The following is a 56,192-nucleotide window of genomic DNA, read 5'->3' as shown; positions in this document are numbered from 1 at the left end:
CGGCCACGATGGCGAACACCATGACGAATGCTCGCAGGGACCGACGGACTGGTGACCGGGATCGTCCGCCGGATCGATCGGACTTGAGTGAACGCACTGTTCATCCTCCGCTCTTCGGGACTGCAACTCTGTATGGGAACGCTCCCAAACCAACTGTTGCATCTATCGACTTAGATATCAATGCTTATCTATCTATGGTCGGATGTGGATCGAGCTGACCGGGGTGTCCGCAGCCGCCCGGTTCGGATCCGGGTGCGGGATACGTCCACGCCACCGGCCGCCTAGCGTGGTCAGAGGCCGGCTGCGGCGTCGTACCGACGCCGAAGGTCGGCCATCTCCGACTCGGTCAGCGCTTCCCTGGTCGCCGGTTCGGCGTACTTGGGCGGGAACATCTGCCGCAGTCGGTCGATGAACATGACGTCGGCGGTCGCCTCGACCACCTGGATGCCCGGAGGCGTGGTGGACACGTCCATGATCACCGGGCCGGCCAGTTTGACCGCCACGTCCCAGGGGCGCTGCTTCTCGGCGACCCCGCAGAGGTGGAAGCCGTAGACGGTCTGCACGTCGGCGAGCGCGGTGGCCCCGGTCGGCTCGTAACCGTAGACGCGGACCCCGCAGATCACTGCCGCCTTCTCCGCGGTGGCCGCCTGCTGGGCCCCGTGGCCGGCGTGGTTGTGCTGCCCCGGGTCCGCCTTCTCAAGCGTGGTGCGCATCCGGGCGATGATCTGCGACTGCAGATCCGCCGGCTTCGCCTCCGGGTCGGCCCGGTTGACCAGTACGACAGCGCCGGCCGACACCACCAGCAGGATCACCGCTACCCACACGAAGCGGTTTCGGTACCAACCCGCGAAGTTCTCTCGGGAAATCATTGTTGCTTCTCACCTCGTCGCCGGTTCTGGTGCTGGCAGGCCGAATCGGACGCCCCCGGCGGGTCAGGCGTCGAGCGCGTCAGCCGTGGGGACACGTGCCAGGGGTTACCTACGGCGGGCGAGAATGGTTGCCCGGCAAAGCGCCCGTCGTCGTAGAGGTGGCCCGGCGATTCGCCAGGCAAGCGTCCGCCGAGGCGGCGCGCTGCCGGCGCTGCGATGCTCCCGTGCTGGCCGTTCCCAGCGCGGTTGCCCCCGCGCTGCGGCGATATGAGCCATTCCAACACGTCTGGATCGGCTTCGCAACATCGACGAGCGTCAGCGGGGGTTCGGCCGGCCACCCGCACCCCTCCTCGCGCGGGTGCTCATCGCCGCACCGCCGCCGGGTTCCCGGAACGGAACCGCAGCGGGCGCAATCGGGGTTAGATATGGTCGGTTTGACCCGATTCGCTACTTACAAGGGGAAACATGAGCCGCTTGCCGTACGTGAACCCCGCCGACGCCCCGGCGCCGGTCCGCGAGACGCTGCAGGCCGCGCTTCCTCTGGGCTTCTTCCGCGTCATGGCCCACGCCGAGACGGCGTTTCCAGACTGGATGCGCTGGGGCGGCACGCTGCTCAACGACCTGGCCCTCGACCCACTGCTCCGCGAAATCGCGATCCTGCGAGTCGCTCAGTTGAGCAACGTGACATACGAGTGGGTTCAGCACGAGCCCATCGCCCGCTCCGTCGGCGCCACGGACGAGATGATCCACGCGCTCGGGCGCGACGAGATCGGGGACGACTGTTTCACGTCAGAGCAACGGATCGTCCTGCGCTTCACGACCGACGTCGTCCGTGACGTCCGCCCGCCCGACGACACCACCACCGCGCTGACCGGGCTGCTCTCCCCGCGCGAGGTGGTCGAGCTCCTGATGGTGATCGGGCAGTACATGATGATCGCCCGGGTCGCCGCGGTGACGGACCTCGACGTCGACAAGCCGATGGGCGCCGCCGTCTACGGCGGGCGGACCTGACTAATGTCATGAGTGCCTGTGCGCACCGCATCGAACGTCGTGACTAAGCGCACTGGAGCCCACCACGTCCCGTCGATGAGACTCGATTCGACGCCGGAACAACAGCCGGCCGAGTTCGAGAGGCGGCGAGACGGTGGACGAACGCTACGACAGCTACTGCGCCGCGGATCGGTTGTTCTACGACTCGCTCGGCAGCGCCGTCGCGCAGCCCGTCTTCCCGGCCGCCGAACGACCGGTTCCGACCGGCTGGCGCCGTGAGCCACTCGACGACTGGCTGATCTACGCGCCGGACGGCGGCTCGCTGCCGCAGCAGGGCTGGAAGATTCATGTGTCGGCGGGTCTGACGAACGCCGAGCGGGTGCTGGACGCGGTCTGGAACTACTGCGTCCCCCGCGGCCTGTCCTTCAAGTTCCTGCGCGGGCCGCGCACGCTGCTGCTGCGCAACTCCAAGTACGCGGCCCGGGCCGCCAGCGGCAAGTTCGTCACTGTCTATCCGCGCGACGACGCGGAGCTGGAGCTGACCTGCAAAGAGCTCGACGAGCTGCTGACCGGCGAGACCGGACCGTACATCCTCAGTGACCTCCGCTACGGCGCCGGCCCGGTCCACGTGCGCTACGGCGGCTTCGCCGCCCGCTACTGCCACTCACCCGACGGCCAGGTGGTGCCGGCGATCGAGGACGACTCCGGCACGCTGGTGCCGGACCGCCGCGAGCCCGTCTTCCACGTACCCACCTGGGTCACGCTGCCCGACTTCCTCGGCCCGCACCTGGCCGCCCGCAACGACACCAGCACCAACGAGGTGCCGTACCGGATCGAACGGGTGATCCACTTCTCGAACGGCGGCGGGTTGTACGTGGGCAGGGACCTGCGCACCGACACCGAGGTGGTGCTCAAGGAGGCCCGGCCGCATGCCGGCCTGGACGCCGACGGCACCGATGCCGTCGCCCGGCTGGCCCGTGAGGCGCAGGCCCTGCGGAAACTCGCCGACCTGCCGCAGGTGCCTCGGGTGCACGACGAGTTCGTCCTCGGCGAGCACCGGTTCCTCGCGCTCGAGTTCATCGAGGGCCGACCGCTGAACAAGGTGCTGGTCGACCGCTACCCGCTGATCGACGCCGACGCGACCGACGGAGACCGGGCGGAGTACGCCCGGTGGGCCCGCCAGACCTACGAGCAGGTCGAATCCGTGGTGGCGGCGATCCACGAACGCGGCCTGGTCTACGGGGACCTGCACCTGTTCAACATCATGATTCGGCCGGACGACCGGGTCGCCCTGGTCGACTTCGAGGTGGCCGCCCCGATCGCCGGGCACCGCCGACCCGGGCTGCGCAACCAGGGCTTCGCGGCCCCGAGGGACCGCAGCGGACCCGCGGTCGACCGGTACGCCCTGGCGTGCCTGCGGTTGGCGCTGTTCCTGCCACTGACCCAGCTCGTCCGGCTCGCCCCGGCGAAGGTGACCCACCTGGCCGACATCATCGCCGCGAACTTCCCAGTGCCGAGGTCCTTCCTCGACCCGGCGGTCGAGGAGATCACCGGTGAGCCGCTTGTCACCGCGGACCGAGGGGATCTCGGCGCCGACGACTGGCGCACGTCGCGGGACCGGTTGACGACCGCGATCCTGGCCAGCGCCACCCCCGAGCGCGACGACCGGCTCTTCCCCGGTGACATCGAGCAGTTCCGCAGCGGCGGCCTCAACCTCGCCCACGGGGCGGCAGGAGTGCTGCACGCGCTCGACAAGAGCGGCGCCGGACGGTGGCCCGAGCACGAAGAGTGGCTGGTGCGGCGGGCGACATCGCCCCCGTCCGGCACCCGCTGCGGCTTCTACGACGGGCTGCATGGCGTCGCCTACGCCCTCGCTCACCTCGGACGCCGGCAGGACGCGCTGGACGTTGTCGACATCTGCCTGCGGGAACCCGTCGACGGGCTCGACCACAGCCTGGCCAGCGGACTGTCCGGGATCGCGCTCAACCTGGCCGAGATGGCCGCGCGTACCGGGGAGGTGTCGCTGCACGACGCCGCGTGGCGGGCCGCCGAGCGTGTGATCGGGCAGCTGGCCGACGACCCGGGCCCGGACGTCAGCGGCGGACGAAACCCGTACGCGGGGCTGCTGCGCGGCCGGACCGGACCGGCGCTGATGCTGTTGCGGTTCTACGAGCTCAGCGGCGACGACGAGTTGCTGGGGCACGCCGCCACGGCGCTGCGTCAGGATCTGCGCCGGTGTGTGCTGCGCCCGGACGGTGCCCTGGAGGTCAATGAGGGCTGGCGCACCATGCCCTACCTGGCGCACGGCAGTGTCGGGATCGGGCTGGTCCTCGACCAGTACCTGCGCCACCGGGCCGACGAGCAGTTCGCCGAGGCGAGCGCGGGAGTCCGCCGCGCGGCGCGCTCACCGTTCTACGCGCAGTCCGGCCTCTTCGCCGGCCGGGCCGGCATCATCGCCTACCTCGCCGCCTCGACCGACGCCGCCGACCGCCGCGAACTTCACGCGCAGGTGGACCGGCTGGCCTGGCACGCGCTGCCGTACCGGGAGGGGACCGCCTTCCCCGGTGAGCAGTTGCTGCGCCTCTCCATGGACTTCGGCACCGGCACCGCCGGCGTGCTGTACGCGCTGGCCAGCGCGCGGCACGACCAGCCGCCGGCGCTGCCCTTTCTCGCGCCCCTGCCGGGCGCGGACAGACTCCCTCGCGACAGCGGGGGCGACCCGATCGGCGAACGGATGGAAGGGAGGTGAACGACATGGCGCTTCTGGACCTCCAGGGCCTGGAGATGGCTCCGGCCGACCGTACCGGTGGTGGTAGCCGGGCGAGCCTGCTGCTCTGCGGCGACAGCTCGCTCTCCGTCACGACCTGCAACTGATCCACGCACACGTGGGGCCCTGGGTGGGTAGACGTGCCCACCCAGGGCATCCGTGTACCAACGGGAGGACCGATGCCGACGTTCGCCGCGGGGGACAGGCTGCTGCGGCAGACGGTCCTGGCGGGCGGCGGCTGGACGGCCGCACTCGCGGCGGTCGCGCTGCTCGGCGCGGCCGCCGAACTGTTGCTCCCCGCGGTCCTCGGCCGCGCCGTCGACGCCGCCCTCGACGGCGGCTCCGCCTGGTGGGCGGTGGCCGCCGGCGCCCTTGTCGTCGTCCTCATCTGCGTCGACACCCTGACGGACCTGACCAGCGGGTTCGGTGCGGCGCGCGCCACCGCCGGGCTGCGCCGGCGTCTCCTGCGTCACCTGTTCGCCGTGGACGTCCGCGCCACCCGCCGGTACCCGGTGGGTGACCTCGTCGGCCGACTGGTCGGCCAGGCCGCCGACGCGGGACAAGCCGGCAACGCGGTGGTCCTGGCCATCGTGGCAGTGCTTCCACCGCTCGGCAGCGTCGTCGCGCTCGCCATCATGGAACCGGTCCTCGGAGTCACCCTGCTCGCCGGTCTCGGCCTGCTCGCCGTCCTCATGCGCGCCTTCGTGGCCGACGCCTCGACCGCGACCGCCGGGTACCAACGGGTCCTCGGCAGCATCGCCGGCCGGCTGTTGGAGTCGCTGACCGGTGCCCGGACCATCGCCGCTGCCGGCACCATGCGCCGCGAGGAGGACCGGGTGCTGGCGGCCCTACCCGAGCTGAACCGGCACGGCCGGCGTACCTGGGGACTGCTGGCCCGGGCGAGTGCGCGCACCTCGGCCGTGGCGCCGCTGCTGAACCTGAGCGTCATCGCGGTCGGCGGGTACGCCCTGACCGCAGGCTGGCTCACACCGGGTGAACTGGTCGCCGCGGTCCGGTACGCGGCCATGGGCGCCGGGCTCGGTGCGGTGCTCGCCACCCTGAGCCACCTGGTCCGCAGCCGCGCGGGAGCACACCGGGTCGCCGAGCTGCTGACACAGCCCACCACGCCGGTGGGCGATCGGCCCCTTCCACCCGGCGGTGGCGCCCTGCGACTGCGTGGGGTGTGCGTCCATGCCGACGACGGGCGACCCGTCCTGGACGGCGTCGACCTGGACGTGCCGGCCGGCGCGACAGTGGCTGTCGTCGGAGCGTCCGGTGCCGGCAAGTCGACCCTGGCTGCCGTCGCGGGACGCCTGTACGACCCCGACCGCGGTGAGGTGCGCCTCGACGGGGTGCCGCTGCGGGACCTCGACGCGGTGGCGCTGCGCCGGGCCGTCGGCTACGCCTTCGACCGGCCGGTGCTGATCGGCGTGACCGTCCACGACGCGATCGGCTTGGCGCTGCCGGTCGACTCGGCGGTGCCGCCGGCCGACGAAAGCCCCGCCACGCCGGCGGTTCTGCGGGCGGCCCGGATGGCGGCGGTCGCCGACGTGATCGAGCGTCTGCCCGGCGGTTACCGCACCCCGCTGGTGGACACACCGCTCTCCGGGGGCGAGACCCAACGCCTCGGCCTGGCCCGCGCGTTCGCCGCCGAACGGCTGCTCATCCTGGACGACGCCATGTCCAGTCTCGACACCGCGACCGAACACCGGATCACCGAGGCGGTTCTCGGGCGCGCCGGGGGGCGTACCCGACTGGTGGTCACCTACCGGACCGCGGCGGCCGCGGCGGCCGACCTCGTCGCCTGGCTGGACGGCGGTCGGCTGCGCGGCCTGGCACCGCACCGGCAACTGTGGGCCGACCCGGACTACCGTGCCGTCTTCCAGCCGGCCGGCGGTGGGTCGTGAGCCGTCCCGGCGTACGCCGGGTGACCTGGCGGGCGCTGCTGGCCCGTCGGTGGGAACTCGCCGGGCTCGGCGGCTGGTCGCTTGTCGAGTCGCTGCCCGCGCTGCTCGCCGGCTATCTGGTCGCCCGCGCCGTCGACGAGGGTTTTCTGGCCGGACGTCTCCTCACCGGCCTGGCCTGGTTGGGGGTCCTCGCCGTGGCCGTGCTGGTCGGCGCGGCGGCCACCGGCCGGACGTACCAGAGCCTCGGCGCCGTGGTCGAGCCGTTCCGCGACGAGGTGGCCGCCCAGGTGATCCGGGGTGCGCTCCGCGACGCCACCAGAGCGGGTGGTCGCCCGGACAGCGCCGCCGTGGCCCGGCTGACCCACCAGATGGAGATCGTCCGCGACACTTTCGCCGGTCTGCTGATGGTGACCCGCGGCTTCCTCTTCTCCGCTGGCGCGGCCCTGCTCGGCCTGCTCGCGCTGGCGCCGGTGGTGGCGGCGCTGGCGTTCGCCCCGCTGGTCGCCGGTCTGATCGTGTTCCTCGCCGCGCTGCCGTCGATGGTCACGCACCAGCGCGCCTACGTCCGGGCCGGTGAACAGCTCGGCCAGTCTGCGGCGACCGCACTGGCCGCTCACCGTGACGTGCTGGCCTGCGGCGCCCAGACACGCGTGTCGGCCGAGGTGGAACGCTGGGTGTCGGCGCAGGCCGCCGCCGAACGCATGCTCGCCCGGATGGCGGCGATCCGCAGCCTCAGCCTCGGCATCGGCGGCTGGCTGCCACTGCTGGTGCTGATGGTGACCGCCCCGTGGCTGGTCGAGCGTGGTCTCACCGCCGGCGCGGTGCTGGGCGCGCTGATCTACGTCTCCACCGGACTGCAACCCGCCCTGCACACCCTGGTGCAGGGCCTCGGCGGAGGCGGGCTGCGCTACGCGGTCACCCTGGAGAACATCCTCCGCACCTGTCCGGTCTCCGACGACCCGCGCCCGTCAGCCCTCACCGCCCGGATGCCCCGCTGCCGACCACCCGCAGCTTCCGCCGATCGTCCGGCAGCCGTCGAGGTACGGGGACTGACCTTCGGCTACGGCCCGCGCGCCCGGCCCGTCCTGCGGAACTTCTCGCTGACACTGGCCGACCGGGATCATCTCGCCGTGGTCGGCCCGAGCGGTGCGGGCAAGTCCACACTGGCCTCCCTGATGGCCGGGCTGGTGCCGCCGCAGGCAGGCACGGTCCACCTGGCCGGCACGAGGGTCGCCGAGATCGAGCCGGCCGTCCTCGCCCGGATGCGAGTGCTGGTGCCCCAGGAGGCGTACGTCTTCACCGGTAGTCTCGCCGACAACCTCCGCTACCTCCGGCCGGACGCCGACGACGACACGCTGGAGGTCGCCCTCGACACGCTCGGCGGGCGTCCCCTGGCGACCCGCCTGGGCGGCCTGGACGCGCCGGTCGCGCCGGCCCTGCTCTCCGCCGGCGAGCGGCAGCTCATCGCGGCGGTCCGGGCCTGGCTGGCACCCGCCCCGCTGGTGGTCCTCGACGAGGCGACCTGCCACCTGGACCCGGCGCTGGAAGCGACGGTCGAGGCTGCCTTCGCACGGCGGCCCGGCACCCTCGTGGTGATCGCGCACCGGATCAGCTCCGCGTTGCGGGCCGGACGGGTGCTGGTCCTCGACGGCGACGAGCCGCTGGCGGGGACGCACGAACAGTTGATGACCCGCTCGGCCACCTACCGAATGCTCGTCGGCTGCTGGGACGACCCGGTGGTGCCGTCCCCGGCGGCGTCGGCGCCGCCGGGCTGAACCCCGCACGACCGCTCCGACGGCGCCGGTCAGATCCAGCCCGCCTCGCCGGCTATCCGCACGGCCTCCACCCGGGTACGCGCGCCCACCTTGCGGGCGATCCGACCGAGATGGTTGCGGACGGTGCCACGGGTGAGCCCGAGCGACACCGCCACCTCCGCGACCGGTGCACCTGCGGCCGTCAGCCTCAACACCTCCGTCTCACGGCTGGTCAGTGGGCCGTCCGAGTGCAGCGCGGCGACCACGAGATCCGCGTCGAGCACGGGCTCCCGGCGGGCGAGCCGGCGGATCCCTTCGATGACCCGCTCGGGGGTGGCGTCACTGCGCAGGATGCCGACCGCCCTGGTCGGGCACAACATGCCTCGCAACCGTCGCGCTCGTTGCGGGTGCGCCAGCACCAGGACGGGACACCGGCCGAGACGGTCGGGATCGACTCCCTCGACGAAGTCGAGGTCGGCCACCACCACGTCGGGGCTTTGCGCGCGGACGGCCGCGGAGACCTCGTCGCCGCGATCCACCTCCGCCACGACGCGAATGTCGTCCTCGGCGGCGAGGACGAGCGACAGCGCGCCCAGAACCAGGGCGCCGTCCAAGGCGAGCAGGGTACGGATCACGATGAACCTTCCCGCACTCCGACAATGATCACGGTACGTCAACATTCAAACACGCATCCGGTGGGGTCGCACGGCGACGGGTGGGTCCGGACGTTGCCTCCGGACCCACCCCCCGACGGCTACAACCAGCCGTTACGCCGCGCGTGCGACACCGCCTCCAACCGGTTGCGAGCCCCGGTCTTGCGCAGAATCACCGACAGGTGATTGCGCACCGTCCCGTGTGCCAGATAAAGGCGGCCGGCGATCTCCTTCAGCGGCAGGCCCTCGGCCGCCATCCGCAGCACGTCCATCTCCCGAGGCGTCAACGGCATCTCCGAAGGGCTCAGGACCGCGATCGCCGCGGCGGGGTCGATCGCTCGCTCCCCGGCGGCGAGCGCGCGGATCGCGCGCACCAACTCGGCCAGCGAGCTGTCCTTCCCGACCAGGCCGCGCGCGCCGGCTGCCAGCGCCGCCTCCACCAGCGCCGGGCTCCACCGTGGGCTCATCGCCAGCACGGCGGCGTGCGGCGCCTCGACGTCGATGCGGGCGACCGCCTCCACCGGGTCGGGCAGCTCCGGTGTCAGTGCCAGCACCACCACCTGCGGTCGGCACCGCCGGACCACCGTCAACAGTTCGCCGACACCCTCGACGTCGGCGACCACCTCCATGTCCTCCTCACGTGACAGCGCGGCGCAGAGCGCCCCGCGGAGCAAACCCATGTCCTCGGCGACGACAACGTGGATCACCACGTCTTCTCCGATCTCCGGTACGCGTCACGACGGCCACCGATCCCGGAACATCCACGGGTTGATCGGGGCGGTCGTGTGCTACAGACAGATAGGCATCGGCCCGCGGCACCGTCACGGCGGACGGGCGCGGACACGAATCGACCGGCCAGCGGTGAAACAGACTGCGGGCACCATTCACCGGGGTCGGTCGGCAGGCCTCAGCCGGGGCGGGTGATCGGAGAGAGGGTTCGACTCTCGACCAGGAGCGGCACGAGATCGGCGGGCGGCCCGGCATCGACGTGCGACTGCCTCTCGAGCGGCCGGGCCAGCCCCGGGCTGGGGGTCGATCCAGTGTCGACCCCGGCGGCATCCTGGTCGGCGGGCGCTACGGGCTGACCCGACAGCAACCCGCCCGCGTCCACAGGTGATGGGTGCGCGGTGAGGTGCCCCGTCGAGAACGCGGCACCCGCGGGGCCGACGACGGACATCCGCTGCGGCGCGCTGGGTGGTGCCGCGGTGCGTACGGCGGCCGGGGCAGGAACCGCCGGTAGCGCCGCCACCGCCGCTGCGGGAGCCGGGCCTGTCACCGGCGTGAGCGCTGGGGGTGCCGGCAGCGGAGGTGTCGCTGCCGGCACGGTCACCGGGCGTGCGACGGGTGGGGGTACGGCATCGGCGACACAGAGGAGCGCCCTGATGACGGGCCGGATCGGCACCGCGTTGACGATGTCGACGACGGATGGCAGCGGAGCGGCGATCAGGCCCACCACCGGCGAGACGGTCGTCGTGCGCACCACGTGCGGGGCGGGGGTGGCTGGCTGTCGCGGTGCGTCGGCGGCGGGCGGCGCCAGTTCGACATGGCGAACTGGCCGATGAGCCGCTCGGGCCACTGAGGCCGGCCGGAGCCTCTCGCGCTCCGCCGCGCGGACCGGAACGGACGCGGTGACTCTCGGCGCACCCGTTGACCGTCGAAGGTCCGTCGGGGGTGGCTTCTCGCGGGGGGCGACGACGCCACGGATGGGCTCTGCCAGCGGGGCGCGGAGCCCGTCGCGGCGACTGTCGTCGGCACCCGAGGGTCTCTGGCGGACGTCGCGGGGGCGCTCGGTGACCGTGAGCTGCGCGACCGAATCGACCAGACCGCCGACTATGCGATGGGGCTCGTCACCAGAGCCGTCGCGCAGCCCGTCGGCGGCGGCCGGCCCCTGGAACAGGGCGGCCACGACGAAACCGGCCCCGGCGGCAACCGCGATCAGCACCAGCCGTCGGATAAGCCGGTGCAGCCGAGCGGCCACAAGTGGCGCGCATCGGCCTGGCCTGGACGTAGGCGTGGTTCGGATGACGGGACTTCGCACGCGGGTACGGCCCCTTCCCTCTGGATAGCTGACCCATAGTAGCGATGTGCTCACGTAGCCGCATCCGGTGAGGCGTGCGCCCACCATCGCTGTTCGATCAGGTGCTCTGCACAAAGGGCGAGGCAGGGCCGCCGGGTCACTGCTCGGGCGGGTTCGGATCGGTCCAGGCTGATGCCGTGACAACAATCTGACTGATTGATCAGGGCGCCGTCTGTACCGCGATGCCGATAGTGTCACTCGCGGCACCGAACTGAACTCACACTGTCACCGCAGCGAGCGCACTGGGGGGTTGATGGCGTCGAGCAGACGTTGGGCAGTCCTGATCGGGGTCGACCAGTGCGGCCGCGACGTCCAACTGCCACCGCTTCGATACGCCGAAAGTGATGCTCTGGCCCTGCGGGATGTGTTGTTGGACCAAGACATCGGCACCTTCGACGACGGTGCGGTACAGATGTTCGTCGGTCGCGACGCCACTTGGCGCGAGATCAAGCTGTTCCTGCGTGACGTGGCCCTCCGCGCGGCGCCATCGGACGTTCTGTTCGTCTACTTCGCCGGCCATACCCTCGTTCCGCAATGGAGTGATCAGCTCGACGCCTATCTGGTCACGGCCGACCTTGACCCGGAAACGCTTGCCCGCGAACCCGACAACGGGTTACGGATGTCCTTTCTGAAACGGGATATCTTCGATGCCTTCGCCGGTGCCTCGTTCCTGGTGCTCGACTGCTGCCAGGCAGGCGTGTACGCCGATGCCGACCGACGCAACATCAAGGTTCTACAGTCGTACGCGGAGGCGGTGGACCGACCACGGCACAACGCGCTGCTGGCCTGCCCCAGCGGATCGGTGACCCGGGAGAGCGCCGAGCATCGCCACGGGACGCTGACGCACCATGTCCTGCGGGCGCTGCGCGGCGGGGCGGGTGACGAGGCCGGACGGGTGTCGTTCGCGCAGATGGCGACGTTCGTCGCCGAGCAGGGCATGGATCCGCCGCCGGTGCACTCGGCGCACGTCTACGGGGCGACCACGGTGCTGACCCAACCGCCGATGTCCCGCCACGACCGCCAAGCGCTCAACAGCCCGGCGAACCCGGGCGTCTCGCGCCCGTGCCTCAACCCGCTCGAAGACCAGACGAGCTCGATCCGGCAGCTGCTGGACCGGATCTTCCGTGCGGACGTCCGTTCCCCGCACCAGTCTCAGCAGAGCGAACGCGATGGACGTGTCGAACTCATCCGGCAGGCACTCGACGCGGAATCGGTCGCGGTCGTCGAGTTCACGGGCAACAGCTTCGGCGTGGTGGACCGAACGGCGCGGTTCGACAAGGACAGCCTGTCGCCGATGCTGGAGACCGCTGCCGTCGACAGGGTGAAGCATCCGAGGGCGACGCCAGGGTTTGTCGTCTCGCACGGGGTCGGTCGCCGGATGCTCTGCGTGCCTCTCTCGTTCGCCAGCGACCGCACCCTCAACCTCGCCGTGGTCGATCCGGCACTTACCCAGCTGGACATGGGCGAACCACTGGCCGTCATGCTCCGTGCGGTCTGGGAGTCCGATCCGGTGGCCGATCCGTTGCAGTCGGAGATGACCGTCCTGACCGCCCTGCGTACCTCCTTCGGTCGACTTCCGCTCAAGCTGTATGAGGATGCCTTCGGCCTCTACCAACAGCTGATCGGTTCGATGATCATGGTGTTTCAGCCGGTCGTCGAGCTGGACCAGCGCGCCACCGGGGTCAGCGTGCAGAGTTTCGAGGCCCTGGCCCGCCGCAACGACCGGGAGCGGCGTGCTCCTTTGGCCGCATTGCGCATGGCCCACGACTGGGGTGACCGTTTCGTCGTCGAGCGTGACGCGATCCTCGCGGCCAAGGCGATCCACTCCTACGCCGAGGCCGACGCGGCGTCAGGATGGCAGGGCACCAAGCCGTTGTCGGTCAACGTGGCGGTCCGCTCGCTGCTCAGCGACGCGTACCTCAATCAGGTGAGCAAGGCGCTCGCCGAGGCAGGGCTGCATCCGCGAACCTTGACGTTGGAGATCTCCGAGCAGGATCCGATCACACCGGAGCCGGGCGAGCGATGGCCGCAGGAGCCCCTGGTCTACTTCCACAACCGGCTGACGACACTCGCGCGGGAACTCCGAATCAGTTTCGCAGTCGACGACTTCGGGGTGGGTTACGCATCGCTGGCGCGTATGGCCGAGCTTCCGCTCACCCAGATCAAGGTCGACCGGGCGATCCTGCACCACCCTATGGCGTTGGAGGAACTCGCACTCGTGGCGCGCGTCGCTCGCTACGCCAGCGACCAGGGGCAGACCGGGCAGCCGAGGACCGTCATCGTCGAGGGCTTCGACGATGACGCCCCGGTCAGTCTCTACGAGATCTTCCGGCTGGGGATCCATCACGTGCAGGGCTACTTCAGCGGCGGGGTTGCCTCGGCCACGCTCCGCGAGTTGGACCCAGCCGTGCAGGAGCGAATCGCCTCACTCGTGAGAGGGAACAAGTGACAAGCGTCAAGCTACTGCTACCTGCTGAAGTGATCGAGGAACTCGATCTGCCCTACGAGGGGGTTCGCGACAGCGGTGCGATCACCGTGGCGATCGAGGGAATCGCGGTGTTGGCGAATCTCGCCACCCTGGCCACGCTGCAGCCACAGGCGGAGTCTTTGGTCGCCGCGATACGCAACTGGCGCCTGCGCAACCATCAGAAGCCGGCGGTGTTGACGGTCGAGGGGGCGAACATCAGCCTGCGGATCGAGCTGCCCCCCAACGTCAACCGGGCGACCCTGCTTCGCCAACTTGAACCACTGCTCGACGAGGAGAGCCGCTAGGGCGGCCTCCAGAACTGACCGGCCCACGCCGCGCCCGTGACTGGACGGGTGGTCGCCTCGGGATCCGTGGTGCGAGAAGCGTCGTCTACTGGCGGACAGGCCCGTCATGGCCCTATTGTGCTAGGCAACTAGTGAAATGGGGTGGTGAGGTGATCGAGTTTCACCTGGACGCGCGGTCCGGGGTCGCGCCGTACATGCAGCTCATCCAACAGGTACGACACGCGCTCCGGCTCGGAGTCCTGAACGAAGGCGACAAGCTGCCCACCGTGAAGGAGGTGGTGGCCCGGGTCGCCATCAACCCGAACACGGTGTCCAAGGCGTACCGCGAGTTGGAGTACGAGGGCCTGGTCACCGCTCGGCCCGGGCTGGGCACGTTCGTCACCCGCTCGCTGGTCGGCGATTCGCTGAGCAAGCATGAGCCGCTGCGGCAGGGCCTGGCCCGCTGGCTGACCGAGGCACGGGAGGCGGGCCTGGACGACGAGAGCATCGAGGCGCTCTTCCTCAGCAGCTTTCGGGCATTTTCGGAGGTCCGAGGATGACTAGCGCCCTGATGGCCGACGGTCTGACCAAGCGGTACGGGCGGCGCTCCGCACTGAAGAACTGCACTCTGGACATTCCAGCCGGCCACGTCGTGGGCCTGGTCGGGCCGAACGGCGCCGGTAAGTCCACGTTGCTGCAACTGGCCTGTGGGCTGCTCGATCCGACCGCGGGGCGGATCGAGGTGCTCGGCACCCGGCCGGTCAGCGGGTCGCCGCGGGTCGGGTTCGTCGCGCAGGACACCCCGGTCTATGCCGGCCTCACCGTCGCCGACCACCTGCGGATGGGAGCGCACCTCAACCCGTCCTGGGACGCTGCGCTCGCCGATCGGCGCATCGCCCAGGTCGGCCTGGACCCGGCACAGAAGGCGGGCAAGCTCTCCGGTGGCCAGCGCGCCCAGCTGGCCCTGACCATCGCCGCGGCGAAGCGTCCCAGCCTGCTGCTGCTCGACGAGCCGGTGGCGGCACTCGACCCGCTCGCCCGGCGCGGTTTCCTGCAGGGGCTGATGGAGCTGACCGCCGAGCAGGGCATGAGCATTGTGATGTCCTCGCATCTGGTCGCCGACCTGGAACGGGTCTGCGACCACCTGATCGTGCTGGTCGCCTCCCGGGTGCGGGTGGCCGGCGACGTGGACGACCTGCTCGCCACCCACCACCGTCTGGTCGGGCGGCGGCGCGAGACCGCCGACCTGGGCGCCGGGCGAGCTGTGGTCGAGCAGAGTCACACCGAGGTGCAGTCGACCCTGGTGGTGCGCAGCACCGCGCCGATCGTCGACCCGTCCTGGCAGGTCGACCGGCTGGACCTGGAGGACATCGTGCTGGCGTACATGAGCGGTGCCACCGGCGACGGCACGGGTCGGATTCTGGAGGGACAGCGATGATCTGGATGACCTGGCGGCAGTTCCGCACCCCGGCCCTGGCCACCGGCACCCTGTTGCTGGTGCTGCTGGGCGGTCTGGCCTTGACCTGGTCCGAGGTCACGGAGTTGGCCACGCAGACCGGGTACACCGGCTGCCAGGGCGATGCCTGCCCTGCCGCCGCCGAGGCGTTCCTCCAAGCGCTGCAAGCGGGGTGGGCCAGTGAGTTCCACATCGCCGCCATCGGGGCCCTGTACCTGCTGCCCGCCCTGGTGGGCATCTTCTGGGGCGCACCGCTGGTGGCCCGGGAGTTGGAGTCCGGCACGTACCGCATGGTCTTCAGCCAGTCCGTCAGCCGCGGCCGCTGGCTGCTGGTCAAACTCGCGGTCGGAGGCGGCGCCGCCGCGCTCGGTGCCGGCCTGCTCAGCCTGGTGCTGACCGAGTGGGCGCAGCCGATCGACGGGGCCTCGGCGGACCGGATGAACCCGCTGGTGTTCGCGGCCCGAGGAATCGTCCCGGTTGGCTACGCGACGCTGGCCTTCGTGGTGGGCGTCGCCACCGGGCTGCTGCTGCGGCGGACCCTGGGCGCGATGGCGGTGACCCTGCTGGTGGTGGTCAGCCTCCAAATCGCCGCGCCGTTCGCGGTGCGCCCCTGGCTGGCCCAGCCGGTCACCACGGTGAGTCCCCTGCGGTTCGACGGCGATTACGGGATCTCGATGAGCCCCGACACCGGGCGGATGACGATCCACGTCGAGCCCGATCGCAGGGGTGACTGGGTCGTGTCGAGCACCACGATCACCTCGACCGGAGCGGAGTTCACTGGTCCGGCCGACATGACCCAGTGCGGACCTAACTCGTCCGGTGGGCGCGAGGCGTGCCAGAGATGGCTGGGGCAGCAGAACCTCAGCCTGAAGGTGAGCTACGTGCCAGGTTCGAAGTTCTGGAGCCTGCAATGGCGGGAGTTCGGCGTGCTGATCGCGCTGACCGTCGTGCTGTCCCTGCTCTCCCTCTGGTGGGTCCGCCGCCGACTGGTCTGACGGCACAGCCAGCGCTCCTACGTTGTTTCAGGTGCTTGACCTGTCAATTTTCCGCGGGTAGTTTAAATTTTGCATCCACCAGCATCTATGAAAGCAGGTGAACCGTGCTGTTGAAATCCATCGCCATCGCCGCGTCCGTCGCAGGCGTGCTGGCTACCGCCCCCGCCGCCTCGGCGGCAGCACCCGGAGTGTCGATACAAGGCTGGGGGTCCGGGAACTGCCCGCAGGGCATGCTCTGCATCTGGCCCAACTGGAATCAACCGCCGCAGGGTCCCGTGGAGGCGCCGTCTCTGACGACCAACAGCGAGTGGACCGGCAGCATCCAGGGGTTCAACTTCTACAACGGCACAGGCCGCGACGCCGTGATATCCGGGTTCACTTTCGGCTCGTCGATTCCCTTCAAGAACTGCGCTCCCGCCGGCGGGACCGGGGGAGACCTGTATATACCGGTCAACGTGACGAAGGTGACTTGGCAGCTGACTCCCTGCTGATCCTCCACTAGTGGCGCGCAGGTGTGTTGAAGCGATGGTGGACGCGGTCGACCCGCTTGCCGCTCAGCCGGGACGACAGCCCGTGGTGGGTGAACTCGCTCAGGACACCGGTCTCGGTGACCGGATTGTCAGGATGGCGGGTCAGGAACGAAGCGAAGGTGCCCTCGACCGCGTCCACCCGGTTTGAGTGGCGCCTGGCCGACCTGGCGCAACGACGCGGTGACGCCGTGCCCGGCGGTGAACAGGTCGGCGCCGACGAACTGGTGGGGCGAGGACGATGACGTTCAGTGGCTCAGACGGCGGATGACCAGCACAGCGATGTCGTCGTTGGGACGCTCCTCCGCCGTGGTGACCATGATGTGGTCGCACAACGCCTCGGCTGGCCCCGACCGCACCGCGTCGGCGAGACGCTCGATGCCGGTGTCGATCACTTCGCTGCGGCGTTCGACCAGTCCGTCGGTGTAGAGGACGAGCGCCGCACCCGGCGGTAGGTCCAGAACGGTGGTGCGGCGATCGACTGTTGGTCGACCCACACCGAGTGGGCGGTCCACCGTCAGGTTGACAGGCCGGGTGGGGTGGCCGGGGACGGCCAGCAGTGGTGGCAGGTGGCCTGCGGAGGAGAGGTGCACAGTCGTGCGGTCGGGTGCGATCAGGGCGTAGACGGCGGTGGTGAGGCTGCCCGCCTCGAAGTGGTGGATCTTGCGGTCGAGGGAGGTCAGCGCCGTGGCGGGATCGTCGGTATCGAGAGCGTAGGCGCGTAGCGCGCTGCGGATGCGTCCCATGACGACGGCGGACGGCAGCCCGTGGCCGGAGACATCACCGATGACGGCACCCAGCCAGCCCGACGGCAACGTGAACACGTCGTACCAGTCGCCACCGATGCCGAGGTCGTGGCCGGGCACGTACCGGGCGGCCAGGTCCAGGCCGGGGATGTCGGGCAGCCGGCCGGGTAGCAGGCTGCGTTGCAGGGCCAGCGCCGCCTGCCGGTCGAGAACCTGTGCTCGGGCCTGCCCTGCCAGGCCGGCGCGATCGGCAACGAGCTGCAACAGCCGCACGTCGTCGGGACCGAACCGCCGCAGGGCCAGAGAGCCGACGTGCAGTACGCCGACAAGGTTGCCGTTGACGAGCATGGGCACGCCCAGCAGGGCACGTATGCCCGTGGCGAGCAGGATCGGATTCACCACGTCGTCGGGTGTCACGTTGTCGATCGTGACCGGGGTCCGTGTCGCTGCCACTCGGCCGGCGAAGCCGCGCCCGACCCGGATGCGGAAACCGCGGCGCACCTCCTCCTCCAGGCCCTTGGCCGCGGTCGCGACGAGCTCGCCGGTGTGGTCGTCGAGCAGCAGAATGGTGGCGGTGTCGACCTTGAGCAGGTCCCGGACCCGCTCAAGGAGCTCGTCGAGCAACTCGGCGATGTTGAGCCCCGACAGGGCGGCGTCGGTGATCGCCTCGATACGTCTCAGTCGCTCCTCGTTGGTCACCAGGTCGGCGTCGGCCACCCAAGCAGCCTAGACGCTGACGCGACGGCGAACGCAAGGTCCGGAGCGAGATCAACAGTGTCGTGGCTCCGACGTGGGGTACCTGCCCATCCGCCTAGTGACCGCCCCGGTCCGACACGGGAGGAAAGGGCTTGTGAACGTTGGTCCTATCTGGAGTGTGCGCGGGTGTACCGTCGCCGCATGACGGTGCTGCAGGAGTTTGTCGCCGCCCTCTCCAGCGGCCGGATCCAGGTTGTCGACCTCACCGCTCCGCTCTCGGACCAGACCCCGATCCTGGGTCTGCCCGAGCAGTTCGGCCAGACCTGGCCGTTTCAGCTCAGCGAGATCAGCCGGTACGACGACAGGGGTCCGGCCTGGTACTGGAACAACTTCTCCACCGGTGAGCACACCGGCACCCACTTCGACGCCCCGGTGCACTGGGTCACCGGTCAACAGGGCGCGGACGTGTCGCAGGTTCCGGTGAGCCAGTTGATCGCCCCGGCGGTGGTGATCGACCACGCCGCCGACGCCGCCGAGAATCCCGACTTCCTGCTCGAGGTCGAGCACGTCAAGGCATGGGAGGCGGAACATGGCGCCCTGCCCAGTGGTGGCTGGCTGCTCTACCGCACCGGCTGGGACGCGTACGGCGACGACCCGGAGCGGTACGCCAACGCCGGGCGTACCCCGGGCATCTCCGTGGAGTGCGCCCGCTGGCTGGCCGAGGAGTCGCCGATCCAGGGCGTCGGGGTGGAGACGGTCGGGACCGACGCGGGCGCCGCGCACTCGTTCGACCCGCCGTTCCCGTGCCACTCGTTCCTGCTGGGCCAGGACAAGTACGGCCTGACCCAGCTTCGTAACCTGGCGCAGTTGCCGGCGACCGGCGCGGTGGTGATCGCCGGGCCGCTGCCCATCGTCTCCGGGTCGGGCAGCCCGTGCCGGGTCCTCGCGCTGGTCGAACGGTAGGCCGGACCACCGATGCGGGTAGCCGAGGTGGTCGGGCGGGTCCTGCACGGACACGGCGCACGGCACGTCTTCGGGGTGGTCGGCAGTGGCAACTTCCATGTCACGAACGCGCTCGTCGCGGCCGGCGCCCGGTTCGTGGCGGCGGCCCACGAGGGCGGCGCGGCGAGCATGGCAGACGGGTACGCCCGCACCGCCGGGACGGTGGGGCTGCTCTCGGTGCACCAGGGCCCCGGCGTCACCAACGCGCTGACCGGCCTCACCGAGGCGGCGAAGAGCCGTACCCCGATGGTGGTCCTGGCCCCGGAGGCGACCGCGCCGCGCTCGAACTTCTTCATCGACCTGCCGGCACTCGCCGCCGCGGTCGGGGCCGACTTCCACAGGGTACGCGCGACGCACGCGGCCGAGGACGCGGGCGCGGCCTACCGGGCCGCCGCCCGGGGCGCGACAGTGGTGCTGGGCCTCCCGTTGGAGGTGCAGCAAGCAGTGACCGAACCATGGTCCGGCCCGGTCCCCGCGGCCGCGCCGACCCCGGTCACCGCCCCGCACGTCGAGCCGTTGCTGGCCGCGCTCCAGGCCGCCCGCCGACCGGTCTTCATCGCCGGTCGGGGCGCCCGCTCGGCCCGGGAGCCGCTGATCCGGCTCGCCGACGCGTGCGGCGCGTTGCTCGCGGTCTCGGCTGCGGCGAAGGGGCTGTTCGCCGGGAACCCGTGGAACCTCGACGTGGCCGGCGGCTTCGCCACCCCGCTCACCGCCGAGCTGATCGGCGGGGCGGATCTGGTCGTCGCCTGGGGCAGCACGCTGAACATGTGGACCACCCGGCACGGCGAGCTGATCCCGCCCGCCGCGGTCGTCGTCCAGGTCGACCGTGACCCGACCGCGTTCGGAGTGAACCGTCCGGTCGACCTGACGGTGGCCGGCGGAGTGGCGACTGTCGCCGAGGCGCTGCTCGCTCGCCTGAGCGTCGACCCCACCGGGCCCGCGGGCGCGTCCACCGGCGGGTGGCGTACGCCGGAGCTGGCACAGCGGATCCGCGACCACGGCCGGTGGCGGACCGTCCCGTACCGGGACGAGAGTGCGTCGGCGCGGGCCGGCGCCCCGGCGACGATCGACCCGAGGACGCTCTCGACCGCTCTGGACGACCTGCTGCCGGCCGACCGGACGGTGGTGGTCGACTCCGGCAACTTCATGGGCTACCCGTCGATGTGGCTCGACGTGCCGGACGTGGCCGGATTCTGTTTCACCCAGGCGTTCCAGTCGGTCGGGCTCGGGCTGGCCAGTGCGCTCGGCGCGGCGGTCGCCCGCCCGGACCGGCTCACCGTCGCCGCGGTCGGCGACGGTGGCTTCGTCATGTCCGCCACCGAACTGGTCACCGCCGTCCGGCTGGCGCTACCCCTGCTCGTGGTGATCTACAACGACGCGGCGTACGGGGCGGAGGTGCACCACTTCGGCCCGGACGGGCACCCGTTGGAGACGGTCACCTTCCCCGAGACCGACCTGGCCGCGATCGCCGGTGGCTACGGCTGCGACGGGTTGACCGTCCGGTCCGTCGACGACCTGGAACCGGTACGCCACTGGCTCGCTGGTCCCCGTACCCGACCGCTGGTGATCGACGCCAAGGTCAGCGCCGCGCGCGGCTCGTGGTGGTTGGAGGAGGCGTTCCGTGGCCACTGAGCCACCGTCGTACCCACGCCGACGCTGCCGCCCGGCCTGCTGGTGACACGGTGTCACAACTCGCGTACGTTGGCTCGATGGCCACTCTCTGGACCCTGGGCTGCGACGCCGATGATCCCCAGCGGATCGCTGCCTTCTGGGCGTTGGCCCTCGGCTATGTCAAGGAACCCGGTTTCGACGAGCCCGACAACGCGTCCATCGTCGACCCGGACGGTCGGGGCCCGGCCATCGGCTTCCTCAAGGTCCCCGAAGGCAAGTCCGCCAAGAATCGCATGCACATCGACATCCGGGTGGCCGGGCCTGACTCCGGCGACATGGTCGAGCGCGCCCGGCTGATCCGGCAGAGGGTGCCCGAACTGGTTGCCGCCGGCGCGACAGTGGTCCGCGAGGAGTGCTACGGCGATGTCCTCGGGCACGTCGTCATGCTCGACCCTGAGGGCAACGAGTTCTGCGTCGCCTGACGGTGTGGTCAGGCGTTTACGGGTGGGGCCGGAGGGTCCGGCGGCAGGTGGCAGACTCATCGGCGTGGACGACGTGGCCGCATCGACGGTGGATGGTGAGCTGGAGAGCGTCAGCCTGGTGGACCTCGCCGTCTCTCGGCTGACCCGGGAAATCCTCAGCGGCAAGAGTGACCCGGGCGAGCGCCTGGTGGAGGAGCAGCTGACCCGGCGGCTGGGGATCAGCCGGGCTCCGTTGCGGGAGGCGCTGCGGCTGCTGGCCCAGCAGGGGCTGGTCGAGCACGTGCCCCGGCGCGGTGTTCGGGTCGCCACCCTGTCGGACCGCGACGTGCGGGAGCTGTACGAGCTGCGTGACGTGCTGGAACGCTTCTCGGTACGGGCGGGGATCCCGGTCGCCAGGGAGAGTGACCTCGCCGGACTGCGGGCGACGCTGGACCAGTTGAGGGAGGCGACCCGGGCCGGCGACCGGATGGCGGTCGCCGAGTCGCACCGGGAGTTCCACGTCGCGCTTGTGGCGCTCGCCGGTAACCGTCAGCTTTCCGCTGTGTACGGCTCGATCCTGGTGAAGCTTCAGCTCTACATGGCGATCAACCTGCGCCGGGAGGCGGAGCTGGCGCAGCCGCTGGACGGTGTCCACCGGCATGAGCGGTTGTTCGAGGCGGTCGCCGGAGGAGACCCGGAAGAGGTGCTCACCGTGCTCTCCGGGCACGGCGCTCGCTCGTATCTGGGCTAGCCGAGGTCGGCCGTGGCCCGGCGGAGTCAGGGCCACGCGCCGTCATGTTGTCGTTACGTGACGCGCGGGTTCCCGTAACAGAACAGTCGACAATCGACAGTATGCCAGAGCGAGTGGGGTCCATATCGGAGCTTCGGTCGGCGTACCGTGAGGGCAGCCTGACCCCGGCGGACCAGGCCGAGCGAGTCCTGGACGGGCTCGCCGGGCACGACGACGGACCGGTCTGGATCAGCACCGTCCCGGCCGATCGTCTGCGTGAGCGCGCCGAGTCGCTGAGCCGCTACGGCGATCCCGCGCTGCCGCTGTACGGGATCCCGTTCGCGGTGAAGGACAACATCGACGTGGCCGGCATGGTCACCACGGCGGGCTGCCCCGACTTCGGGTACGAGGCCGTCGAGGACGCGCCAGTGGTGCGGCGACTCCTCGACGCCGGCGCGCTGCTTGTCGGCAAGACCAACCTCGACCAGTTCGCCACCGGTCTGACCGGCGCCCGCTCGCCGTACGGCAGTTGCCAGAGCGTGTTCGGCGGCGGCCTCATCTCCGGGGGTTCCAGCTCCGGCTCAGCGGTCGCCGTAGCTGCGGGCCAGGTCAGCTTCGCCCTGGGTACGGACACCGCCGGCTCCGGTCGGGTGCCGGCGGCGCTCAACGGGATTGTCGGCCTCAAGCCCACCCGGGGTCTGCTCAGTACGGCCGGCGTGGTGCCCGCCTGCCGCTCACTGGACTGCGTGTCGGTCTTCACCCCCGACGTGGCTGGCGCCCTCGACGTGCTGCACGCCGCCCGGGCGGTCACTTCGGCCGACCCCTGGGGGCGTCCATTCCCGGCCGAGCGGGTGGTTCCCCGCCTGCCGGGGACGCTCCGCCTCGGGGTGCCCCGGGCGGAGGACCTGGAGTTCTTCGGCGACAGCGGGCAGCAGGCCCGGTTCGCGGCGGGGGTGGAACGACTGCACACCTACGTCGGGTCCCGTCGGTCGGTGCCGCTCGGTGCCTTCTTCGAGGCGGGCGACCTGCTCTACCGGGGGCCCTGGGTGGCCGAGCGGCTCGTCGCCCTGGACGGCTTCCTGCGGTCGCACCCCGAGTCGGTCCTCGAGGTGACCCGTGCCGTACTGGAGACCGGGCGTCGCTACGACGCCATCGACGCCTTCCGCGGTCAGCACCGCCTGCGCGAACTGCGAGCCCAGGTCGACCAGCTCTGGCAGGACGTCGACGTGCTGGTGGTGCCCACCGTCGGCACCACCTTCACGCTCGACGAGATCGCCGAGGATCCGATCGGGCGCAACGCGATGCTCGGCCGCTACACCCAGTTCGCGAATCTGCTCGACCTGGCCGCGGTGACCGTACCCAACGGGTTCACCAGCTCCGGCCGCCCGGCGAGCCTGACCCTGGTCGGCCCGGCGTTCAGCGACACCACCCTGGCCAGGCTGGCCGCCGCGGTCACCGAGGGCGGGCCGTCGACCCAGATGGTCGAGGCGAGTCCGCCGCCGCCCCAGCGCTCGGCTGAACTGCTTGTCGCAGTGGTCGGCCGGCACCTGACCGGCGAATCCCGCAACGGCGAGCTGCTCGGGCGCGGCGCGGTCCTCGCCGGTACCGCCCGCACCGCGCCGCTCTACCGGCTGTACCGGATGGACACGCCCGATGGCGAAGGGCTGCCAGGCCTGGTCCGGATCGGACCGGACGGGGCGAACGGTCACCCGATCGAGGTCGAGCTGTGGCGGCTGCCCAGCGCGGCTCTCGGTGGGTTGCTGGCCGGAGTGCCAGCACCCCTCTCGCTCGGCTGGGTTCAGCTGCACGACGGACGTGACGTGCTCGGTTTCCTCTGCGAAGCGTACGCGGCGGGCCCGCCGGCCGAGGACATCAGCGCCAGCGGCGGGTGGCGGGCCTACCGGCGATCCGCCGCCCGGCGCTGACGCGCCAGCATCAGCGATCACGACAGGAGGCGAGAGGATGGGCAGCATCGGGCCGGTAACGGCCAACCCCTACCCGTGGCCCTACGACGGCGTGGCGGACACCGCGCGTACCGCACTGCTCTGCATCGACTGGCAGATCGACTTTTGTGGACCCGGCGGCTACGTCGACGCGATGGGTTACGACATCAGCCTCACCCGGGCCGGCCTGCCGGCCACCGCCCGGCTGCTGGAGCATGCCCGATCACTCGGGATGCTGGTCGTGCACACCCGGGAGGGACACGACCCCGAGCTGTCCGACCTGCCGGCGAACAAGCGCTGGCGGTCGGCGCGGATCGGCGCCGAGATCGGTGCCGCAGGCCCGAGCGGCCGAATCCTCATCAGGGGTGAGCCGGGCTGGCAGATCGTGCCCGAGGTCGCCCCGGTGGCCGGCGAGGTGATCATCGACAAGCCGGGCAAGGGAGCCTTCTATGCCACCAACCTCGACCTGATTCTTCGCACCCGAGGCATCACCCACCTGATCCTCACCGGCATCACCACCGACGTCTGCGTGCACACCACGATGCGCGAGGCGAACGACCGGGGGTACGAGTGCCTCATCCTCTCCGACTGCACCGGCGCCACCGACAAGGCCAACCACGACGCGGCACTGCACATGGTGACCATGCAGGGCGGCGTCTTCGGCTGCGTCACCACATCCCACGACGTCATCGCCGCCACGGCGAAGTGAGGTGCGCCCATGGTGACCATCGCGGCGGCGCGGCCCGGCCCGTACGCCTTCGACATCTCGACCACGGCGCTGCTCGTCATCGACATGCAGCGCGACTTTCTGGAGCCCGGCGGGTTCGGTGAGAGCCTGGGCAACGACGTCGGCCAGTTGCGCCGCACCATCGCACCGCTCGCGGCGCTGCTGGCCGCCGTCCGTGCCGTCGGCCTGAGTGTCGTGCACACCCGCGAGGGGCACCTGCCCGACCTGTCCGACTGTCCGCCGGCCAAGCTCAGCCGCGGTGCGCCCAGCAGGCGGATCGGTGATCCCGGACCCAAGGGTCGCATCCTCGTCCGCGGCGAGTACGGCCACGACATCATCGACGAGCTGAGGCCGCTGCCCGACGAGCCGGTCATCGACAAGCCCGGCAAGGGTGCCTTCCACGCCACCAACCTGGACGTCCTGCTCGCCGATCGGGGTATCCGTAGCCTCCTGGTCACCGGGGTCACCACCGAGGTCTGCGTGCACACCACCGTCCGGGAAGCCAACGACCGCGGGTACGAGTGCCTCGTGCTCGCCGACTGCGTCGGGTCCTACTTCCCGGAATTCCACCGGGTCGGGCTCGACATGATCGCCGCCCAGGGCGCCATCTTCGGCTGGGTCGCCGACTCGGCGCAGGTACGCGCCGCGCTACCCGCCACCCCCGTGTTGCAGCCCTCCTCCTGACCGGGAGCAGTCATGGTCTCGACCAAACCAACAAGCGTCGCGCTGCCGTACTGGGTCCGCGGCGACACCAACGCGTTCTTCGGATTCGGCGTCAACGTCCTTGTCAACGTGCTCACCCTGACCGGGCTCTGCCTCGCCGTGGTGAACCTCCCCGAGGGGGAGGTGTTCGGCACCATCCTGCCGGCACTGGGCATCGCCCTGGTCGCCGGAAACATCTACTACACCTACCTGGCCCGCCGGCTGGCTCGACGGGAGAACCGCACCGACGTGACCGCCCTGCCGTACGGGCCGAGCGTGCCGCACATGTTCATCGTCATCTTCGTCATCATGCTCCCCATCTACCTGCGCACCCAGGATCCGGTGCGGGCCTGGGAGGCCGGGCTGGCGTGGGCCTTCATCATCGGCGTGATCGTGCTGATCGGCGCGTTCGTCGGGCCGTACATCCGCCGGTACGCGCCACGGGCCGCGCTGCTCGGCACCCTTGCGGGAATCTCCATCACGTTCATCTCGATGAACCCCGCCGGGCAGATGTGGCGGATGGCCTGGGTCGCCCTGCCGGTCCTCGCGCTGCTGCTGATCGGGTTGTTGACCGACGTGAAGTTGCCGTTCAACTTCCCGATCGGACTCGCGGCACTGCTGCTCGGTACCGCGATCGGTTGGGCCGGCGGTGCGATGTCGGTGCCGGACGTCACGGCCGCCGCCCGGGACATCGCGATCGCCGTGCCCTCGTTCAAGCTGGACCTGCTCTTCGCCGGGCTGGTCGACATGGCGCCTCTGCTGGCGACGGCGATCCCGCTCGGTGTCTACAACTTCACCGAGGGAATGACGAACGTGGAGAGCGCGGCCACCGCGGGGGACAACTACAACCTGCGCAGCGTGCTGCTCGCCGATGGCGCGGGTGCGGTGATCGGGGCCGCGCTCGGCTCGCCGTTCCCACCGGCCGTCTATGTCGGTCACCCGGGTTGGAAGGCCGCGGGTGGACGCAGCGGTTACTCGATGGCGACCGGTGTGGTGATCGCGTTGCTCTGCTTCCTCGGCATGTTCGGGCTGCTCGGCGCGATCTTCCCGACGGCGGCGATCGTGCCGATTCTGCTCTACATCGGGTTGCTGATCGGGGCGCAGGCGTTCCAGGCGACCCCCAGGGCGCACGCCGCCGCAGTGGTCGCCGCGCTGATTCCGAACATCGCCGCCTGGGCGACCGGGCAGATCGACAACGCTCTGGCGGCGGCGGGCACCACCGCCGCGGCGGTCGGCGACGATGCGCTCAACGGCGCTGGCGTGATCTACGACGGGCTTCTGGTGCTGGGTCAGGGTGCGATCCTCGCCGGCCTGGTGCTCGGCGCGGTGGTGGTCTTCATCATCGACAAGCGGTTCGTTCGGGCCGCGATCTTCGCCGGCTCCGGTGCACTGTTGTCGTTCATCGGGTTGATCCACGGAGAACGGATCGAGTGGAACGCCAACGGCCAGGTGGCGCTCGGCTACCTGTTCGTCGCGGTGATCTGTGTGGTCTTCGCGCTGGGCCGCCCCACGCCCCGCGAGCCCGGCCCGGAGGAGGTCGAGCCGGACGTGGAACCGGGTCGGGTCGGGCCGATCACCGATCGGTCAGCGGATGAGCAGCGGACGTCGGCCCTGAGCGGGTGAGCCGGCCGGCCCGGTCGGGGCGTCACGGCTCCCGACCGGCCCGGGAAGTTCCTGACCGAACGGATCGAAGGGACGTACCGCATGGAGATCGACCGGACGGACGTGGCCGCCGAGGTGGCGGCGGCCTTCACCGCCTATGAGCAGGCGCTGGCAGCTGGCGACGCCGACCTGATCTGCGGGTACTTCTGGGATTCCGAGCGGACCGTACGGTTCGGCCTCACCGACCATCAGTACGGGCTTGACGAGCAGCGCAAGTGGCGCGCGGCGCAGCCACCGTTGCCGGCCGGTCGCCGGCTGGTCGACCCGATCATCACCACGTTCGGCCCGGACCTGGCGGTGGTGACAACCCGATTCGGGTACGACGGCACCGCCACGACCGGGCGGCAGACCCAGACCTGGGTACGCCTGCCCGTCGGCTGGCGGATCGTCACCGCGCACGTTTCCGTCTCGTCCGCGGCCACCGACTGACGGAGTACGCGCCGCCCGGGACAGGACCCGGGCGGCGCGTACTCCGACGTGGCGCGCGGTACTAGTTGCGCCTGCTCCACTGCTGGTTGGCGCCGCCGTGGCAGGCCCAGAGGTGAAGTTGTGTCCCGTTGGCGGTGCCGGATGCGACGGCGTCGAGGCACAGCCCCGACTGGGCGCCGGTGATGGTGCCGTTGGAATTCAGGTTCCACTGTTGGTTGGCTTGGCCGTTGCAGTCCCAGATGATGACCGCGGTGCCGTTGCTGCTGCCCGCTCCGCTGGCGTCCAGGCACTTGTTGCCGTACACGGTCAGCGTGCGGTTGGCGGTGTAGGTCCAACGCTGGTTGGTGCCACCGTGACAGTCCCACAGTTGCGGACGAGCACCGTTCGTCGTGCTCGAGTTGGGAATGTCGATGCACCGGTTGGCCGGGCTGCTGGCGATCAGCACGTTCTGCTGACCGGGCGGCGGGGTCGACGGCGGGGGAGTGGTGGGCGGCACTGTGGACCCGAACTGGGCGAAGAAGTTCCAGACCTCCTGCTTGACCCAGCTCCGTGCGCCGCTCTCACAGCCGGCGCAACCGTCCACCGGGCCCTGCTGGTGGCCGCCGTCGAAGGCGGCCCAGAGCACCGGGTATCCGGCCTGGCAGGAGTACGCGGTGGTGATGTGGGTCAGGCTGCCAGCCCTCGGCTCGGGCGGGCTCTGTGCGGCGCATCCGTTGTTGCGGACGAACCTGTCGCGCAGCGAGCGTCCGCTGGGAATGTTGTCGTTGATGCCGTGGATCCCCAGGTACGCGACCGGTCCGGTGCCGCCGCTGCATCCGCTGATCGCCCCCGGTGCCGCGATTGCCGCGACCGCACGGAACACCGTCGGCCGGGAACACGCCAACGAGTAGCTCATCGCGCCGCCGTAGCTGAACCCGACCGAGAAGCGTTGTGTGGTGTCGACGCAGAGAGCGTTGTCGATCATGCGGATCATGTCGTCGGTGAAGGTGACGTCTTCACCGTTGGAGTTGCCCCAGCCGTTGTTGAGGCCCTGCGGGGCGACGAAGATGGTGCTGTTGTTCGCCTGCGACTGCATGCCGTAGTAGGCCCACGCCGCACCGTCGCTTCCGCCCGACGCGACCTGACTGGCGGTGCCGCCCAGCCAGTGGAACCCGAAGGCCAGCCGGTGGGCGTAGGTGTTGTTGTAGGTGTCCGGCAGTCGAAGGATGAAACTACGGCTCTTCCCACCGCTCTGGATGGTGTGGGTGCCGCTGTTCAGCCCGGGCGCCTTGCCGCAGCCGGCGGTGGTGGCCGCCGCCGCCGGTGCGACGGTCGTGAGAACGTACATTCCGACGGCGATCAGAACCATGACCGCCATGGCTGCCCCCAGCCAGGGGCCGGAGAGTTTGCGAAGCGGCACGGTTGCGCCTCCCTGCGGGTCGTTGAACATTCGTTGGACCGGTCCCCTCTGCGGGAACCTCGTCGGGCTCAACTCCGGCTCCAGCGTTGGTTGGCCGCGCCGGTGCAGTCGGAGATCTGCACGCGCGTGCCGTTGGCCGTGCCGTTGCCGACCGGGTTCAGGCAGCGGCCCGAACCAACTCCGGTGATCGAGCCGTCGGCGTTGAACCGCCACTTCTGGTTGGACTGGCCGTTGCAGTCCCAAATGATCACCGAGCTGCCGTTCGCGGTGCTGGCGCCGTTGACGTCGAGGCACTTGCCGCCAAAGACGCGCAGTTCCTGGGCGGCGGTCGAGGTCCAGCTCTGGTTGCTCTGACCGTGGCAGTCCCAGATGATCGCCGCCGCGCCATTGGTCTGCGAGGCGCCGTTGACGTCGAGGCACCGTCCGGAGGACGTGCTGCGCAGGGGCGACGTGTCGCTCGGCGGCGGGGTGGTCGGCGGGGGGGTGGTCGGCGGCGACGTGGGATCGGTGCCACCGAACTGGGTGAAGAACCTCCACACCTCGCCCTTGGTCCAGGTCCTGGCGCCGCTGTCGCCGCCGCCGTCCACCGGGCCGGGGGTGTGCCCGCCGTCGAAGGCCGCCCAGACCACCGGATAGCCGGACCGGCAGCCGGAGTAGGTCGTGGTGATGTGGGTCAGACTGCCCGCCCTCGGTTCGGGTGGGCTCTGGGCGGTGCACCCGTTGTTCCGGACGAACGTGTCACGCAGGGACCGTCCGGCGGAGATGTTGAGCACCGAGTCCCCGATGCCGTGGATCCCCATGTACGCGACCGGCTGGGTGCCGCCGCTGCACCCGCTGAGCTGCCCACCGGAGTAGACCGCGACAGCGCGGAAGACACCCGGCCGGGAACAGGCCAGCGAGTAGCTCATGCCCCCGCCGTAGCTGAAACCGAGCGCGAAGCGCTGGGTGGTCTCGACACACAGATCGGCCTCGATCAGGCTGATCATGTTGTCCACGAAGGTGACGTCCTGGCCGCCGGGGTTGGCCCAGCCGTTCCCGTTGCCCTGGGGTGCGACGAAGATCGTGCTGTTGTTCGCCTGCTGCCGCAGTCCGTAGTAGGACCAGGCCGCCCCGTCGGACCCGCCGCCGTCGACGTCGTTCGCGGTGCCGCCGTTCCAGTGGAACCCGAAGATTAACCGGTAGGGGTGGTTCCTGTCGTAGTTGTCCGGGATCCTCAGGATGAAGCTGCGGTTCTGGCCGTTGCTCTGAATGGACCGCTGGCCACTGGTCAACGTGGGCGCCTTGCCGCACCCGGCGGTCGCCGCGGCCGCTCCGATGTCCGCAGCCGACGCGGTGGTGCCCAGACCACCGGCCAGTGCCCCTGCGCTCACGGTCACGACGACGGCCGCCGCCGTCGCGAGCAATCCAAGGATGGGTCTACGTCTTGTCATGAAGGGGCTCCCGCCATTCGGCACGAACTGGTTGAAAGGGGTCCACGGCCGACCGGCTCATCGACGCAGGTTTTCGCCGCTGGTCTCGCCGCCCGCGCGGGACCACTCGGCAATCGATTCGACAGTGGTCACCTCGTGCGCCCAAACATCACGAGACCGTTCGACCGACGGTGCCGGAGCACCTGGCTCGGCGTCGAATCGATTCGTTCCGACGCTAGATCGCGCAGTGAAAGATGTCAATGCCGTGTCCGGCAGGTTGCGGGCCGGTCGGGTCGGTCAGGCGCTTGCGAGATCGGCCGCGCCGAAGGAGACCGCGAACCGCTTGCACCAGATGGAGACGCTCCGGAAGTCACCCGGATCCACCGACGCCGGTAGCTCGTACACCTGGTTGCCCTTGTTGCCCTTGAGCTTGGCCAGCTCGACCCATTCGCCGTCGTCGAACACCCGCCAGCCAGCCGTGCCCCGGATGACCGGTTGGTCGGTCAGCCACACCCGCAGGTCCGGGCCGTTCGACGTGTCCAGGTCGCGGATGACGAGCTGGTGGCGCCCGTCGGCGAGCCGGTGGATCTCGGCACTGCCGGTCGTCCGGTGCTCATGGGTGACGAACTCGCCGGCGGTCAGGATCTCGTTCGCCGCCGGGGTGGCTGCCGACGCCGCAGGGGTTGGGGTGGCTGCCGACGCCGTCGGGGCCGGGCTCGCGGACACCGGGGTCGGGGTGACAGATGTCGTCGCGGCGCCGGGAACAGCCTCGTCGACGTAGGTGTCGGTGAAGAGCTTCCACGGCTGGAACCAGTACAGGGCCAGCATCGACACGACGACAGCGCAGGCGAGACCGGCTCGGACCACCGGCGACCGGAACATCCGTTTTCCCATCACCGCAGCGTACGGCCGCAGCCGCCGTCGAACCGTTCGCGAACCATTTCGGAACCCTTACGACGGTCACCCCTGCGTATCTGCCAGCGCCTGTCCGCACCGGCAGGCGCCCTGGTCCTCCGGCAACGTCTGCACCGCGTCGCCGAGCAGGAGGCGCAGGCGCTCGATGTTCCGGGCGAAGACCGTGAACACCTCCTGCTGAGTCACGCCCTGACCGACCTCCACGCCCGAGTCGAGATCGGTCACCAGGGACAGCGCGGTGTAACACAGTGCCAGTTCGCGGGCCAACACCGCCTCCGGGTGACCGGTCATGCCGACGACCGACCAGCCCTGCCGGCCGTACCACAGCGATTCGGCGCGGGTGGAGAACCGGGGCCCCTCGATGACGACCATCGTTCCGCCTGCGACCGGCTGCCAACCAGCGGATCGGGCGGCGTCGAGGGCCGTGGATCGTCCGACCGGACAGTAGGGGTCGGCGAAGGGAACGTGAACGACCGGAGCGGGAGTTCCGTCCGCGCGCGGCTGTCCGTCGTAGTAGGTCTGCTCCCGGCCGCTGGTCCGGTCGACCAGTTGGTCCGGTACGACGAGGGTCCCCGGGCCCAGATCCGGTCGCAGGCCGCCCACGGCGCCCGGCGCGAGCACCTGGCGGACGCCGAGTGCGCGCAGCGCCCACAGGTTGGCCCGGTAGTTGATGCGGTGTGGGGGGAGGGTGTGCCGGCGTCCGTGGCGGGGCAGGAACACCACCGGCCGGCCGGCGACACTCCCGACGAACAGCGTGTCGCTCGGCGGCCCGTACGGTGTGTCGACGGTGACCTCGGCGACGTCGTCGAGGAACTCGTAGAACCCGGATCCGCCGATCACGCCGATCGGCGGGCGACCGGTCGTGCTGATGTCTCCTGCTGACATGTGTACCTCTCCTGGGCAAACGGTGAAGAACGGCTGGGGTCGACTCAGCGACGCTGGGCTCGTCGGCCCGCGACACGTCTGTCGACAGTGGTGGCGACGACCAGGACGACCACGATCGCGGCCCAGAGCACAGCTAGTCCGACAGCGAGCCCCAGCGGGTAGTCGCGGTCCGGGAGGCCCGGGTTCGGCGGCGCCGAGGGTGGTCGCCACAGCAGGGGCACGGCGATCAGCAGCAACGTGGCGGTGGCGAGCAGACCCGCGGCGATCCACGCCAGGCGCAGCCGGTTCCTCACCAGTCTGCCCAGCGCCAGTCCGACCAGTCCGACCAGCGGCGCCACCAGGACGTCGTGCAGCACCGGGCCGCCGATCAGCCACGGCAGGGCGGTGCCGAGCTGGGGGAGGAGCAACCAACCGCCGTACGCGGTGGCCGCGGCACCGACCACGAACAGGAGCAGCCGGACGGTCCTCACCGCAACACCTCCAGCCGTGCCACCCACTTGGTCTGCAAAACGCCCGGCCGGCTCGGCGCGATGAGTCGGCAGGGGTAACCGTGGTCGGGAGACAGTTGCTCGCCGTTGATCCGCAGAGCGAGCAGGGTCAGCGGGTCGCGGGCATGGGCCGCAGGGAGTGTGCTGGCCGCGTACAGGCCGTCGGTTTCCAGTGAGCTGACCCGAACCGGTCGGCCGGTCGGTGCGCCGGCCCGGCGCAGCAACTCGACGACGGGCACGCCGGTCCAGTGGGCCGACGCGCTCCAGCCCTCGACACAGGCGATCGGCAGTTCTGCCGTCAGTTGCGGCAGGGCCGCCAGGTCTGCCAGGGACAGGCTGCCCCGCCCGCCCGGCCAGGCGATCTCCAGTCGCCAGTCCGGGGGAACGGCGATGTGCGCGGCAGCCGCCGTACGGTTGATCGGTACGCCCTGCGGCCCGGACGCGGAACGCCACGCCAGCGGCGACACCCGACGTAGCCACGGCACGGTGACCCCGGCGGTGGCCAGCACGGCGATGCCGGCGACGCCCGCCGAGGTACGCAGGAACGCCCGTCGCTCGGACGAGTCCCGGTCGTCTTCACCCGGTGTCGCAGCCCGTACCGCTCTGCCGCGCCGCAGTGGGGTACCCAGCGCCGCGCGTGCGATCGGGAGCTTCACCGCGACGTGCAGCAGCATCGCGCCCGCCACCAGCCAGGCGACCGCGTAGTGCGCCGTCGGGAAGAAGAATCCCCACGGGTACGACTGGGCGACGTTGAACAGGCCCGTGACCAGTTCGAAGAACGCGGCGCAGACCAGCACCAGGACGGAGATCCGTTCGAGGGTGTGGACGGACAACCGGATCGGCTGACGTATGGGCGGGCGGACGAACAGCCGGGGGTAGACGCTCCACAGCTTGGCCAGCAGCAACGGGATCGCGGCGACACCGGAGAGCACGTGAACGCCCTGGGTGACCCGGTACAGGTTGACCGGTCGGGTCGGCCAGGTGAACCAGCCTGGCGGGTGCTGGATGTAGTGACTCAGCAGCCCGGTGCCGAAACACAGCCCGAACGCCACCCCGAGCCAGAGACCGAGCCGCGCGGCGACCAGCGGTGAGTGCGAGGGCGCTGTGAAGTCCTCGGGTACGGGGACGCGGGGCCGGCGGATCATGAGCGCGCCAACTCGGCGAACCAGCGTGGACCGAACCGGAAACGGTCGACGACCCGCAGGCCGGCAGCGGCGGCGGCCCGGGCCACCGCCTCCGACCCGACCCGCGCCCAGCGGAACACCGGTCCGCGCGGCTCCCGATCGCCGGACGACCCGGACACGACGTACGCCTTCCCCTGCCACAGCCCGGCCCCCGGGCGTTCCACCTCGACCACCAGCGTTCCGTCGGCGGCAATCAGGGTGCCGCACCGGCGCAGCAGGCGGACCGGGTCGCCACCGATGCCGATGTTGCCGTCGATGAGCAGGGCGTGCGCCCACCTCCCCTCCCCAGGAAGGGGTTCGAAGACGTCGCGTCGCAGGGCGACCACCCCTCGGTCCTGGGTCAGACGTACCGCCTCGGCGGAGATGTCCACCCCCAGTGCGACGAGGCCGCGGCGAGCGAGCGCCATCGTCACCCGCCCGGGGCCGCAGCCGAGATCGATCGTGGGCCCGGTGCAGCGTGCGGCGACGGACTCGATGGCCGGCTCGGGCGGCCCGTGCCATCGCCGTACCGGTAACAGGTCACGTCGCCCGTCGGTGTGCACCAGCCAATGGTCGGGTTGGGTAGCAGGCCGCCTCGGGCCGACCGGCGTGCCGTCGGCGTCATGATCGGCGGACCACCCGCCGAGTCTGCCCAGCACCACGTCGAAACCGTCGAGACTGACAGTCGAACTCACCGGGGGTGTCCGCTCAGCAGATGGCCGCCCACCGACGCGACGGCATCCGCGAACCGGGTGCCGGGTAGGTCGGCCGCGACCGCCAACGCCGTCGACCAGTCGTCGACATCCCGCTGCACGGGCAGGATCGCCGGTTGTACGCCGTGCCCGCGCAGCGCGGCGAGGGTGCGGCGCCCGGTGTCGTCGGTCGACATGGGTACCTCGCGTAACGCGCTCGCGTACCTCGAATCGCGTAACCCGAGCGCCCACCAGCCGCCGTCCAGCGCCGGCCCGAACACCGCCTCGTGTTCGGCGAGCCGGTCCAGCGCGGTGCTGAGCAGAGCCGGCCCGATCTGCGGGGTGTCCATGCCGATCTGCAGCACCGGTCGCCCCGGAAATGCGGTAGCGGTGTCGGCGTGGGCGTTCGCGAGGCGGTCGGCGAACGTGTCGCCCCGTTGCGGAAGCAGGTGCCAACCCGCCAACGCGGCGGTCAGCTCCGCGCTGTACTCGGCATCGGCGAACCGACCGGTGTGGGCCAACACGGGAATGGTCGAGGCGGTGGCCCGCACCGCCGCGAGGGTGTCCAACAGCGACGCCGAAGCGATCCGGGCCGCCTGGGTGGGATCGGCGGGCGGGCAGAGGCGCGTCTTGGCCTGCCCGGGGACCGGTGCCTTCGCGACCAGGAGCAGGACGTTCACCGGCCACCACCGGCGTCGGCGCGCAGCACTCCGGCGAAGTCCCGGGTCGCCCGCAGCGTGCCCCGGACCGACCCGGAGACCTTCGACCTGGTGCCGGCGGCGCGGGGCGCGTACGCGACGTCCAGTTCGAGGATCCGCCAGCCCGCTCCGGCCGCGCGCAGCAGCAACTCCAGGGGGTAGCCGAACGCGCGGTCCTCGACACCGAGGCCCAGCAGCGCCGCCCGGCGGGCCACCCGGATCGGGCTGATGTCGTACACCGGCACCCCGCGACGCCGCAGCAGGGCGGCAACCACAGCGTTCCCGGCTCGGGCATGCCATGGCCAGGCATCCGCCGAGACCGGCCGACGCCGCCCGACGGCGAGATCGGCCCGCCCGCCGTGCACCGCCGAGACGAGCCTGGGCAACTCGGCCGGGTCGAACGAGCCGTCCGCGTCGAGCACGCAGACCAGATCCGCCTCCGCCGCCAGCAGACCGGCGTGCACCGCCGCTCCGTACCCGCGTCGAGGCTCGTGGACGACCCGGGCCCCATGCTCGGCCGCGACGACCGGTGAACCGTCGATGGAGCCGTTGTCGACCACGATGGCGTGGTAGCCGGGCGGTAGCCCGCTCAGTACGGCAGGCAGTGCGGCCGCCTCGTTCAGACACGGCAGCACCACGTCGATCGTTGTGTGCATACCGGCGACGCTAGGCCCGTCACCGGCCGTCGGGACCGTGGTTCGTCCTTACGAATCGCTTACACGGCAACGGATCTTACGACTCGCTGACGTATCACCTTCGGACAATCGAATGCCTGGTGGGAGGCCGTAAGGTCGGCCGTCACCATGACCATGATGACCCGCCCGGGACGAACCCGGTCCGCCGACCTGATCGTCCTCGGCGTCGAGGTGGCAGTGCTCGCCGTCGCTGTCGCCGTCGGCGCTCTGCTCAACCATCAGGGCGTACGGCTGCACGCCGACGCGGCGCCGCTCTACGCGAGTTGGCAGCCCCATCTGGGCCCCGGTACCCCCGCCGCGTTGCTCGTCGCGGCGCTGTTCGTCTGGCGGGGCGTGCGCTGGGCGACCGACACGTCGTGGCCGCGGCTGCTGGCGGTCGGCTATCTCGCCTCGCTGCTCTGGACGCTGTCGCTGGCCCTTGTGGACGGCTGGTCCGCGGGGTTGACCGAGCGGCTCACAGTGCAGGCCGAGTACCTGCACGAGGTGCCCCGGGTGACGGACGTCGGCATCATGCTGTCCGGCTTCGCCGACCGCATCCTCGACTTCCAGCCCGATTCGTGGTCCACCCACGCTGCCGCTCATCCACCGGGGGCGTTGCTGTTCTTCGTCTGGCTGGAGCGGATCGGCCTGGGCGGCGGGACCGCCGCCGGGCTCGCCTGCGTGCTGCTCGGTGCCACGGTGTCGGTGTCGGTTCCGGTGACGCTGCGGGCACTCGGCGTCGAGGACGCGGCCCGGGCGGTGTTGCCGTTCCTGGTGCTCCTGCCGGGGGCGGTCTGGGTGGGCGCGTCCGCGGACGGGATCTTCGCCGCGGTGGTCGCGGCCGGGTTGGCGCTGCTGGCGGTGGGTGGTCGACCAGGTGCCGCACTGGGCGGGTTGCTCCTCGGCTTCGCGCTCTACCTGTCGTACGGGTTCGTCCTGGTCGGGATGCTCGCGTTGACGGTGGTACTGCTCCGGGCGCGGGACCGCCTCGGAGTGCTCCTGGTCGCGGCGACGGCGGTCGCGGCCGTCGTCGCCGTGTTCACCCTGGCCGGCTTCTGGTGGCTGGACGGCTACCACCTGGTGGCGCGTCGCTACTACCAGGGTTGGGCGGCGGAGCGTCCGTACGGTTACTGGGTCTGGGCGAATCTGGCGGCCCTGCTGCTCTCGGCCGGCCCGGTGGTCGGGCCGGCGCTGCGGCGGGCGGTGGCCGCCGTGCCGATCCACGCACCGCACCCACCGCTCGCCACGACACTCAGGCAGCGGATCGTCAGCGCCGGACCCACCGTGTGGTTGCCCGTCGCGGCGACGGCGGCGGTGCTCGCGGCGGACCTGTCCGGGCTCAGCAAGGCCGAGGTCGAACGGATCTGGCTACCGTTCGCCGTCTGGCTGCTGGTCGCGACCGCGCACCTGCCCCACGGTCACCGACGGTGGTGGTTGGCCGCCCAGGCCGCCACGGCTCTCGCCGTCAACCACCTGCTGTGGACCGTGTCGTGACCGATGCCGGATCCCGCATCACCGCGTTGGTGAAGTCGGCGACCCCGGCGGCGAAGCCGACCCGGGCGGTGAAGCCAAGCATCCGGACGGCGCGCGCCGGATCGGCCACGACGTGCCGTACGTCCGCCGCCCGTCCGCCCCCGACCGTGACCGGCGCTGGCCCGCCCATCGCCGACGCCAGCTCGTGGGCCAACTCGCCGACGGTGTGCGGTTCGCCCGAGCAGACGTTGATCGGGGTCAGGGGATCCGGCGCCGGTGTCGTGAGGGCCAGCAGATTGGCCGCGGCCACGTCGGTCACGTGGACGAAGTCGCGCCGCTGCCGGCCGTCCTCCAGCACCCGGGGCGGTCGTCCGGCGGCAAGGGCCGAGCGGAAGATCGACGCGACCCCCGAATACGGGGTGTCGCGGGGCATTCGCGGACCGTAGACGTTGTGATAGCGCAGGGCCCACACCGATCCGCCGGTCTGCCGGGCCCAGGCACCGGCGAGGTGTTCCTGGGCCAGCTTGGTGGCGGCGTACGTGCTGTGCGGCTCCAGCGGCGCGTCCTCGGGCACGAGACCGGGGGAGAGCGCCTGATCGCAGCGAGGGCAGGTCGGCTCGTACCGGCCCTCGGCCAGGTCGACCACCCGGCGGTCGGCAGGCCGGACGATGCCGTGGGTGGGGCAGTGGTAGCGGCCCTCGCCGTAGACCACCATCGAGCTGGCCAGCACCAGTCGGCGCACCCCGGCGGTGTGCATCGCCGCGAGGAGGGTGGCCGTGCCGAGGTCGTTGTGCGCGGCGTACCGGGGGGCGTCGGCGGGGTCGAGGCCATGGCCGACCATGGCTGCCTGATGGCAGACCGCGTCAACCCCGGTCAGTAGCCGGGTCAGCAGTTCGTTGTCGCGGACGTCGCCGACCACCAGGTCGTGCCGCTGGGTCCATGGCGGCGCCGTCGCAGCGTGCGCCTCGGGCAGGAGCGCGTCCACCGCCACCACCTCGTGCCCGTCGTCGCTGAGCAGGTCGGCGATGTGTGAGCCGATGAACCCGGCCGCACCGGTGACAAGGATCCGCATTCCGGTCACCGTATGACCCCACGTACGCCTGGGCGGGTTTCCGCGTCCAGCCGTAAGAAGCTCACAAGGTTTGCTGGTCCGGGTGGACTCTGCCGCGTGGCTAGGCTGGGCCGATGGACATCTGGGGGAGACGTTGACGGGGCGGAACGGGGAAGGCCCGTGACGCAGCGCGTGCTGGTGGTCGACGACGACCAGACCGTGAGCGACGTCATCCGTCGTTACCTCGAGAACGACGGCTTCCAGGTGAGCCTCGCGGCGGACGGTGCGGCGGCACTGGCGGCCGTGGAGCGGCAGGCGCCAGACCTGGTCGTGCTCGATTTGATGCTGCCGTTGATCAGCGGCCTGGAGGTGTGTCGGGCGCTGCGGGTACGGCCGGACGGCGTACCCATCGTCATGCTCACCGCGCGCGGCGACGAAGCCGACCGGATCCTCGGGCTGCAACTCGGCGCGGACGACTACCTGACCAAGCCCTTCTCACCCCGGGAACTGGTGCTGCGGGTCCGTTCGGTGCTTCGTCGCGCCGGCGGTGGGATTCCACCGGAGCGGCCGGAGGCGCTCACCGACGGCAACCTGGTGGTGCACACGGCCTCCCGAACCGCAGGCCTCGCCGGTGCGGATCTGGCCCTGACGTTGCGCGAATTCGACCTGCTCGTCCACCTCATGCGGCATCCCTCCCGGGTCTTCGGCCGGGCCGAACTTCTTGAGCAGGTCTGGGGCTGGAACTTCGGGGACCACTCCACAGTGACAGTGCACGTACGCCGGCTGCGCGAGAAGATCGAGGCCAACCCCGCCGATCCGCGGCGGATCGTGACCGTCTGGGGCGTCGGCTACCGGTACGAGCCAGCCAGTGCGTGACATCGTCCTGATCTTCGCGATCGCCCTCGGCGCGGCACTCGGCATCGGGCTCGCCGGTGCGGTGGTGCTCCGCGCCCTGCGACGCAGCTCGATCACCGTGCACCTCAACGTGCTGCTCACCACCACTGTGGTCGCCGTCGCCGTCGGGGTGATGGCGGTCGCGGAAGCGATGTTCCTCTCCGCGCACGACAGTGAGGTGGTCCTGATCACCGTCGCGGCGGCAGCGGTGGTCAGCCTCGCCGTCGGCGGGCACTTCGGCCGGCGACTGGCTCGCGCCGCGGTCTGGCGCGACCAGGCCCGGGAGCGGGAACGGCAACTGGAGAAGGGCAGGCGCGACCTGGTCGCCTGGGTCTCCCACGACCTGCGGACCCCGCTCGCCGGGCTGAGGGCCATGGCCGAGGCGCTGGAGGACCGGGTGGTTCGTGATCCGGACACTGTCGACGAGTACCACCGACGCATCCGACTGGAGACCGACCGGATGACCCGACTCGTCGACGACCTGTTCGAGCTGTCCCGGATCAACGCGGGAGCGTTGCGGTTGTCGTTGACGGCGGTGCCGCTCGGAGAGGTGGTCTCGGACGCGCTGGCCAGCACCACCCCGTTGGCCGACGCTCGCCGGATCAAGCTGATCGCCAGCGAGTCGGGGTGGCCCACGGTTGCCGCGAGCGAACCGGAGTTGGCCCGGGTCGTGGCCAACCTGCTGCTCAACGCGGTCCGCTACACCCCGGAGGACGGCACCGTACGCATCGAAGCCGGCCGGGAGGAGGACCACGCCTGGTTGTCGGTCGCCGACACCTGTGGCGGCATTCCCCCGGCCGACCTTCCCCGCCTGTTCGACATCGCGTTCCGTGGTGAGCCGGCCCGCACGCCCGGCCCCGGCGACGGTGGGGCGTCCGGAGGGCTCGGCCTGGCCATCGTTCATGGTCTGGTGGAGGCGCACGGCGGTCGGGTCGAGGTGCGCAACACCCCGGACGGCTGCCAGTTCATGGTCCGCCTGGCGACCGCCTGAGACAACGTCTCGCTCTCCGGTGGCCCACCGCCGCCAGCGCGGTCTCGGTCAGCACCCGCACGTCGGGCGCACCGCCTAGCGGGTCTACACGATTTGCCGGATCTGACTACGCTTTCCACTGTCTTGGAGGCGATCGATGGAGGGCGCATGTCGGTGAATGAGCCGGCGAGCGGGGAGTTCGCTCGCATGCTGGACGCGACGGTCGGCGCGTTGCGCGCCGCCGGCACTGCGCCGGAGGACGAGGAGGCCGCGCGCCTGCGTCGGCTCGGTGAGTCCGCCGAGGGGCAGGTCCGCGCCGAGTTCGGCGCTGATGGCCGGTTGGAGTCGCTGACGCTGGACCCACGGATGATGCGACTCGGCTCGGCCGAGGTCTGCGACCACGTGATCGAGGCCGTGAACGCGGCAATCGACTCGATGCGCGGCGGCCCAGCCGTGGCCTCCGGCGACCTGTCGCAGCTCACCGAGCAGCTGGAACAGGTTCGTGACACTGCCGTGCCGCGGCTCGGTGCGTTCCTCCAGGCGCTCACCGACGCGCAGGAGCGGATGGCCCGAGGAGGCACCCGGTGAACGGGTTCGAGGTCGATCCGGCGCTGCTGCGTTCTGGCGGCGACGAGGTCATCGGCGCCGCCGAACGCTTCATCGGCCAGCTGGAGAGCTTCGAGGCGCAGATGCAGGGGTACGGCGAGCCGTGGGGCGCCGACGACATCGGCTCGCTCATCGGCATCGCGTACACGGAGGCGTCCACCTGGGTCCTGGACTGCATCGGCGTCGCCGCCGAGGAGATCGGCTCGGCCGGCAGCGACCTGACCAAGATGGCCGACAACTACGAGTCGGTCGAGGAAGCCTCCGCAGGCGCGCTGCGGGACATCCAGGGAATGCTGGGGTGACGGCATGGGGCTCCAACTGCCCGGCGAGCTGATCACGGCACTCAGCTGGATCGGCTACACCTGGCCCGAGGCCGACGAGGAAAAGCTGTTCGAGATGGGCCAGGCCTGGTTGGACTTCTCCGGCACGGTCGCCGAGGCCTCCGGGCAGGCCGGAACGGCTGCGGCGGCGATCTGGTCGCAGCACCAGGGCGAGTCGATGCAGGCGTTCCAGAAGTGGTGGGCCAACCCGGAGAGCGGTCCCGGAACCCTCTCGGACTACTCCCAGGCCGCGATGCTGATTGGCACCGGCCTGATCATCGCCGCCGCGATCGTGCTCGCGCTGAAGATCCAGGTGATAGTGCAGCTGGCGATCCTCGCCTTCGCCGTGGCGCAGGCGATCGCCACCGCCGTCGTCACGTTCGGCGCATCGCTGGCCGAGGTTCCGATCTTCCAGATGATCACGCGGGAGATCGTGGGCCTGTTGATCGACCAGGTGATTCAGGAGCTCCTCGATGCCTAGCAGGGCGCCGAAGAGTTCGAAGAAGCGCGGCGGCGCGGCCAAGCCGAAGGTCGGCAAGGGCGTCCGGGCAGCGGTGAAGAAGGCCGCCGCGAAGCCGGTGGTGCGCAACAACAGCCTGCCCGAGGTCACGATCAAGGTGCAACGCAAGCCGTTCCACGCGCGCGGCCAGTTCGACCGCAAGATGAACGCGCTGAAGAAGCTCAGCGACGAGGGCAAGCTGTTCAAGCAGGCGAACCCGGTCGCTCGGGACAAGAAGATCACGGCCGACTACAAGAAGCGCATTCGACAGAAGATCTTCGACAAGTACTGGCCCCACGACAAGAAGTTGGCGAACGCCCTCGCCGCGCGACTCCGTAAGCAACAGCCGGACCATGTGTGGGAGCTGCAACTTGGCGGCGCCGACGACGTTAGTAATCTGAAGCTCCTGCACGGTCAGACAAACTGGGATGTCGGAGGGCAAATCTGGCAACAGATCAAGAACCTGCCCGACGGCACACCGATCCGAATAGAGGTAGTGGATTGAACCCCGAGCTGCGGGAGCTCATCGCGGAGCTGCGTACCGACCTGGAAGCGGACCAGCCGGCGACGCTGGCGTGGGCCCAAATCAACGAGGGCGCTCCGGCCGACCAGATTCCCGCCGAGCTGCCGCAGCCGGTCCGGGAGCTGCTGGGGACCGCCAACGGCATCCTGGCCGGCGCGTTCGACCTGCCCGCTGTCGCGGATCTCGACGACATCCAGTACTACCTCGAGCAGATGCCCGAGTTCACCGGCGTCGCCGACGAACCCGCCGAGTGGCTGGTCATCGGCACACTGAACGACGAGCCGCTGCTGATGCGACGCGACACCGGCGCGGTCTGGTACTTCCCGGCGGAGACCACCGACGAGTGGTTCATGCGTGAGATGTTCCTCGACGTCGCGCCGGACCTCGACTCGTTCCTCGCCTACTACGTCTTCGGCGCCGGTTACGGCGAAGTCGGCTTCGACGACGACGAGTGGCGGGGCTTCCTCGACGAGCACGGTCTCACCACGCCCGGTGACGATGACGAGGAGGCGGACGATTGACCGCGACACATGAGGAGCTCACGGCGCTCTGGGGCGCCGATGGGATGATCTACTTCCCGGTCGACCGGTTCGACGACGTCCTCGGCCCGCTGACGCCAGAGGTCTTCCCGCCGTTCGGGGCCATCCCGGTCGACGTGCCGATCCTGTTCACCGTCGACGTCGACGTGTCCGGCTTGGAGTTGTTCTCCAAGCTGAAGATCGAGATCGGCGAGGCCAGCCCGCGCATCCACATCGTCCTCGGCAGCTCACCCGAGGACCTGCAGCTGCTCTTCTGCCTCGACGCGCTGACCGGCGCCGTCGTGTTGCTGGACCTGGAGACCCCCAACTTCGAGGCGGTCAACGCGACCTTCGCGGCCTTCGTCGAGTTCCTCTACCGGCTCGGAGGGCTCATCGCCACGGACCCGGGCGGTCGGGCCCGCGCTGCCCGCGCCGCCGCGATCCGCGAGGAACTGATGGGCGTCGACTCGTCCGCGTTCGCCGACCCGAAGTCGTGGTGGAGCATGGCCTTCGATCAGCTGGAGTCCACCAGCGGCTAGCCTTCTCGCCGCCGCCACCACGCGGGTCGTCCAACCGTGACGCCGTAGGTTCACTGCGCTCGCGGCACCGGCATGGACGCGGCCGGGTGCTCCGGCGGTGGTCCCTCTCGATGCCGTGCCTCGGCGAGGAGGGCGTACGTGTAGCCGTCGACCCAGCCCAGTTCGGCGTGCCAGGAATCGCCGATGCCGTGCTGTTCACGACGCATGCCGACCTTCTCGAGGATTCGCACCGAGGCGAGGTTGTCCGCGAAGCAACCGGCGGTGATTCTCCGAACGCCCAGCCGGTCGAATGCGTACGCCACCACAGCGGTCACGGCCTCGGTCGCGTACCCGTTTCCGCCGTAGGCTGGATCGAAGATGTAGCCCAGGTGGGCCTCGGTCCGTGGTGGCATGCCTGGTTGACCCATGCCGTCGACGACGTCGAGCGAGACGGTGCCGATCACCACGCCGTCGAGGGTGGCCGCCATGCTGTGGTCGTCGGGGTCCGCGGCCGCGCGTCGCCATGCCGCGCGGAAGGACGCAGGGTCGACCTGCGTACGGAGTAGCCAGCGCGTGACCTGCGGCAGGTTGCGGTACTTCAGGATCCGGTCGATGTCCTCGTCCCGCACCGGGCGAAGCTCGAGGCGTTCAGTACGTACTGTGGTGTTCGCCATGAGGCGGGACGCTAGTGGACGCAGCCGGGCGAGACGCCCGAATATCGCTCCGATGGCCCGCCCCACCCTCGGTGGCAGACGGCGCGGGGCTCAGTCGACCCGTTGGGCCAGCACCTGCCCCGGCCAGGATCCAACCAGGAAGGTTTCGGTGGGTGTGAACCCGTGGCGCTCGTAGTACGCCACCAACTCGCCACCGCCGCCCGCCCAGCAGTCGACCCGTAGCAGTCGCACGCCGGCTTGCCGGGTTTCCTCGACGGCGTGCGCCAACAGGGCCGACCCGAGTTTCCGGCCGGCGAATCGTCGGTTGGAGACCAGGAGGCGGACGAACCGCTCCGGTTCTTCCGCAGGCGAGATCGGCACCCGGGGGTCGGGCCCCGAATCCAACACGAGGGCTGCGGCCGGCGTCCCGTCCACCTCCGCGATGTACGGGAGGCTCTCGGTCAGGTACCGGTCGACCTGTTCAACCCTCTCGGGCTTCTCCGAGAACGACGTCGTGCCCCACTGCTCGGTGTTGCCGCGGTCGTTCATCCAGACCACCGCGGAGTCGAGCATGTCCAGTACGGCAGGTGCGTCGGCCGGGCCACCGTGTCTGATGCGTACGCCGCGGGTGGTGTCGTCCATGGCCGAATGGTAATCCGATGACTGGTCGACCCAGGTCTGTCGATGCTTCGTCACCGGTTGTTCGGCGTCGCGTCGGCTCGAATCGATAGTGTCCGTTGGCCGGCCACCGCCGGCGGTCCACGCGGAGGGGAATCGATGCGCAGGACAACGATCTGGTCGGCCCGCGCGCTGGGCGCACTCGTGAGCGCGCTCGCGCTGGGGGTGGCCCTGCTGCCGGCGGCCCCGGCGACCGCCGCGAGCGTGACCTTCAGGGCGGCGACGTTGAACATCTACTACGGGTTGAGCCAGGCCGACTTCGCACAGGATCTGAACCTGATCGCGTCCAAGGCTGACCTCGTCGGGCTCAACGAGGTCGGAAACCGCAAGACGTACCTGGAGAACTGGGCCGCCGACAACGGCTGGTGGTTGTACGCGCCGGGCGGCACCAACCAGGCCGGCGAGGCGCTGATCGCCAAGAAGAGCATGTTCGACGTACTCGACAAGGGCTCGATCTTCGTCTGCGACACCAACGGTCCGGGGGAGGTGCCGCCCGCGCGGTACAACAACTGGGTGAAGTACCGGCACAAGGCCAGTGGCCGCAACGTCACCCACATCAACGCCCACGCGGTGGCCAGCATCGAGACCGCCGGCCAGCCGCAGGACCTACCGCGCACCCGGTGCGCCGAGGCGCAGTTCCAGGGCCTCAAGGATCTGGCGGTCAACAAGCAGGCCGAGGGTCAGGTCATCGTGAGCGGTGACCTCAACGTCGACTTCAGCGCCGACCGGAGCTTCGGGTACGCGAAGTTCCCGTGGCAGGTCTTCGAAGCCAACGAGCTGCCGAACCTGCGCTCCACCTACAACCTCTACGGGGAGAAGGGCACCGGAACGCACGGCAACCGGCACATCGACTACGTCTACTTCTGGAAGCGGTTGCCCGAGTACCAGCTGATGTGGATGACCGGTTACGACATCGTCGGCGGCACCAACTCCGACCACAACGGAGTCGTCGCGACGTTCTCCGTCCAGAGCTGACGCCTTCGGCCTTCGCCGGCTACGAGTCGCGGCGCTCCGGATGCCCCCGGTGCGCCGCCCACTCGGGCGCGAGGATCGACATCACAGTGGCGTCGACCCAGTCGTCACCGTCGCGCAGGACCTGCCGCAGCACACCCTCGGCAACGAAGCCGACCTTCTCGTACACCCGGCGGGCCCGGGGGTTGAAGGCGAACACCTCCAGCGAGATGCGGTGCAGGTCGAGGCTCTCGAAGCCGTAGCCGACGACCAGGCGTACCGCCTCGGTGCCCAGGCCACGGTCACGGCCGGCGGCGGTGAGCAGGGTGCGGAAGTTGCAGTTCCGGTTGTCGGGGGCCCAGTCGTTGAGGACCACCTCGCCGACGCAGGCCCCGGTGGCGCGGTCCACGACCGCCAGGTCGAGGCGGTCGGTCTGGGCGTTGCGGCTGCCGTACCAGGACCGCATCCGCTCCTCGTCGGGAGCGTCGTCGACCGGGCTGCCGGTCAGCCGGGCCACCTCGGGGTCGGCCACCGCCGCCCGGAAAGTGTCCAGGTCGTCGTCGACGAAGGGCCGCAGGATCACCCGCTCACCGGTGAGGGTGGGCTTGATCGAGAAGTCGGGGGTCGCCTGTCCGCTGGGCATCGACTGATCGTCGGCGTGGCACCCGACCCAGGCAACCGGTTTCCGGATGCCGGCCGGCGGGCGTCGAGAGTCAGGACGACGACGTTCCGGCCACGAGCGCCCGAGCCGTATCCGTCCACCAGTAGAGGACTTCCCGGCCCGACCGGCGCTTGTGCAGCAGGCCGGCTTCCGTCAGTACGCGCAGGTGGCCACCGACCGTGCCGAGCGGCAGTCCGGTCGCGGCGACCACGCCCGTGGTGCTGACCGGCTCGGCCGCCTGCACCAGAACTCGGCTTCGTGCGTTCCCGAGCAGGCTGCGGAGAGGATCCGGTGTCGTCGGAGTCGCCTCGGTGAAGATTCCGGCTACCGGATAGACGATTCCGAAGCGGTCGGGCAACCTCCAGGAGATCCAGCCTCCCCGGCAGTGGGCAGCGAAGAACGTCAGCGTCCCGCCCCGTACGTCGGACGGTGGGTAAGGCCGCTCCTCGACCTGCAGCCGGCCGTCGCCGAGCCAGCGCAGGCCCGGCCGCATGTCGTTGATGACGCCAGACCACCCTTCCCTGCCCAGCCGGGAGATCCGGGACACCACGTCGGCACGCAGCACCGATTGCCGGCGCGGCCAGTCGGCCTCGATCGTGTGACGCCATACCCAGCGCAACAGGTCGGCCGTCCGGCTCGCCAACCCGGTAGCGCGTAAACCCGGGGCCAGCGGGGCACGAACGTGGGCCAGATCCGCACGGATCCGGTCGTCCGGCAACGACTCCAGTTCTAGGAGTTCGTCATCCAGCGTCATGTCCGGATGGGCCGCAGGCACCGTCAGGAAGTCAGCCATCCAGGTAGAGGACATTGCGTGCGCCACGATGGCTGCGGTCACCGGGTCGCCGTCGAGATAGCCCAGGAAGGCTTCGACGTGCCGGTCTCTCCAACCCCGATGCCATGGAAGCGGTTGACCTCGGCGCAGGATATTGAGCGCCGCCAACGTCTCGGTGAGCTGCGACGTGCCGAAACGCGCCTGCGCCATCACTTCGGCGTCGAGCAGGAACACCGCCATGTTTCGCCCCCAGTCGAAACTCTAGGGAGGCGTCGCGGGATGTCGCAAGCTCCCGGCCATGCACAACGACACTCGACCGGGCGACCCGACGACTGTGAGCGCGCGGAACTTCAGGGCTCTGTGGGCCGGTGCCGCGGTCACCAACCTGGCTGACGGCGTCGTCAAACTGACCTTGCCTCTGGTGGCCGTCTCGATGACGGACTCCCCGGCGTTGGTTGCCGGTGCCACCCTGGCCAACACCCTGCCCTGGTTGTTGTTCTCACTGCCCGCCGGCGCCCTCGCCGACCGGGTGGACCGTCGACGCCTCATCATGATGATGGCCGCCGCGCGCGCCCTCGTCCTCGCCGTGCTCGTGGGTGTCATCCTCGCGAGCACTCTTCCGCTGGTCGGCCTGTACGTGGGGGCGCTGCTCCTCGGCACCGCCGAGGTTTTCGCCGACACAACCCGGATGTCGGTCGTGCCGATGGTCATACCCCGCAACCGCATGGAGTCCGCGTTCGCGAAGTTGACCGCGACCGAGACTGCGGCCAATGAGTTCATCGGGCCTCCTCTGGGCGGGCTGCTGGCCGCCGCTGGACTGGCCGTCGCGCTCGGCGCCGGTGGGATCGGCTACGCGGGCGCGCTGCTCGCGCTGGCAGTCATGACCGGTCATTACCGCGGCACCGGGTACCTGAGGCCGGCAACGAACGCCTGGGGACTTCGTGCCGACATCCGGGAGGGCATCCGGTACGTGTGGCAGGCAAGAATCCTGCGGACCCTGCTGCTGGTGGCCGGCGCAGCGAGTGGATGCTGGGCGGCCTGGATGGCGGTCGTCGTCGTCTACGCGATCACACCCGGACCGATGAACCTGAACCGCGCGGAGTACGGACTGCTGATCGGTGCCCTGGGAGTGGGCGGCGTCGTGGGAGCCTCCGCAGCACCCGCCCTCACCCGTTGGCTGGGGCGGCCGTTCCTGCTCGCCGCGTCAATGGCCAGCTTCGCCGTCCTGCTGGCGGCCCCGGCGATCACCTCGTCCCCCCGGCTGATCGCCGTGACGACCATCCTGGGCGGCGTCGGCTCCGGCGCGTGGAACGTCACCTACAGCGCGCTGCGCGCACTCGTCGTGCCCGACGAGATGATGGGACGCTACAGCGGCGTCAGTCGCCTGACCAGCTGGGGATCAATGCCGCTCGGGGCCTTGGTAGCCGGCCTCACCGCAGAGCTGATCAGCGTGCGAGCGGTCTTCTGGGGCGGAGCGGCTGTCTGCGCCCTTGCTTTCGGGGCGACGGTACGGACCGTCACATCTCCCGAGTTTCGACAGGTGGAAGCCGGCACGCAAGAGCGACCGTGGTCGATCTCTTGACACCCGTCGATGCGATCGCTAACACTTATCCGCAACGCGACCTTAACGAGCCGAACACATTGTGCCTGTAGCGGGTAAATGCACTACCGGGTTCTGTGTGGGAACGTCGCTCGCCGATAGCCGCCAGGGTCTGAGGCCAACTTCGGCACTCAGTGTTAACGCTCACAGGCGTGATCTTCACGAAGGAGGCTGGGCTCTTGATGCCACGGCGTGCGGCGGCGACATGGCCGTCGGGAGCATCGACCAGGCGTCTACGGTCCCTCCTCGTGCTCTCCGCCGTGGCCGCCGCTGCTGTCGTGGTGGTGGCCGACGGGTCGGCGCACGCCGCCACACTGCCGACCGGCGCCGTCTCGCTGGAGGCGGTCAACCAAGCCGGACGGTACGTACGCCACATCGACTACCTCGGGCAGCTCGATCCGGTGACCTCCGCCAGCGCCAACCAGACAAAGCTCGACGCCACCTTCACCGTGGTCAACGGCCTGGCGTCGCCGGCCTGCTACTCCTTCCAGACGAAGGCTGGCTTGTTCCTGCGGCACCGCGACTACCGGCTGAGGGTCGACCCGAACACCGGCGACGCGTCATTCCGGGCCGACGCCACCTTCTGCGCTGTGGACGGCTCGGTCAGCGCTTCGGTGGCGCTCGCCTCGTACAACTACCCGACCCGGCGGATCCGGCACCGCGACTTCGCCCTCTGGCTCGACGCCTACCAGGACACGGCCGCCTTCCGGGCGGACAGCTCCTTCCGCCTCGTCGCGCCCTGGTCACCCAGGACCACCAAGGGGCCGGTGATCCCGGGCCTCTTCGCCGACCCGCACATCGTCGTGTTCAACGGCCGCTACTACCTGTACCCGACCACCGACGGCTACGCGAGCTGGGCCGGCACCTACTACAAGGCGTTCTCCTCCACCGACCTGGTCACCTGGACCGACCACGGCGTGATCCTCGACCACGGACCGGACGTGTCCTGGGCGGACAATTCGGCCTGGGCACCGGCGGTGGCCAGCGCCAACGGCCGCTACTACCTGTACTTCAGCGGTGGCGCGGCCAGCGGCAATACCGCCAAACAGCTCGGCGTGGCGGTAGCCGACAGCCCCACCGGGCCGTTCCGGGACGCCCTGGGCCGACCGCTGATCCGCAGCGACCAGTTCTCCGGCGGGCAGACGATCGACCCGATGGTGTTCACCGACGACGACGGGCGGTCCTACCTGTACTGGGGGCAGGGCGTCGCGCGAGCGGTGCGGTTGAACGCCGACATGGTCTCCTTCGACGCGGCGCAGGCGCGGGTCATCACCCCGTCGGGCTACAACGAGGCGCCGTTCGTGTTCAAGCGCAACGGTCTGTACTACTTCATGTGGTCGGAGAACGACACGCGCAGCGAGGACTACCGGGTCGCCTACGCCACCGGCTCCTCACCCCTCGGGCCGTGGACGAAGCGCGGCGTGGCGCTGCGGAAGCGCCTCGACGTGGGCATCAAGGGCACCGGCCACCACTCCGTGGTCCGGGCTCCCGGCAGCGACACCTGGTACATCGCCTACCACCGGTTCGCTGTTCCGGCCGGCAACGGCACCAACCGCGAGACCGCCATCGACCGGATGGAGTTCAACACCGACGGCACCATCCGTCCCGTCGTACCGGCCCTGTAGCTGACCGGTAAGCCCCTGCGCTAAGGAGATGACACATGTCGAGAGTCCTCGCCCGGCTCTGCGCGGTCATGGTCGCCGCTTGTCTGCTGTTCACCACCTGGTCGGCGGCGACACCGAAGGAGGCGGCCGCGCTGGACCCGACCGTCGGCTACCTGATGGCGCACTTCACCGGCGAGTCGTCGACCGACCAGCAGATCTACCTCGCTCACAGCACCGACGGCCTCCGCTGGAACGACCTCAACAACGGTGGGCTGGTGCTGCGGTCCACCGTCGGCACCCGCGGCGTGCGCGACCCCGCCCTGGTCCGCTCGCCGAACGGCGACCGGTACTGGATCATCGCCACCGACCTGTGCATCGGCTGCGGCCAGGACTGGTCGTCCGCGATCAACAACGGCAGCCGCAACCTCGTCGTGTGGGAGTCCACCGATCTGGTCAACTGGTCGGCACCCTGGCTGCTGAACGTCGCCGGCGCGATCCCGGACGGACGCAACGCCTGGGCGCCGGAGGCGATCTGGAACCCCGCCACCAATGACTACGTCCTCTACTGGGCGACGAACGTCCCACTCAACGGGGCGACCAAGCACCGCATCTACTACGCGCGGACGACGAACTTCCGTAGCGTCACCGCGCCACAGGTCTACATCAACCGGCCCGGAAACCAGGAGATCATCGACACCCAGATCGTCGAGGTGCCGACCGGCGTCGGCGCCTACCGCTACGTCCGGGCCTCCCGGGACGGCCAGATCGGCATCGAAGGCAGCAACTCCATCCTCGGTACCTGGACCAGCCTCGGAAACCTCTCCGGCATCGGGCTGACCGGCGCGCAGGTCGAGGGCCCGATGTGGATGAAAGTGAATGCCCGCAACGAGTGGGTCCTCTACCTCGACCAGTACTCCAGCGGACGCGGCTACCTGCCGGTCCTGACCACCGATCCGTCGAGCCCGGGCAGCTACCGACTGCCGGCGTCCGGCTCGTACTCGATGGGTGGCACCAAGAAACGGCATGGTTCGATCCTCAACCTGACCGCCGCCGAACAGAGCCGGGTGCTCGCCCGCTGGCCCGCCACCGCTGTCAACCGGATCCAGTCGTACAACTTCCAGGACCGGTACGTGCGGCACTACGACTACGACGTCCGCATCGACCCGAACGTCAGCCCGGCGCAGGACGGCCAGTGGCGGCTGGTGCCCGGCCTCGTCGGCTCCGGCACCGTCTCCATCCAGTCGGTCAACTACCCGGGCCACTACCTGCGCCACTACGGGTACGACTTCCGACTGGAGGCCAACGACGGCACCGCCACCTTTGCCGCCGACGCCACCTTCCGGCAGGTCGCGGGTCTCGCCAACTCCTCGTGGACGTCGTTCCAGTCCTACAGCCACCCGGACCGCTACCTCCGGCACTACGCCTACCTGCTGCGACTCGACCCGGTCCCCGACGCGCAGAGCCGGGCCGACGCCACCTTCCGCCTGACCAGCTAACCCCCTCGAGATGTCGGGCCCGGAGAGGCACGAACTATTGATTGGACAACGCATGAAATGGATCAGCCGGTCGATGCGCCGGACGTTGATCGCCCTGGTGGCCGCCATGACGGCGATGGTCGGCGGCGTGGTCGTCGTCGCGTCGTCGCCCGCCGCCGCTGCCACCAACCAGTTCCGAGGCATGAACTGGGCCCAACTGGGTGACAACTTCAGCACCAGCCCGCTCGTCGTGCAGGGCCTGAGCCAGTCCGACGGCTACGCGACAGTGCAGGCCAAGGCCAACGCCCTCTACGACGACATGGCCCTCAGCATGGGGATCAACACCGTCCGGCTGCCTATCAACACTCAGACAGTGGCCAACACCACCTGGTGGAACGCCTACCGGGGTGCCATTGACGCCGCTACTGCCCGCGGATTCAAGGTCATCCTTACTTTTTGGACGGACCATTCCTCCGGCGCGAGGATCGCCAACCTCGCCGCGTGGAACACGATGTGGTCCAGCGTGACCAGCGCCTACGGCTCAAACACCAACGTGTACTTCGAGCCAATGAACGAGCCAGGCGGTTACAGCTCGGCACAGTGGCGCGACATAGCAGCCAACTGGCTCAGCACCCACTACTCGGCCGTGCCCAGCCGGGTGCTCATCGGCGGCACTGGCGCAAGCCAGGACCTGCGCGACATCTGCAACGACAGCCGCTTCAACAGCACGCTGCTGTCCTTCCACCACTACGCCTTCTTCTACGGCTCGATGACCTACGACGCCTGGCGAAGTCACATGCAGACGCGACTGGGCAACTGTGCCTCCCGGGCGGTCGCCACCGAGTTCGGCGGGCCCATGGACAACGGCCTCAACTACGCCGACGCGAACAGCACCGACAACTTCGTGCGCCACATCCGCGCCATGGCTCAGGTCATGCGTGACAACCAGATGGGCGGCACCTACTGGCCCGCCATCGGCGGCAAGAACTCCGGCTCCGGTCACGACTGGTATTCGATGTTCGCCCTTAGTGGCAGTGGCACCGATCTCAACTTGACCATCCGCAACACTTCTGGCGCCGACCGGATCCGCTATGCCTATGGCGACACCATCGGCGGCGGCGACCCGACGACGCCTCCGCCCACGACGGGGACGTTCTACCGGATCGATGCGCGGCACAGCGGCAAGGCCATGAACGTCCAGCAGCCGAACACCGCCAACGGCGCTCGCGTCAGCCAGTACACGTACGGCGGCAGTGCGTGGCAGCAGTGGCAGTTCCAGGACGCCGGTAGCGGCTACTGGCGCATCGTCAGCCGGCACAGCGGAAAGTGCCTCGACGTGGTGAGCGCGTCGACCGCCGACGGCGCCGAGCTCGTCCAGTACACCTGCGGCACCGGGGCCAACCAGCAGTTCCAGATGCTCACCAACGGCGCCTACTTCCAGCTCCGGGCACGACACAGCAACAAGTGCGTGGATGTGCCGGCCGCGGCGACCGCGGACGGAGTGGTTCTCAAGCAGTATTCGTGCAACACCGGCACCAACCAGCAGTGGTCCCGCACCGCCGTCTGACGGTCGTCCCGACGTAACAGCCCGGGAAGGACCACGATCGGCAGCGTGGGGATCGGCGAGCCGGCGGTGACAACGTTTGCGCTGTCACCGCCGGCGGGGCCTATCCGGCGGCAGTTACGGCAGCGGACGGCCGAGACGGGCACAGGTACGGGTTCCGTAGGTTCCGCCCTGGTAGGCGGGGAACTTCAGGGACGCGCGTGACTGCGGCCCGAACTGGCCGTCCGCGCTGATGCCCGCCTTGCTCTGAGCGAACTTCAGCGCGTTGAAGGTCAATTGGCCGAACGCCGCGTCCTCGCTGAGCAGCGCCTTGCCAGCGGGTGCGAGGTAGCAGTCGTTCAGGGCCGACTGGAGGGCGCCCGTGCCCGGTCCGCCGTCGCCCCAGACCAGCGAGCACGGCAGGACGCCGTACTTGCCGACCGGTGCGGCGACCTGATAACCGGCCTGGTTGCTGACGACGTCGTAGGACTCGCATTCCGGCTGACTGCGAGCGTGGGCAGGGCTGGCGGCGACGAGCGTGCCCGCGAGCACGGTCACGAGCAATGCGAGCAGTGCTGCCAAACGCTTCATCGAGTTCTCCCTCATCGCGGTGTCGTCCGATGCCCGGGACCCCCGTTGGGCTTCTCCCCGGGCAGTCGGACTCCTGGCAGGACATCCACCGCACGGCTCGTGTCCTGGAGTCAGGCTGGTTCGACGCGAGGTTGTCCAACAGGGCGGTGGCGCCGGACAAACAACGTCGGACAACCCTCAGGACGTTTGGGCAGCTCAGTCAGCGACTCGGCGGTGAGCCGCAGGAAGGGTCGTACCGCTCTGAGGGGATGTGCCTCGCCCACTCCTGCCGGGTCAGCGCACGGCCGGCTTTGGCGCAGATCTGAGCCCTGGCGGCGCGGAGATCGAACGACCAGCGGACAATTCGGCCGTCCTCGGCACCGGAGATGAGAGTTCCGGCCGCAGTGAAGGCGAGCCCGCGGACTCTCGCACCATGGCCGCTGAGGGTCGTAACCCGTTGCTGGGTGACGGTGTCCCAGATGATGATGGTCCGGTCGTCACCGGCGGACGCGATCCTGCGGCCGTCGCGACTGAAGGCAAGGACCTGGACGGGTGCGGTGTGGCCGTGCAGAACGGCGAGTTCGCTGCCGGCCACGGCATCCCAGAGCTTGACGCTACGGCTGTCGCCGGCGGTCGCGAGCAGAGCTCCGTCAGGGCTGACAGCGATGTCCTGCACTGTGCCCTGCTGGCTCTTCACTCGGCTGAGAAGTTTGCCGGTGGTGACGTCCCACGTGTTGACGAAGCCGCCCACGCTCGCGCCCAGGAGACGGCGGCCGTCCGGGGTGAAGGTCAGCGACGTGACGATCTGCGCCGGGAACCTGGCTGTGATGTCCGTCGGGTTGTTGATATCCCCGACGTCCCAGATGAAGGGGCCGAGCGTGGCGGCTGCGACGAGACGGCCACCAGGATCGAAGGCAACGTCCGTGGACGCACCGACTCCCTTGGACACGATCGGTCGGGTGGCGTGTCGTCCACGTTGGAGATCCCAGATCGTGACGGTGTTGTTCCGGGTCACGGCGGCGAGCCGGAGCCCGTCGGGGCTGAACGCGACGGCCTGGACCTCGTCTGGGTGCCCGCTGAGAACGGCCACCTGTTCACCGTCGGTGTCCCAGAGGCGGACGGTGCCGTCGCTGCCCGCCGAGGCGACACGTGTTCCGTCCGGGCTGATCTTCAGGTCTTTGACCTGTGCCGCGAAACCGCTGAACGGGGCGTCCTCCAGATTGTGGAGCACGATGGTTCCGTTGAAGCCGGCCGAGGCGAGCATCGCCCCGTCCCGGCTCAGTGCGACGGACACCGTTTCGGTGCGGCCGCGGTCCTGAAAGGTCTGCAGGGACTCGCGGCGTCGCACGTCCCACATCGTGATCGCGCCGTTCTCGTCGGCCACGGCGAGCTTGCTGTCGGTGGGCGCGGAGATGGTCCATGCGTAGCGGCCGGCCAGCGGTAACGGCGGAAGGCGGACCGGCTGGCCGGTGGCAAGATCCCACAGGTACACCCCGTGGTCGTCGGCGGAACCCGCGAGGACATACCCCGAGGGACCGAAGGCGACCGAGAAGACATGCTGGGCGGACAGTCTGGCGAACACGGTGCCGGTCGCCACACGCCAAGCGGCCGGGTGCTCCACCCCGTCGCTGGAGACAAGGATCGCGCCGTCGTGGCTGAACGTGAGGGATCTGACCGGACTCCGGTGCTCGCGGAGCACTGTGCGAGTTGTGGTCCGCAGATCGTAGAGGGCGATGTCGCCGGCACGGCCGGCATTCGCGTCGGCGCCGGCCGTGAGGCCGACGGCGAGCTTGGTCCCGTCCGGGCTGAAGGCCATGCCCGACCCGAGGCTGTTCTCCGTCAACCGGGTCTTCTGTTGGCGCGTCGCGACATCCCAGATGATGATGGACTTGTCGATCCCGACGGAGGCGAGCAGCCTTCCGTGGTCCGCGAAGGCCAGGTCGGAGGTCCGACCGGTGTGGCCGGAGAGGATGGCGATCCGCTCGCCACGTGCGGGGTCCCACAACCCGATGGTGCCGTCACCGGCCGCGGAGGCCAACAGGGAATGGTCCGGGTTGAACGCGACCGTGTAGATGGAGGGCCCGCCGACGTTGAGTTCGGTGCGGCGGGGCGCGGCCGCCGCGCTCAGCACGCTGCCCTGGGTCTCGGTGTTGGAGTTGAGGTGATCGGCCTCGACGGCCAGCAGGCCGGCCAGATCGGGATCGGTCGCGAGCAGGGATCGGGCTTGCAGCGACAGTTCGCTGGAGAGCGCGGCAACCTGCTGTCGGCGGGCGTCCTGGCGTTGTCGTACCGCGACGGCGCCACCCAGCAGGGCGAGTACGAGCAGGGTGGATATGCCTGCGACGAGACGCTTGAACAGGCGGGCCTGACGTCGGCCGGCGTTCTGCTCGGACTCGGCGAGAGTGGAGCTGGCGTGCAGGAAGGAGCTTTCGAGTTCGTTGAGCTCCTCCGGACGGTCCTCGGCCAGGGCCTGCGCGCCCAGGAGTTGGGTTCCCCGGTACAGGGCTCCGGCATCACGGTCGAGCGTCGCCCAGG

57 protein-coding genes (2 of these 57 only partly in view) are annotated in these 56,192 nt (G+C 70.0%); 34 read left to right on the top strand and 23 right to left on the bottom strand.

Annotated features, from left to right (window positions below; translation table 11 throughout):
* On the bottom strand, nucleotides 1-22 hold the start of the coding sequence (locus tag ABZU43_RS11325; protein ID WP_238680842.1) for a lytic polysaccharide monooxygenase. The gene continues 584 nt to the left of window position 1, outside the view; only the first 22 of its 606 coding nucleotides appear in the window; the start codon lies at nucleotides 20-22; its stop codon lies off the left edge, out of view.
* A gap of 268 nt (nucleotides 23-290) precedes the next feature.
* The gene (locus tag ABZU43_RS11320) at nucleotides 291-869 is read right to left on the bottom strand and encodes a hypothetical protein (protein ID WP_355006390.1); all 579 of its coding nucleotides are present in this window, start codon (nucleotides 867-869) and stop codon (nucleotides 291-293) included.
* A gap of 465 nt (nucleotides 870-1,334) precedes the next feature.
* On the opposite strand from ABZU43_RS11320, the gene ABZU43_RS11315 reads away from it, so the two are divergent.
* The 5 genes from ABZU43_RS11315 to ABZU43_RS11295 all read left to right on the top strand — a co-directional run bounded on the left by ABZU43_RS11315 (nucleotide 1,335) and on the right by ABZU43_RS11295 (nucleotide 8,308).
* A complete protein-coding gene (locus ABZU43_RS11315) occupies nucleotides 1,335-1,880 on the top strand; it encodes a carboxymuconolactone decarboxylase family protein (protein ID WP_355006389.1) in 546 nt (181 codons plus the stop codon).
* Between the two features lie 133 nt (nucleotides 1,881-2,013).
* Nucleotides 2,014-4,608 carry a class III lanthionine synthetase LanKC gene (lanKC, locus tag ABZU43_RS11310; protein ID WP_355006388.1) on the top strand — a complete coding sequence of 865 codons (2,595 nt, stop codon included), beginning with the start codon at nucleotides 2,014-2,016 and terminating at the stop codon, nucleotides 4,606-4,608.
* 5 nt (nucleotides 4,609-4,613) lie between these two features.
* A complete protein-coding gene (locus ABZU43_RS11305) occupies nucleotides 4,614-4,733 on the top strand; it encodes a SapB/AmfS family lanthipeptide (protein ID WP_013734295.1) in 120 nt (39 codons plus the stop codon).
* Between the two features lie 72 nt (nucleotides 4,734-4,805).
* The gene (locus tag ABZU43_RS11300; RefSeq protein WP_355006387.1) at nucleotides 4,806-6,533 is read left to right on the top strand and encodes an ABC transporter ATP-binding protein; all 1,728 of its coding nucleotides are present in this window, start codon (nucleotides 4,806-4,808) and stop codon (nucleotides 6,531-6,533) included.
* Nucleotides 6,530-8,308: an ABC transporter ATP-binding protein gene (locus ABZU43_RS11295; protein ID WP_355006386.1), complete on the top strand. Its 1,779-nt coding sequence runs from the start codon at nucleotides 6,530-6,532 to the stop codon at nucleotides 8,306-8,308. The genes ABZU43_RS11300 and ABZU43_RS11295 overlap by 4 nt, the downstream gene beginning before the upstream one ends.
* Nucleotides 8,309-8,337: 29 nt before the next feature.
* Here the strand turns inward: ABZU43_RS11295 and ABZU43_RS11290 are convergent, their stop codons facing one another.
* From ABZU43_RS11290 to ABZU43_RS11280, 3 genes are all read right to left on the bottom strand, one after another.
* Nucleotides 8,338-8,922, bottom strand: coding sequence for a response regulator transcription factor (locus ABZU43_RS11290; RefSeq protein ID WP_355006385.1), 585 nt, complete (start codon nucleotides 8,920-8,922; stop codon nucleotides 8,338-8,340).
* Nucleotides 8,923-9,041: 119 nt separating this feature from the next.
* A complete protein-coding gene (locus ABZU43_RS11285) occupies nucleotides 9,042-9,650 on the bottom strand; it encodes a response regulator transcription factor (protein WP_355006384.1) in 609 nt (202 codons plus the stop codon).
* 197 nt (nucleotides 9,651-9,847) lie between these two features.
* Entirely contained in the window at nucleotides 9,848-10,882 is a 1,035-nt protein-coding gene (locus ABZU43_RS11280; RefSeq protein ID WP_355006383.1) for a hypothetical protein, read from the bottom strand.
* 388 nt (nucleotides 10,883-11,270) lie between these two features.
* Between ABZU43_RS11280 and ABZU43_RS11275 the strand changes: the two genes are divergently transcribed.
* The 6 genes from ABZU43_RS11275 (at nucleotide 11,271) to ABZU43_RS11250 (ending at nucleotide 16,710) form a co-directional block, all read left to right on the top strand.
* Complete coding sequence (locus tag ABZU43_RS11275) at nucleotides 11,271-13,466, top strand: EAL domain-containing protein (protein ID WP_355006382.1); 2,196 nt, start codon at nucleotides 11,271-11,273, stop codon at nucleotides 13,464-13,466.
* Nucleotides 13,463-13,789 carry a hypothetical protein gene (locus ABZU43_RS11270; RefSeq protein ID WP_355006381.1) on the top strand — a complete coding sequence of 109 codons (327 nt, stop codon included), beginning with the start codon at nucleotides 13,463-13,465 and terminating at the stop codon, nucleotides 13,787-13,789. The genes ABZU43_RS11275 and ABZU43_RS11270 overlap by 4 nt, the downstream gene beginning before the upstream one ends.
* Nucleotides 13,790-13,938: 149 nt before the next feature.
* Nucleotides 13,939-14,328, top strand: coding sequence for a GntR family transcriptional regulator (locus ABZU43_RS11265; RefSeq protein ID WP_355006380.1), 390 nt, complete (start codon nucleotides 13,939-13,941; stop codon nucleotides 14,326-14,328).
* Nucleotides 14,325-15,206, top strand: a complete 882-nt coding sequence (locus ABZU43_RS11260) for an ABC transporter ATP-binding protein (protein WP_355006379.1) — start codon at nucleotides 14,325-14,327, stop codon at nucleotides 15,204-15,206. Before ABZU43_RS11265 ends, ABZU43_RS11260 begins: the two co-directional genes overlap by 4 nt.
* Nucleotides 15,203-16,219 carry a hypothetical protein gene (locus ABZU43_RS11255; protein ID WP_355006378.1) on the top strand — a complete coding sequence of 339 codons (1,017 nt, stop codon included), beginning with the start codon at nucleotides 15,203-15,205 and terminating at the stop codon, nucleotides 16,217-16,219. Before ABZU43_RS11260 ends, ABZU43_RS11255 begins: the two co-directional genes overlap by 4 nt.
* A 104-nt stretch (nucleotides 16,220-16,323) precedes the next feature.
* Nucleotides 16,324-16,710 (top strand): hypothetical protein, encoded by a 387-nt coding sequence (locus tag ABZU43_RS11250; RefSeq protein ID WP_355006377.1) that lies wholly within the window; start codon nucleotides 16,324-16,326, stop codon nucleotides 16,708-16,710.
* A gap of 7 nt (nucleotides 16,711-16,717) precedes the next feature.
* Here the strand turns inward: ABZU43_RS11250 and ABZU43_RS11245 are convergent, their stop codons facing one another.
* Nucleotides 16,718-16,888, bottom strand: coding sequence for a hypothetical protein (locus ABZU43_RS11245; RefSeq protein WP_355006376.1), 171 nt, complete (start codon nucleotides 16,886-16,888; stop codon nucleotides 16,718-16,720).
* Nucleotides 16,889-16,994: 106 nt separating this feature from the next.
* Nucleotides 16,995-18,209, bottom strand: coding sequence for a GAF domain-containing SpoIIE family protein phosphatase (locus tag ABZU43_RS11240; protein WP_355006375.1), 1,215 nt, complete (start codon nucleotides 18,207-18,209; stop codon nucleotides 16,995-16,997).
* Between the two features lie 180 nt (nucleotides 18,210-18,389).
* Between ABZU43_RS11240 and ABZU43_RS11235 the strand changes: the two genes are divergently transcribed.
* From ABZU43_RS11235 to ABZU43_RS11195, 9 genes are all read left to right on the top strand, one after another.
* The gene (locus ABZU43_RS11235) at nucleotides 18,390-19,151 is read left to right on the top strand and encodes a cyclase family protein (RefSeq protein ID WP_355006374.1); all 762 of its coding nucleotides are present in this window, start codon (nucleotides 18,390-18,392) and stop codon (nucleotides 19,149-19,151) included.
* Between the two features lie 12 nt (nucleotides 19,152-19,163).
* Entirely contained in the window at nucleotides 19,164-20,822 is a 1,659-nt protein-coding gene (locus ABZU43_RS11230; protein WP_355006373.1) for a thiamine pyrophosphate-binding protein, read from the top strand.
* 77 nt (nucleotides 20,823-20,899) lie between these two features.
* Nucleotides 20,900-21,283: a VOC family protein gene (locus ABZU43_RS11225; protein WP_355006372.1), complete on the top strand. Its 384-nt coding sequence runs from the start codon at nucleotides 20,900-20,902 to the stop codon at nucleotides 21,281-21,283.
* A gap of 64 nt (nucleotides 21,284-21,347) precedes the next feature.
* Nucleotides 21,348-22,013, top strand: coding sequence for a GntR family transcriptional regulator (locus ABZU43_RS11220; protein WP_124853711.1), 666 nt, complete (start codon nucleotides 21,348-21,350; stop codon nucleotides 22,011-22,013).
* A 101-nt stretch (nucleotides 22,014-22,114) separates the two neighbouring features.
* Complete coding sequence (atzF, locus tag ABZU43_RS11215) at nucleotides 22,115-23,917, top strand: allophanate hydrolase (protein ID WP_355006371.1); 1,803 nt, start codon at nucleotides 22,115-22,117, stop codon at nucleotides 23,915-23,917.
* Nucleotides 23,918-23,954: 37 nt separating this feature from the next.
* Entirely contained in the window at nucleotides 23,955-24,644 is a 690-nt protein-coding gene (locus ABZU43_RS11210; RefSeq protein ID WP_355006370.1) for an isochorismatase family cysteine hydrolase, read from the top strand.
* Between the two features lie 9 nt (nucleotides 24,645-24,653).
* Complete coding sequence (locus ABZU43_RS11205) at nucleotides 24,654-25,346, top strand: cysteine hydrolase (RefSeq protein ID WP_355006369.1); 693 nt, start codon at nucleotides 24,654-24,656, stop codon at nucleotides 25,344-25,346.
* Between the two features lie 12 nt (nucleotides 25,347-25,358).
* A complete protein-coding gene (locus ABZU43_RS11200) occupies nucleotides 25,359-26,987 on the top strand; it encodes a regulator (RefSeq protein ID WP_355006368.1) in 1,629 nt (542 codons plus the stop codon).
* An 81-nt stretch (nucleotides 26,988-27,068) separates the two neighbouring features.
* A complete protein-coding gene (locus tag ABZU43_RS11195; RefSeq protein WP_355006367.1) occupies nucleotides 27,069-27,455 on the top strand; it encodes an AtzH-like domain-containing protein in 387 nt (128 codons plus the stop codon).
* 61 nt (nucleotides 27,456-27,516) lie between these two features.
* Here ABZU43_RS11195 and ABZU43_RS11190 read toward each other — a convergent pair whose 3' ends face one another.
* From ABZU43_RS11190 to ABZU43_RS11150, 9 genes are all read right to left on the bottom strand, one after another.
* A complete protein-coding gene (locus tag ABZU43_RS11190) occupies nucleotides 27,517-28,803 on the bottom strand; it encodes a ricin-type beta-trefoil lectin domain protein (protein WP_355006466.1) in 1,287 nt (428 codons plus the stop codon).
* Between the two features lie 119 nt (nucleotides 28,804-28,922).
* The gene (locus tag ABZU43_RS11185) at nucleotides 28,923-30,284 is read right to left on the bottom strand and encodes a ricin-type beta-trefoil lectin domain protein (RefSeq protein ID WP_355006366.1); all 1,362 of its coding nucleotides are present in this window, start codon (nucleotides 30,282-30,284) and stop codon (nucleotides 28,923-28,925) included.
* Between the two features lie 276 nt (nucleotides 30,285-30,560).
* Complete coding sequence (locus ABZU43_RS11180) at nucleotides 30,561-31,091, bottom strand: DM13 domain-containing protein (RefSeq protein ID WP_355006465.1); 531 nt, start codon at nucleotides 31,089-31,091, stop codon at nucleotides 30,561-30,563.
* A 132-nt stretch (nucleotides 31,092-31,223) separates the two neighbouring features.
* Nucleotides 31,224-32,063, bottom strand: coding sequence for an S-methyl-5'-thioadenosine phosphorylase (locus ABZU43_RS11175; RefSeq protein ID WP_355006365.1), 840 nt, complete (start codon nucleotides 32,061-32,063; stop codon nucleotides 31,224-31,226).
* A gap of 44 nt (nucleotides 32,064-32,107) precedes the next feature.
* Nucleotides 32,108-32,533 (bottom strand): hypothetical protein, encoded by a 426-nt coding sequence (locus ABZU43_RS11170; protein ID WP_355006364.1) that lies wholly within the window; start codon nucleotides 32,531-32,533, stop codon nucleotides 32,108-32,110.
* Nucleotides 32,530-33,696, bottom strand: a complete 1,167-nt coding sequence (locus ABZU43_RS11165) for a molybdopterin-dependent oxidoreductase (protein WP_355006363.1) — start codon at nucleotides 33,694-33,696, stop codon at nucleotides 32,530-32,532. The genes ABZU43_RS11170 and ABZU43_RS11165 overlap by 4 nt, the downstream gene beginning before the upstream one ends.
* Entirely contained in the window at nucleotides 33,693-34,280 is a 588-nt protein-coding gene (locus ABZU43_RS11160) for a class I SAM-dependent methyltransferase (protein ID WP_355006464.1), read from the bottom strand. The genes ABZU43_RS11165 and ABZU43_RS11160 overlap by 4 nt, the downstream gene beginning before the upstream one ends.
* A gap of 125 nt (nucleotides 34,281-34,405) precedes the next feature.
* Nucleotides 34,406-35,086: a DUF2064 domain-containing protein gene (locus ABZU43_RS11155; protein ID WP_355006362.1), complete on the bottom strand. Its 681-nt coding sequence runs from the start codon at nucleotides 35,084-35,086 to the stop codon at nucleotides 34,406-34,408.
* Entirely contained in the window at nucleotides 35,083-35,760 is a 678-nt protein-coding gene (locus tag ABZU43_RS11150) for a glycosyltransferase family 2 protein (protein WP_355006361.1), read from the bottom strand. Before ABZU43_RS11150 ends, ABZU43_RS11155 begins: the two co-directional genes overlap by 4 nt.
* A 147-nt stretch (nucleotides 35,761-35,907) precedes the next feature.
* On the opposite strand from ABZU43_RS11150, the gene ABZU43_RS11145 reads away from it, so the two are divergent.
* A complete protein-coding gene (locus ABZU43_RS11145; RefSeq protein WP_355006360.1) occupies nucleotides 35,908-37,272 on the top strand; it encodes a hypothetical protein in 1,365 nt (454 codons plus the stop codon).
* Here the strand turns inward: ABZU43_RS11145 and ABZU43_RS11140 are convergent.
* Complete coding sequence (locus ABZU43_RS11140) at nucleotides 37,244-38,323, bottom strand: NAD-dependent epimerase/dehydratase family protein (protein WP_355006359.1); 1,080 nt, start codon at nucleotides 38,321-38,323, stop codon at nucleotides 37,244-37,246. The genes ABZU43_RS11145 and ABZU43_RS11140 overlap by 29 nt on opposite strands.
* Nucleotides 38,324-38,482: 159 nt before the next feature.
* Between ABZU43_RS11140 and ABZU43_RS11135 the strand changes: the two genes are divergently transcribed.
* From ABZU43_RS11135 to ABZU43_RS11100, 8 genes are all read left to right on the top strand, one after another.
* Nucleotides 38,483-39,178 (top strand): response regulator transcription factor, encoded by a 696-nt coding sequence (locus ABZU43_RS11135; RefSeq protein WP_355006358.1) that lies wholly within the window; start codon nucleotides 38,483-38,485, stop codon nucleotides 39,176-39,178.
* Entirely contained in the window at nucleotides 39,171-40,187 is a 1,017-nt protein-coding gene (locus ABZU43_RS11130; RefSeq protein ID WP_355006357.1) for an ATP-binding protein, read from the top strand. Before ABZU43_RS11135 ends, ABZU43_RS11130 begins: the two co-directional genes overlap by 8 nt.
* Before the next feature lie 147 nt (nucleotides 40,188-40,334).
* The gene (locus ABZU43_RS11125) at nucleotides 40,335-40,754 is read left to right on the top strand and encodes a YbaB/EbfC family nucleoid-associated protein (protein ID WP_355006356.1); all 420 of its coding nucleotides are present in this window, start codon (nucleotides 40,335-40,337) and stop codon (nucleotides 40,752-40,754) included.
* Entirely contained in the window at nucleotides 40,751-41,074 is a 324-nt protein-coding gene (locus ABZU43_RS11120; RefSeq protein ID WP_355006355.1) for a hypothetical protein, read from the top strand. Before ABZU43_RS11125 ends, ABZU43_RS11120 begins: the two co-directional genes overlap by 4 nt.
* 4 nt (nucleotides 41,075-41,078) lie before the next feature.
* Nucleotides 41,079-41,573, top strand: coding sequence for a hypothetical protein (locus tag ABZU43_RS11115; protein WP_355006354.1), 495 nt, complete (start codon nucleotides 41,079-41,081; stop codon nucleotides 41,571-41,573).
* Complete coding sequence (locus ABZU43_RS11110) at nucleotides 41,566-42,096, top strand: endonuclease (RefSeq protein WP_355006353.1); 531 nt, start codon at nucleotides 41,566-41,568, stop codon at nucleotides 42,094-42,096. The genes ABZU43_RS11115 and ABZU43_RS11110 overlap by 8 nt, the downstream gene beginning before the upstream one ends.
* On the top strand, nucleotides 42,093-42,635 hold the full coding sequence (locus ABZU43_RS11105) for an SUKH-4 family immunity protein (RefSeq protein ID WP_355006352.1): 543 nt from the start codon (nucleotides 42,093-42,095) through the stop codon (nucleotides 42,633-42,635). Before ABZU43_RS11110 ends, ABZU43_RS11105 begins: the two co-directional genes overlap by 4 nt.
* Nucleotides 42,632-43,171, top strand: a complete 540-nt coding sequence (locus ABZU43_RS11100; protein ID WP_355006351.1) for an SUKH-4 family immunity protein — start codon at nucleotides 42,632-42,634, stop codon at nucleotides 43,169-43,171. The genes ABZU43_RS11105 and ABZU43_RS11100 overlap by 4 nt, the downstream gene beginning before the upstream one ends.
* Nucleotides 43,172-43,221: 50 nt before the next feature.
* Here the strand turns inward: ABZU43_RS11100 and ABZU43_RS11095 are convergent, their stop codons facing one another.
* The gene (locus tag ABZU43_RS11095) at nucleotides 43,222-43,824 is read right to left on the bottom strand and encodes a GNAT family protein (protein ID WP_355006350.1); all 603 of its coding nucleotides are present in this window, start codon (nucleotides 43,822-43,824) and stop codon (nucleotides 43,222-43,224) included.
* Nucleotides 43,825-43,914: 90 nt separating this feature from the next.
* Nucleotides 43,915-44,445 (bottom strand): GNAT family N-acetyltransferase, encoded by a 531-nt coding sequence (locus tag ABZU43_RS11090; protein WP_355006349.1) that lies wholly within the window; start codon nucleotides 44,443-44,445, stop codon nucleotides 43,915-43,917.
* Between the two features lie 135 nt (nucleotides 44,446-44,580).
* Here ABZU43_RS11090 and ABZU43_RS11085 point away from each other — a divergent pair, with 135 nt between their 5' ends.
* Nucleotides 44,581-45,456 carry an endonuclease/exonuclease/phosphatase family protein gene (locus tag ABZU43_RS11085; RefSeq protein ID WP_355006348.1) on the top strand — a complete coding sequence of 292 codons (876 nt, stop codon included), beginning with the start codon at nucleotides 44,581-44,583 and terminating at the stop codon, nucleotides 45,454-45,456.
* Between the two features lie 19 nt (nucleotides 45,457-45,475).
* Here the strand turns inward: ABZU43_RS11085 and ABZU43_RS11080 are convergent, their stop codons facing one another.
* Entirely contained in the window at nucleotides 45,476-46,075 is a 600-nt protein-coding gene (locus ABZU43_RS11080; RefSeq protein ID WP_355006347.1) for a GNAT family protein, read from the bottom strand.
* 70 nt (nucleotides 46,076-46,145) lie between these two features.
* Nucleotides 46,146-47,105 carry a helix-turn-helix domain-containing protein gene (locus tag ABZU43_RS11075; RefSeq protein WP_355006346.1) on the bottom strand — a complete coding sequence of 320 codons (960 nt, stop codon included), beginning with the start codon at nucleotides 47,103-47,105 and terminating at the stop codon, nucleotides 46,146-46,148.
* A 58-nt stretch (nucleotides 47,106-47,163) separates the two neighbouring features.
* Between ABZU43_RS11075 and ABZU43_RS11070 the strand changes: the two genes are divergently transcribed.
* The 4 genes from ABZU43_RS11070 to ABZU43_RS11055 all read left to right on the top strand — a co-directional run bounded on the left by ABZU43_RS11070 (nucleotide 47,164) and on the right by ABZU43_RS11055 (nucleotide 53,111).
* Nucleotides 47,164-48,447, top strand: coding sequence for an MFS transporter (locus ABZU43_RS11070; RefSeq protein ID WP_355006345.1), 1,284 nt, complete (start codon nucleotides 47,164-47,166; stop codon nucleotides 48,445-48,447).
* Nucleotides 48,448-48,713: 266 nt separating this feature from the next.
* Nucleotides 48,714-50,090 carry a family 43 glycosylhydrolase gene (locus ABZU43_RS11065; RefSeq protein WP_355006344.1) on the top strand — a complete coding sequence of 459 codons (1,377 nt, stop codon included), beginning with the start codon at nucleotides 48,714-48,716 and terminating at the stop codon, nucleotides 50,088-50,090.
* A 35-nt stretch (nucleotides 50,091-50,125) separates the two neighbouring features.
* On the top strand, nucleotides 50,126-51,565 hold the full coding sequence (locus ABZU43_RS11060; protein ID WP_355006343.1) for a glycoside hydrolase family 43 protein: 1,440 nt from the start codon (nucleotides 50,126-50,128) through the stop codon (nucleotides 51,563-51,565).
* A gap of 52 nt (nucleotides 51,566-51,617) precedes the next feature.
* A complete protein-coding gene (locus ABZU43_RS11055; protein WP_355006342.1) occupies nucleotides 51,618-53,111 on the top strand; it encodes an RICIN domain-containing protein in 1,494 nt (497 codons plus the stop codon).
* Nucleotides 53,112-53,225: 114 nt separating this feature from the next.
* Here the strand turns inward: ABZU43_RS11055 and ABZU43_RS11050 are convergent, their stop codons facing one another.
* Nucleotides 53,226-53,678 (bottom strand): peptidoglycan-binding domain-containing protein, encoded by a 453-nt coding sequence (locus ABZU43_RS11050; protein ID WP_355006341.1) that lies wholly within the window; start codon nucleotides 53,676-53,678, stop codon nucleotides 53,226-53,228.
* Between the two features lie 199 nt (nucleotides 53,679-53,877).
* A protein-coding gene (locus ABZU43_RS11045; protein WP_355006340.1) for a helix-turn-helix domain-containing protein crosses the window boundary here: on the bottom strand, nucleotides 53,878-56,192 show its 3' portion. Its footprint extends 1,429 nt past the window's final position; only the last 2,315 of its 3,744 coding nucleotides appear in the window; its start codon lies off the right edge, out of view; the stop codon is at nucleotides 53,878-53,880.

Origin of the sequence: Micromonospora sp. NPDC005205, assembly GCF_040608275.1 — a bacterium.
Taxonomy (GTDB): domain Bacteria; phylum Actinomycetota; class Actinomycetes; order Mycobacteriales; family Micromonosporaceae; genus Micromonospora.
Note: the sequence above shows the minus strand (reverse complement) of the source record. Positions and strands in the feature narration are given on the sequence as shown.

Coding starts and splice junctions, on each gene's coding strand:
- ABZU43_RS11230 (WP_355006373.1), top strand. CDS start 19,164: ATGCGGGTAGCCGAGGTGGTCGGGCGGGTCCTGCACGGACACGGCGCA.
- ABZU43_RS11195 (WP_355006367.1), top strand. CDS start 27,069: ATGGAGATCGACCGGACGGACGTGGCCGCCGAGGTGGCGGCGGCCTTC.
- ABZU43_RS11275 (WP_355006382.1), top strand. CDS start 11,271: ATGGCGTCGAGCAGACGTTGGGCAGTCCTGATCGGGGTCGACCAGTGC.
- ABZU43_RS11315 (WP_355006389.1), top strand. CDS start 1,335: ATGAGCCGCTTGCCGTACGTGAACCCCGCCGACGCCCCGGCGCCGGTC.
- ABZU43_RS11095 (WP_355006350.1), bottom strand. CDS start 43,824: ATGGCGAACACCACAGTACGTACTGAACGCCTCGAGCTTCGCCCGGTG.
- ABZU43_RS11150 (WP_355006361.1), bottom strand. CDS start 35,760: ATGCACACAACGATCGACGTGGTGCTGCCGTGTCTGAACGAGGCGGCC.
- ABZU43_RS11140 (WP_355006359.1), bottom strand. CDS start 38,323: ATGCGGATCCTTGTCACCGGTGCGGCCGGGTTCATCGGCTCACACATC.
- ABZU43_RS11085 (WP_355006348.1), top strand. CDS start 44,581: ATGCGCAGGACAACGATCTGGTCGGCCCGCGCGCTGGGCGCACTCGTG.
- ABZU43_RS11175 (WP_355006365.1), bottom strand. CDS start 32,063: ATGTCAGCAGGAGACATCAGCACGACCGGTCGCCCGCCGATCGGCGTG.
- ABZU43_RS11165 (WP_355006363.1), bottom strand. CDS start 33,696: ATGATCCGCCGGCCCCGCGTCCCCGTACCCGAGGACTTCACAGCGCCC.
- ABZU43_RS11080 (WP_355006347.1), bottom strand. CDS start 46,075: ATGCCCAGCGGACAGGCGACCCCCGACTTCTCGATCAAGCCCACCCTC.
- ABZU43_RS11050 (WP_355006341.1), bottom strand. CDS start 53,678: ATGAAGCGTTTGGCAGCACTGCTCGCATTGCTCGTGACCGTGCTCGCG.
- ABZU43_RS11300 (WP_355006387.1), top strand. CDS start 4,806: ATGCCGACGTTCGCCGCGGGGGACAGGCTGCTGCGGCAGACGGTCCTG.
- ABZU43_RS11110 (WP_355006353.1), top strand. CDS start 41,566: ATGCCTAGCAGGGCGCCGAAGAGTTCGAAGAAGCGCGGCGGCGCGGCC.
- ABZU43_RS11185 (WP_355006366.1), bottom strand. CDS start 30,284: ATGACAAGACGTAGACCCATCCTTGGATTGCTCGCGACGGCGGCGGCC.
- ABZU43_RS11235 (WP_355006374.1), top strand. CDS start 18,390: ATGACGGTGCTGCAGGAGTTTGTCGCCGCCCTCTCCAGCGGCCGGATC.
- ABZU43_RS11055 (WP_355006342.1), top strand. CDS start 51,618: ATGAAATGGATCAGCCGGTCGATGCGCCGGACGTTGATCGCCCTGGTG.
- ABZU43_RS11075 (WP_355006346.1), bottom strand. CDS start 47,105: ATGGCGGTGTTCCTGCTCGACGCCGAAGTGATGGCGCAGGCGCGTTTC.
- ABZU43_RS11320 (WP_355006390.1), bottom strand. CDS start 869: ATGATTTCCCGAGAGAACTTCGCGGGTTGGTACCGAAACCGCTTCGTG.
- atzF (WP_355006371.1), top strand. CDS start 22,115: ATGCCAGAGCGAGTGGGGTCCATATCGGAGCTTCGGTCGGCGTACCGT.
- ABZU43_RS11260 (WP_355006379.1), top strand. CDS start 14,325: ATGACTAGCGCCCTGATGGCCGACGGTCTGACCAAGCGGTACGGGCGG.
- ABZU43_RS11145 (WP_355006360.1), top strand. CDS start 35,908: ATGACCATGATGACCCGCCCGGGACGAACCCGGTCCGCCGACCTGATC.
- ABZU43_RS11180 (WP_355006465.1), bottom strand. CDS start 31,091: ATGCTGGCCCTGTACTGGTTCCAGCCGTGGAAGCTCTTCACCGACACC.
- ABZU43_RS11125 (WP_355006356.1), top strand. CDS start 40,335: ATGTCGGTGAATGAGCCGGCGAGCGGGGAGTTCGCTCGCATGCTGGAC.
- ABZU43_RS11210 (WP_355006370.1), top strand. CDS start 23,955: ATGGGCAGCATCGGGCCGGTAACGGCCAACCCCTACCCGTGGCCCTAC.
- ABZU43_RS11305 (WP_013734295.1), top strand. CDS start 4,614: ATGGCGCTTCTGGACCTCCAGGGCCTGGAGATGGCTCCGGCCGACCGT.
- ABZU43_RS11090 (WP_355006349.1), bottom strand. CDS start 44,445: ATGGACGACACCACCCGCGGCGTACGCATCAGACACGGTGGCCCGGCC.
- ABZU43_RS11225 (WP_355006372.1), top strand. CDS start 20,900: ATGGCCACTCTCTGGACCCTGGGCTGCGACGCCGATGATCCCCAGCGG.
- ABZU43_RS11205 (WP_355006369.1), top strand. CDS start 24,654: ATGGTGACCATCGCGGCGGCGCGGCCCGGCCCGTACGCCTTCGACATC.
- ABZU43_RS11200 (WP_355006368.1), top strand. CDS start 25,359: ATGGTCTCGACCAAACCAACAAGCGTCGCGCTGCCGTACTGGGTCCGC.
- ABZU43_RS11070 (WP_355006345.1), top strand. CDS start 47,164: ATGCACAACGACACTCGACCGGGCGACCCGACGACTGTGAGCGCGCGG.
- ABZU43_RS11190 (WP_355006466.1), bottom strand. CDS start 28,803: ATGGTTCTGATCGCCGTCGGAATGTACGTTCTCACGACCGTCGCACCG.
- ABZU43_RS11115 (WP_355006354.1), top strand. CDS start 41,079: ATGGGGCTCCAACTGCCCGGCGAGCTGATCACGGCACTCAGCTGGATC.
- ABZU43_RS11060 (WP_355006343.1), top strand. CDS start 50,126: ATGTCGAGAGTCCTCGCCCGGCTCTGCGCGGTCATGGTCGCCGCTTGT.
- ABZU43_RS11255 (WP_355006378.1), top strand. CDS start 15,203: ATGATCTGGATGACCTGGCGGCAGTTCCGCACCCCGGCCCTGGCCACC.